This is a genomic window from Acidimicrobiales bacterium (assembly GCA_035316325.1).
Lineage (GTDB): Bacteria > Actinomycetota > Acidimicrobiia > Acidimicrobiales > VFJN01 > DASXTK01.
In genome coordinates this window covers 1-54106 of the sequence record DATHJB010000069.1, presented here as the reverse complement: position 1 = coordinate 54106, position 54106 = coordinate 1, and the positions used below count along the sequence as shown (strand labels likewise).

At 71.8% G+C, this 54106-nt stretch carries 64 protein-coding genes (1 of these 64 cut by a window edge); 38 read left to right on the top strand and 26 right to left on the bottom strand.

Features of this window, described 5'->3' with window-relative positions; all coding sequences use genetic code 11:
* Window positions 1-247 carry the start of a hypothetical protein gene (locus tag VK611_09650; GenBank protein HMG41584.1) on the bottom strand. It extends 926 nt beyond the left edge of the window, so 247 of the gene's 1173 nt are visible here — the first part of the coding sequence; its start codon is at window positions 245-247; its stop codon lies beyond the left edge, outside the window.
* 253 nt (window positions 248-500) lie between these two features.
* On the opposite strand from VK611_09650, the gene VK611_09645 reads away from it, so the two are divergent.
* The 7 genes from VK611_09645 (at window position 501) to VK611_09615 (ending at window position 6145) form a co-directional block, all read left to right on the top strand.
* Entirely contained in the window at window positions 501-659 is a 159-nt protein-coding gene (locus VK611_09645; GenBank protein HMG41583.1) for a proteasome accessory factor PafA2 family protein, read from the top strand.
* Window positions 660-840: 181 nt separating this feature from the next.
* Window positions 841-1443 carry an HD domain-containing protein gene (locus tag VK611_09640; GenBank protein ID HMG41582.1) on the top strand — a complete coding sequence of 201 codons (603 nt, stop codon included), beginning with the start codon at window positions 841-843 and terminating at the stop codon, window positions 1441-1443.
* A gap of 413 nt (window positions 1444-1856) precedes the next feature.
* A complete protein-coding gene (locus VK611_09635; protein ID HMG41581.1) occupies window positions 1857-3050 on the top strand; it encodes an amidohydrolase family protein in 1194 nt (397 codons plus the stop codon).
* Window positions 3051-3966: 916 nt separating this feature from the next.
* A complete protein-coding gene (locus VK611_09630) occupies window positions 3967-4554 on the top strand; it encodes a hypothetical protein (protein ID HMG41580.1) in 588 nt (195 codons plus the stop codon).
* Window positions 4555-4969: 415 nt separating this feature from the next.
* On the top strand, window positions 4970-5320 hold the full coding sequence (locus VK611_09625; GenBank protein HMG41579.1) for a hypothetical protein: 351 nt from the start codon (window positions 4970-4972) through the stop codon (window positions 5318-5320).
* Between the two features lie 97 nt (window positions 5321-5417).
* Window positions 5418-5801, top strand: a complete 384-nt coding sequence (locus VK611_09620; protein HMG41578.1) for an SRPBCC domain-containing protein — start codon at window positions 5418-5420, stop codon at window positions 5799-5801.
* Window positions 5798-6145, top strand: a complete 348-nt coding sequence (locus tag VK611_09615) for a metalloregulator ArsR/SmtB family transcription factor (GenBank protein ID HMG41577.1) — start codon at window positions 5798-5800, stop codon at window positions 6143-6145. Before VK611_09620 ends, VK611_09615 begins: the two co-directional genes overlap by 4 nt.
* A gap of 83 nt (window positions 6146-6228) precedes the next feature.
* On the opposite strand, the gene VK611_09610 is transcribed toward VK611_09615, so the two are convergent.
* The 3 genes from VK611_09610 to VK611_09600 form a co-directional block, all read right to left on the bottom strand.
* Window positions 6229-7125, bottom strand: coding sequence for a GNAT family N-acetyltransferase (locus VK611_09610; GenBank protein HMG41576.1), 897 nt, complete (start codon window positions 7123-7125; stop codon window positions 6229-6231).
* A 78-nt stretch (window positions 7126-7203) separates the two neighbouring features.
* Entirely contained in the window at window positions 7204-7851 is a 648-nt protein-coding gene (locus VK611_09605) for a dihydrofolate reductase family protein (GenBank protein HMG41575.1), read from the bottom strand.
* Between the two features lie 179 nt (window positions 7852-8030).
* Complete coding sequence (locus VK611_09600) at window positions 8031-8678, bottom strand: helix-turn-helix domain-containing protein (protein HMG41574.1); 648 nt, start codon at window positions 8676-8678, stop codon at window positions 8031-8033.
* A gap of 97 nt (window positions 8679-8775) precedes the next feature.
* On the opposite strand from VK611_09600, the gene VK611_09595 reads away from it, so the two are divergent.
* Together VK611_09595 and VK611_09590 are read left to right on the top strand one after the other, a co-directional pair.
* Entirely contained in the window at window positions 8776-9171 is a 396-nt protein-coding gene (locus tag VK611_09595) for a RidA family protein (protein HMG41573.1), read from the top strand.
* Between the two features lie 18 nt (window positions 9172-9189).
* Window positions 9190-9591, top strand: a complete 402-nt coding sequence (locus VK611_09590; GenBank protein HMG41572.1) for a PPOX class F420-dependent oxidoreductase — start codon at window positions 9190-9192, stop codon at window positions 9589-9591.
* Between the two features lie 146 nt (window positions 9592-9737).
* On the opposite strand, the gene VK611_09585 is transcribed toward VK611_09590, so the two are convergent.
* Complete coding sequence (locus VK611_09585; GenBank protein HMG41571.1) at window positions 9738-10235, bottom strand: hypothetical protein; 498 nt, start codon at window positions 10233-10235, stop codon at window positions 9738-9740.
* A 203-nt stretch (window positions 10236-10438) separates the two neighbouring features.
* On the opposite strand from VK611_09585, the gene VK611_09580 reads away from it, so the two are divergent.
* Window positions 10439-11119 (top strand): hypothetical protein, encoded by a 681-nt coding sequence (locus tag VK611_09580; protein ID HMG41570.1) that lies wholly within the window; start codon window positions 10439-10441, stop codon window positions 11117-11119.
* A gap of 10 nt (window positions 11120-11129) precedes the next feature.
* Here the strand turns inward: VK611_09580 and VK611_09575 are convergent, their stop codons facing one another.
* Window positions 11130-11279 carry a hypothetical protein gene (locus VK611_09575; protein HMG41569.1) on the bottom strand — a complete coding sequence of 50 codons (150 nt, stop codon included), beginning with the start codon at window positions 11277-11279 and terminating at the stop codon, window positions 11130-11132.
* Here VK611_09575 and VK611_09570 point away from each other — a divergent pair.
* Window positions 11278-11928 carry an SDR family oxidoreductase gene (locus VK611_09570; protein ID HMG41568.1) on the top strand — a complete coding sequence of 217 codons (651 nt, stop codon included), beginning with the start codon at window positions 11278-11280 and terminating at the stop codon, window positions 11926-11928. The two genes, VK611_09575 and VK611_09570, sit on opposite strands and share 2 nt — an antisense overlap.
* A gap of 112 nt (window positions 11929-12040) precedes the next feature.
* On the opposite strand, the gene VK611_09565 is transcribed toward VK611_09570, so the two are convergent.
* Window positions 12041-12646 carry a dihydrofolate reductase family protein gene (locus VK611_09565; GenBank protein HMG41567.1) on the bottom strand — a complete coding sequence of 202 codons (606 nt, stop codon included), beginning with the start codon at window positions 12644-12646 and terminating at the stop codon, window positions 12041-12043.
* 70 nt (window positions 12647-12716) lie between these two features.
* Window positions 12717-13454, bottom strand: a complete 738-nt coding sequence (locus VK611_09560; protein HMG41566.1) for a TetR/AcrR family transcriptional regulator — start codon at window positions 13452-13454, stop codon at window positions 12717-12719.
* Between the two features lie 143 nt (window positions 13455-13597).
* Here VK611_09560 and VK611_09555 point away from each other — a divergent pair, with 143 nt between their 5' ends.
* Window positions 13598-14077 (top strand): DUF6069 family protein, encoded by a 480-nt coding sequence (locus tag VK611_09555; protein ID HMG41565.1) that lies wholly within the window; start codon window positions 13598-13600, stop codon window positions 14075-14077.
* Between the two features lie 157 nt (window positions 14078-14234).
* On the opposite strand, the gene VK611_09550 is transcribed toward VK611_09555, so the two are convergent.
* Entirely contained in the window at window positions 14235-14990 is a 756-nt protein-coding gene (locus VK611_09550) for a methyltransferase domain-containing protein (protein ID HMG41564.1), read from the bottom strand.
* 270 nt (window positions 14991-15260) lie between these two features.
* Here VK611_09550 and VK611_09545 point away from each other — a divergent pair, with 270 nt between their 5' ends.
* From VK611_09545 to VK611_09535, 3 genes are all read left to right on the top strand, one after another.
* The gene (locus tag VK611_09545; GenBank protein ID HMG41563.1) at window positions 15261-17573 is read left to right on the top strand and encodes a glycoside hydrolase family 9 protein; all 2313 of its coding nucleotides are present in this window, start codon (window positions 15261-15263) and stop codon (window positions 17571-17573) included.
* A 205-nt stretch (window positions 17574-17778) separates the two neighbouring features.
* Window positions 17779-18186, top strand: a complete 408-nt coding sequence (locus VK611_09540; protein ID HMG41562.1) for a PASTA domain-containing protein — start codon at window positions 17779-17781, stop codon at window positions 18184-18186.
* A gap of 219 nt (window positions 18187-18405) precedes the next feature.
* The gene (locus VK611_09535) at window positions 18406-19566 is read left to right on the top strand and encodes a M48 family metalloprotease (GenBank protein HMG41561.1); all 1161 of its coding nucleotides are present in this window, start codon (window positions 18406-18408) and stop codon (window positions 19564-19566) included.
* A gap of 48 nt (window positions 19567-19614) precedes the next feature.
* Here VK611_09535 and VK611_09530 read toward each other — a convergent pair whose 3' ends face one another.
* Window positions 19615-20058, bottom strand: coding sequence for a hypothetical protein (locus VK611_09530; GenBank protein HMG41560.1), 444 nt, complete (start codon window positions 20056-20058; stop codon window positions 19615-19617).
* 116 nt (window positions 20059-20174) lie between these two features.
* Here VK611_09530 and VK611_09525 point away from each other — a divergent pair, with 116 nt between their 5' ends.
* Genes VK611_09525 through VK611_09515 form a run of 3 tightly spaced genes read left to right on the top strand, consistent with a single transcriptional unit; the run spans window position 20175 to window position 21712 of the window.
* Window positions 20175-20495, top strand: coding sequence for a hypothetical protein (locus VK611_09525; GenBank protein HMG41559.1), 321 nt, complete (start codon window positions 20175-20177; stop codon window positions 20493-20495).
* Entirely contained in the window at window positions 20492-21007 is a 516-nt protein-coding gene (locus VK611_09520; protein ID HMG41558.1) for a GNAT family N-acetyltransferase, read from the top strand. Before VK611_09525 ends, VK611_09520 begins: the two co-directional genes overlap by 4 nt.
* Window positions 21008-21052: 45 nt before the next feature.
* Complete coding sequence (locus VK611_09515) at window positions 21053-21712, top strand: methyltransferase domain-containing protein (GenBank protein ID HMG41557.1); 660 nt, start codon at window positions 21053-21055, stop codon at window positions 21710-21712.
* Window positions 21713-21770: 58 nt separating this feature from the next.
* Here VK611_09515 and VK611_09510 read toward each other — a convergent pair whose 3' ends face one another.
* Window positions 21771-22823, bottom strand: coding sequence for an ABC transporter substrate-binding protein (locus VK611_09510; protein ID HMG41556.1), 1053 nt, complete (start codon window positions 22821-22823; stop codon window positions 21771-21773).
* A 129-nt stretch (window positions 22824-22952) separates the two neighbouring features.
* On the opposite strand from VK611_09510, the gene VK611_09505 reads away from it, so the two are divergent.
* Window positions 22953-23159: a hypothetical protein gene (locus VK611_09505; protein HMG41555.1), complete on the top strand. Its 207-nt coding sequence runs from the start codon at window positions 22953-22955 to the stop codon at window positions 23157-23159.
* A 23-nt stretch (window positions 23160-23182) separates the two neighbouring features.
* Here the strand turns inward: VK611_09505 and VK611_09500 are convergent, their stop codons facing one another.
* On the bottom strand, window positions 23183-24103 hold the full coding sequence (locus tag VK611_09500; GenBank protein HMG41554.1) for an NADP-dependent oxidoreductase: 921 nt from the start codon (window positions 24101-24103) through the stop codon (window positions 23183-23185).
* A 78-nt stretch (window positions 24104-24181) separates the two neighbouring features.
* Between VK611_09500 and VK611_09495 the strand changes: the two genes are divergently transcribed.
* Window positions 24182-24628, top strand: a complete 447-nt coding sequence (locus VK611_09495; protein HMG41553.1) for a VOC family protein — start codon at window positions 24182-24184, stop codon at window positions 24626-24628.
* Here the strand turns inward: VK611_09495 and VK611_09490 are convergent.
* A complete protein-coding gene (locus tag VK611_09490) occupies window positions 24615-24833 on the bottom strand; it encodes a hypothetical protein (GenBank protein HMG41552.1) in 219 nt (72 codons plus the stop codon). The two genes, VK611_09495 and VK611_09490, sit on opposite strands and share 14 nt — an antisense overlap.
* 237 nt (window positions 24834-25070) lie before the next feature.
* The gene (locus VK611_09485) at window positions 25071-26021 is read right to left on the bottom strand and encodes an SAM-dependent methyltransferase (protein HMG41551.1); all 951 of its coding nucleotides are present in this window, start codon (window positions 26019-26021) and stop codon (window positions 25071-25073) included.
* A 17-nt stretch (window positions 26022-26038) separates the two neighbouring features.
* On the opposite strand from VK611_09485, the gene VK611_09480 reads away from it, so the two are divergent.
* The 3 genes from VK611_09480 to VK611_09470 are packed head-to-tail and all read left to right on the top strand — an operon-like array spanning window position 26039 to window position 27350.
* The gene (locus tag VK611_09480; protein ID HMG41550.1) at window positions 26039-26428 is read left to right on the top strand and encodes a metalloregulator ArsR/SmtB family transcription factor; all 390 of its coding nucleotides are present in this window, start codon (window positions 26039-26041) and stop codon (window positions 26426-26428) included.
* Window positions 26425-26931 (top strand): SRPBCC family protein, encoded by a 507-nt coding sequence (locus VK611_09475; GenBank protein ID HMG41549.1) that lies wholly within the window; start codon window positions 26425-26427, stop codon window positions 26929-26931. Before VK611_09480 ends, VK611_09475 begins: the two co-directional genes overlap by 4 nt.
* Complete coding sequence (locus VK611_09470; GenBank protein ID HMG41548.1) at window positions 26928-27350, top strand: VOC family protein; 423 nt, start codon at window positions 26928-26930, stop codon at window positions 27348-27350. Before VK611_09475 ends, VK611_09470 begins: the two co-directional genes overlap by 4 nt.
* Window positions 27351-27453: 103 nt before the next feature.
* On the opposite strand, the gene VK611_09465 is transcribed toward VK611_09470, so the two are convergent.
* Window positions 27454-28749, bottom strand: coding sequence for a hypothetical protein (locus VK611_09465; protein ID HMG41547.1), 1296 nt, complete (start codon window positions 28747-28749; stop codon window positions 27454-27456).
* A gap of 375 nt (window positions 28750-29124) precedes the next feature.
* Between VK611_09465 and VK611_09460 the strand changes: the two genes are divergently transcribed.
* The 4 genes from VK611_09460 (at window position 29125) to VK611_09445 (ending at window position 33887) form a co-directional block, all read left to right on the top strand.
* Window positions 29125-31797: a LuxR C-terminal-related transcriptional regulator gene (locus VK611_09460; GenBank protein ID HMG41546.1), complete on the top strand. Its 2673-nt coding sequence runs from the start codon at window positions 29125-29127 to the stop codon at window positions 31795-31797.
* A 45-nt stretch (window positions 31798-31842) separates the two neighbouring features.
* On the top strand, window positions 31843-32028 hold the full coding sequence (locus VK611_09455; protein ID HMG41545.1) for a hypothetical protein: 186 nt from the start codon (window positions 31843-31845) through the stop codon (window positions 32026-32028).
* 64 nt (window positions 32029-32092) lie between these two features.
* Window positions 32093-32866 carry a rhomboid family intramembrane serine protease gene (locus VK611_09450; protein HMG41544.1) on the top strand — a complete coding sequence of 258 codons (774 nt, stop codon included), beginning with the start codon at window positions 32093-32095 and terminating at the stop codon, window positions 32864-32866.
* A gap of 157 nt (window positions 32867-33023) precedes the next feature.
* Window positions 33024-33887, top strand: a complete 864-nt coding sequence (locus tag VK611_09445) for an alpha/beta hydrolase (GenBank protein HMG41543.1) — start codon at window positions 33024-33026, stop codon at window positions 33885-33887.
* A 106-nt stretch (window positions 33888-33993) separates the two neighbouring features.
* Here the strand turns inward: VK611_09445 and VK611_09440 are convergent, their stop codons facing one another.
* On the bottom strand, window positions 33994-34215 hold the full coding sequence (locus VK611_09440; protein HMG41542.1) for a hypothetical protein: 222 nt from the start codon (window positions 34213-34215) through the stop codon (window positions 33994-33996).
* A 226-nt stretch (window positions 34216-34441) separates the two neighbouring features.
* Between VK611_09440 and VK611_09435 the strand changes: the two genes are divergently transcribed.
* Window positions 34442-35290 (top strand): helix-turn-helix transcriptional regulator, encoded by an 849-nt coding sequence (locus tag VK611_09435; protein ID HMG41541.1) that lies wholly within the window; start codon window positions 34442-34444, stop codon window positions 35288-35290.
* Window positions 35287-35502, top strand: a complete 216-nt coding sequence (locus VK611_09430) for a DUF397 domain-containing protein (GenBank protein ID HMG41540.1) — start codon at window positions 35287-35289, stop codon at window positions 35500-35502. Before VK611_09435 ends, VK611_09430 begins: the two co-directional genes overlap by 4 nt.
* Before the next feature lie 25 nt (window positions 35503-35527).
* Here the strand turns inward: VK611_09430 and VK611_09425 are convergent, their stop codons facing one another.
* Complete coding sequence (locus VK611_09425; GenBank protein ID HMG41539.1) at window positions 35528-36421, bottom strand: sigma-70 family RNA polymerase sigma factor; 894 nt, start codon at window positions 36419-36421, stop codon at window positions 35528-35530.
* Window positions 36422-36595: 174 nt separating this feature from the next.
* On the opposite strand from VK611_09425, the gene VK611_09420 reads away from it, so the two are divergent.
* Together VK611_09420 and VK611_09415 are read left to right on the top strand one after the other, a co-directional pair.
* Window positions 36596-37579 carry an ABC transporter ATP-binding protein gene (locus VK611_09420; protein HMG41538.1) on the top strand — a complete coding sequence of 328 codons (984 nt, stop codon included), beginning with the start codon at window positions 36596-36598 and terminating at the stop codon, window positions 37577-37579.
* A gap of 31 nt (window positions 37580-37610) precedes the next feature.
* Window positions 37611-38489, top strand: coding sequence for an ABC transporter permease (locus tag VK611_09415; protein ID HMG41537.1), 879 nt, complete (start codon window positions 37611-37613; stop codon window positions 38487-38489).
* Between the two features lie 49 nt (window positions 38490-38538).
* On the opposite strand, the gene VK611_09410 is transcribed toward VK611_09415, so the two are convergent.
* Entirely contained in the window at window positions 38539-38910 is a 372-nt protein-coding gene (locus tag VK611_09410) for a glyoxalase superfamily protein (protein HMG41536.1), read from the bottom strand.
* 66 nt (window positions 38911-38976) lie between these two features.
* On the opposite strand from VK611_09410, the gene dinB reads away from it, so the two are divergent.
* Entirely contained in the window at window positions 38977-40173 is a 1197-nt protein-coding gene (gene dinB / locus VK611_09405) for a DNA polymerase IV (GenBank protein ID HMG41535.1), read from the top strand.
* 20 nt (window positions 40174-40193) lie between these two features.
* Here dinB and VK611_09400 read toward each other — a convergent pair whose 3' ends face one another.
* Both VK611_09400 and VK611_09395 read right to left on the bottom strand, forming a co-directional pair.
* Window positions 40194-40817: a TetR/AcrR family transcriptional regulator gene (locus tag VK611_09400; GenBank protein HMG41534.1), complete on the bottom strand. Its 624-nt coding sequence runs from the start codon at window positions 40815-40817 to the stop codon at window positions 40194-40196.
* A gap of 193 nt (window positions 40818-41010) precedes the next feature.
* A complete protein-coding gene (locus tag VK611_09395; protein ID HMG41533.1) occupies window positions 41011-42090 on the bottom strand; it encodes a phosphotransferase in 1080 nt (359 codons plus the stop codon).
* Between the two features lie 65 nt (window positions 42091-42155).
* Between VK611_09395 and VK611_09390 the strand changes: the two genes are divergently transcribed.
* A complete protein-coding gene (locus VK611_09390) occupies window positions 42156-43607 on the top strand; it encodes an RNB domain-containing ribonuclease (protein HMG41532.1) in 1452 nt (483 codons plus the stop codon).
* Window positions 43608-43665: 58 nt separating this feature from the next.
* Here VK611_09390 and VK611_09385 read toward each other — a convergent pair whose 3' ends face one another.
* Together VK611_09385 and VK611_09380 are read right to left on the bottom strand one after the other, a co-directional pair.
* Entirely contained in the window at window positions 43666-44961 is a 1296-nt protein-coding gene (locus VK611_09385) for a S8 family serine peptidase (GenBank protein HMG41531.1), read from the bottom strand.
* 85 nt (window positions 44962-45046) lie between these two features.
* Window positions 45047-47953 (bottom strand): LuxR C-terminal-related transcriptional regulator, encoded by a 2907-nt coding sequence (locus VK611_09380; protein ID HMG41530.1) that lies wholly within the window; start codon window positions 47951-47953, stop codon window positions 45047-45049.
* A 149-nt stretch (window positions 47954-48102) separates the two neighbouring features.
* On the opposite strand from VK611_09380, the gene VK611_09375 reads away from it, so the two are divergent.
* From VK611_09375 to VK611_09365, 3 genes are all read left to right on the top strand, one after another.
* Complete coding sequence (locus VK611_09375; protein HMG41529.1) at window positions 48103-48333, top strand: hypothetical protein; 231 nt, start codon at window positions 48103-48105, stop codon at window positions 48331-48333.
* 220 nt (window positions 48334-48553) lie between these two features.
* A complete protein-coding gene (locus tag VK611_09370; protein HMG41528.1) occupies window positions 48554-49015 on the top strand; it encodes an SRPBCC domain-containing protein in 462 nt (153 codons plus the stop codon).
* On the top strand, window positions 49012-49350 hold the full coding sequence (locus tag VK611_09365; GenBank protein HMG41527.1) for a metalloregulator ArsR/SmtB family transcription factor: 339 nt from the start codon (window positions 49012-49014) through the stop codon (window positions 49348-49350). Before VK611_09370 ends, VK611_09365 begins: the two co-directional genes overlap by 4 nt.
* Window positions 49351-49458: 108 nt before the next feature.
* On the opposite strand, the gene VK611_09360 is transcribed toward VK611_09365, so the two are convergent.
* Window positions 49459-50151 carry an alpha/beta hydrolase-fold protein gene (locus VK611_09360; GenBank protein HMG41526.1) on the bottom strand — a complete coding sequence of 231 codons (693 nt, stop codon included), beginning with the start codon at window positions 50149-50151 and terminating at the stop codon, window positions 49459-49461.
* A gap of 23 nt (window positions 50152-50174) precedes the next feature.
* Between VK611_09360 and VK611_09355 the strand changes: the two genes are divergently transcribed.
* A complete protein-coding gene (locus tag VK611_09355; protein HMG41525.1) occupies window positions 50175-50828 on the top strand; it encodes a LysE family translocator in 654 nt (217 codons plus the stop codon).
* 19 nt (window positions 50829-50847) lie between these two features.
* Window positions 50848-51618, top strand: a complete 771-nt coding sequence (locus VK611_09350) for an SDR family oxidoreductase (GenBank protein HMG41524.1) — start codon at window positions 50848-50850, stop codon at window positions 51616-51618.
* Between the two features lie 67 nt (window positions 51619-51685).
* Here VK611_09350 and VK611_09345 read toward each other — a convergent pair whose 3' ends face one another.
* The 3 genes from VK611_09345 to VK611_09335 all read right to left on the bottom strand — a co-directional run.
* The gene (locus tag VK611_09345; protein ID HMG41523.1) at window positions 51686-52999 is read right to left on the bottom strand and encodes an acetyl-CoA hydrolase/transferase C-terminal domain-containing protein; all 1314 of its coding nucleotides are present in this window, start codon (window positions 52997-52999) and stop codon (window positions 51686-51688) included.
* A gap of 10 nt (window positions 53000-53009) precedes the next feature.
* Window positions 53010-53594: a GNAT family protein gene (locus tag VK611_09340; protein ID HMG41522.1), complete on the bottom strand. Its 585-nt coding sequence runs from the start codon at window positions 53592-53594 to the stop codon at window positions 53010-53012.
* A 55-nt stretch (window positions 53595-53649) separates the two neighbouring features.
* On the bottom strand, window positions 53650-54106 hold a 457-nt coding region (locus tag VK611_09335; GenBank protein ID HMG41521.1), incomplete at its 5' end, for a hypothetical protein.

The window sequence follows — 54106 nt, the reverse complement described above, 5'->3', positions numbered from 1 at the left end:
CCAGCTCGTGCACGCCGGCCGCGGTCGGCAACGTCCCGTACAAGGGGGCCGAGGAGCAGGAGGTGGTGACGCCTGTGTCGGTGTTGACCAGCGTCAGGGTGCCGGCGGTCGTGGCGAACGACCCGTCGGCGTTGGGATTGGTGACGCTCCACGATGTCTCGGCCGCCAGGGCCGGTGAGGCATCGCCCCAGATCAACATCGCCGCCATGGCGAGAACGACGAAACCCCGGAAGATACGTCCGCGCATCAGCTCCACGCTCCTTGGCCCAGCAAATCACCAGGGAGGAACCTGCGGGCTTCCCCGATGCATCCTCTCTCGATCTCCACCGAGTCTCCTGCCACGAGCCATACCTAACGACCCGCTGTTAGCCACCTGCTAGCCGTCCCTCCGGTCCGTGTGTCAGCCGAAGGGGGCGAGGAGTGAACTGGGGAGCTAGCCAGCCGAGATCGGGGCCCGCTGGACCGGCTCTGGCACCGGCGGGGTCTAGGGCAACGTCTACCTGTTCAAGAACACCGACTCGGCCGGGAACTCCCACGGCTGCCACGAGAACTACCTGACCTCCCGCCAGGACGACCTCGGCCACTACGCCGAGGTCCTCATCCCGTTCTTCGTGTCGCGGCAGATCTACGCCGAGGCGGGCAAGGTGCTGCAGCGATGACCCTGTCGCCCCGCTCCGCAACGGTCGATCGGTGCGGGCGGGCAGGTCCGCATGGCCGTCCGCCAGCCCGTCGGGCCACAGTGACAGCCTGTCGTTCTGTGCGGCTTCATCGGCGTCGACCTGCGACGTCTTCTATGGGGGTGACCTACGCACCCGGCAGGCGTACGGACATACTGAGCCCATGCGTGAGTTCGTGAGCTGGCAGGCTTGGGACGATGCCGACCCCGAGTTGGCCGATGAGCTGCCGGCCGAGGTGCACGACGTCGTGGCCCGGGCGACCGAGGCCGCGCAGCAATGGCACAGCGACCAACGCCGCCCGACCGGCGTGCCTTACGTCGAGCACCTCCTGGAGGCGCTCGAGGTACTGGTCCGGGGCGCCGGCGTGAGCGACCCCGACGTCCTGGCGGCGGTGCTGCTGCACGACGTGGCCGAGGACACGGCGGCCACGGTCGCCGACGTCGAGGCCCAGTTCGGTCCGGGGGTCGCCGGGTACGTGGACTGGCTGACCAAGCCCCCGACGCAGGGCCGCAGCGAGGCCGAGAAGCGGGCCGCCAAGGGCGCCTACCTCCAGCGGTTCGCAGACGCGCCCCCGGAGGCCGTGTGGGTGAAGCTGGCCGACAGGGTGAGCAACGTGCAGCGGCTGTACCAAATGCCGCTCGACTTCCAGCGCCGCTACTACGCCGAGACCGTCGACCGGGTGGTCCCGCTGGCCCAGGGCCACGGCTTCTTCGCCGCCTGGTACGACGACTGGCAGCACCGTTACGCCCACCTCAACGCGCTATAGCGGCCCCTCGTCGAGATCGAACGAGCCCCAGCACCGTCCCCGCCCCACCGACCGGCGCACCACCAACCCGAAGGCCAATCGAGCCCAGCTGCACATGACGCTTCAGTTGGCCAATGAGATCAGGCGCTCGATCGGCGCCCATCGCGCCCGTCGATCGGTGACCCGCGGCGAGCAGATCGGCCGGTTCTGGTCGGTGTCGAGGTCCTGGGACACGCTGTCCCAGTGGCGGTGGGCGACATCGACTCGGACGACGAGGCGGTCGTCTCCAGAGATCGAGCGACCAATGAGCTAGGTCGGCGACGCTGCGACAGCGGGTAGCGGTCGCAGCTGAAGAGGTCGTACCCGCAAGACGCTTGGCGGTTCGACGGTGCGATAGTGGCCCTATGGGTCGGCTTCTCTTCCATGGTGGTCGGGTGTTCGACGCGGTTGGCACGGGAGGCACCGACCCACAATCAGGGGGTGCCGATGTCGTGGTCGAGGACGGGCGCATCGTAGAGATCGGGCCGGGCCTTGACGGCGACGAGGCTTTCGACTGCACGGGCAAGACCCTGATCCCGGGCTTGTTCGATTGCCACACCCATGTGACCTGCAGCCACTACGACATGTGGAAGATGGCCCAGACGCCGTTCTCGCTGCAGTTCTTCGAGGCCGCTCGTAACCTCGAAGCGACGCTCAGGGTCGGGATCACCACCATCCGCGACGCCGGCGGCGCCGACCTCGGGGTCAAGACCGCGGTGGAACGGGGCCTGGTCAACGGGCCCCGTATGCAGATCTCGATCACCATGCTGAGCCAGACCGGCGGCCACGCCGACGACTGGATGGTCTGCGGCGGGACCTTCCCGACGCCTTTCGGCCTGGCCCACCCGGGTAAACCCAGCGCCATCGTCGACGGTCCCGACGAGATGCGCCGCAAGGCTCGCGAGCTGATCCGCGCGGGCGCCGACGTGATCAAGGTGGCTACCAGCGGGGGAGTGTTGTCACCCGGCTCCAATCCCCACCACGGCCATTTTCGCGACGACGAGCTCGACGTGCTCGTGGACGAGGCTGCGGCGAGCGGGTGCTGGGTGATGGCCCACGCCATGGCCACCGACGGTATCAAGGCGGCGATCCGAGCGGGGATCCGCTCGATCGAGCACGGCGACTACCTCGACGACGAGGCCATCGGCATGATGCTCGAACGCGGCACGTACCTGGTCCCCACGCTCATGGCGGCCCGGGGCGTGATCGACATGGCGGCGGCCGGCGGGTCCTTCACCGACGAGAGCCTCCGCAAGGCCATGATGGTGGTCGAGGCCCATGACGACTCGGTCAGCCGGGCCATAGCCGCAGGAGTCAAGGTCGCCATGGGCACGGACTCCGGGGTGACGCCCCACGGCCAGAACCTCCAAGAGCTCCAGTTGATGGTCGATCGGGGTATGACCCCCGCCCAGAGCCTGGTGGCGACCACCCGCACGGCCGCTGAGCTGCTCGGCGTGGACGACGAGCTCGGGACTCTCGAGCCGGGCAAGCGCGCCGACATCGTGGTGGTCGACGGCGACGCCCTCCAGGTCGACAAGCTCGCGGAGCGCATCGACGGGGTGTGGAAGGACGGCGCCGCGGTCATCTGAGGCAGCCTCCGCCCGGCCGGCGGCTCAACCTTCCCCTGGCCACAGCTGTGGCACGAAATGCCGTTCAGGACGTGCACATCGGCGCATCTCGGGCGGCGCAGAGGATGGCCCAGGTGTGTCCGGTGTCTCTTTGCGGGAAGGCCGTGGAATCTCTGGTCTCTGTTGGGCTTACCCAGGTAGCCGGACGGACGTCGGGTTGGCGTGTCGCGCCCGATCACCAACACCCGGAACACACCGATCGAGGCCCTCGAACGCGCCTTCCCGATGCGTGTCCTGCGCTACCGCCTCCGCCGCGGCAGTGGCGGCGCCGGCTACTCGCCCCGGTGGCGACGGCATTGAGCGCGACCTTCAGGTGCTCGAGGACTGCACGGTGTCATTGGTTACCGAGCGCTGGGTCCCAGTCCCGAGTGTCAAGGCGACAGAAATCTGGTCGTGACGACGAGCGGCAGCATCGGCGACGGAGCGGACCAGCTCGTCTTCCCAGCCGTTCCGCCATCGCCTACGTCGACGACCCCGCTGGCCCTCGGCTCACATGCTCTGGTTGACGGACCAAATCGACGATCCGCCGCACCCGTCGACAGCGGTGACCGACCGCTACGGCGACCGCCAGCTGCTGCTCCTCGTGGCCGCACTCAGGGCACTGCCACGCCGCCCACCGGCTCACCGGCCGTCCACCCAAGGAGGTACCTGCACCCGGCTCGAAGAGGTCATCAACTCCTCGTCCTTTCCCGATCCATTGTCCGCTTGTCATCCCGTGACCACATCGTACGTGTGTTCGCCACCCAGCATTGCACGCCCACCAAAGGAGTCGGGTGGACTTCGAGCGATCGAAGGTGAGGCGAAGGCGTTCCAGCGGGGGTGACTTCCGACGTGAGGTCGGGCAGGTCATCATCGCGGGATGGGGAAGTCGATACCCGTGTTGCTGGTGACGGGCGCGCCCGGTGTGGGGAAGACGACGCTCGTCAAGGAGATGGGCGAGCAGTTGTTCCATGCGGGGGTGGCGCACGCAGTCGTTGACATCGACGAGCTGGCCCGGGTCCGGCCGGCGGTGCCCGACCGGGGGGTGTGGGCCGAGCTGACCGTTGCGAACCTGCGGGTCATGTGGCCGAACTACGAGGCGCTGGGGGTCGAGCGTGTCATCCTGGCCGGCATCGTCCAATCGGCGGCGATTCTCGATGCTTACCGGGCGGCGATCCCCGGTTCCGACCTCACCGTCGTGCGGCTGGGGGCTTCGGTCGACACGCTGCACACCCGCCTCCAGCATCGGGAACCGGGTTCGGTTCGGGCTTTCCTGCTCGGCGTTACCGCCAGCCTCGACAAGGAGATCGCCGACCTCGACGTCGAGGACCTCACGGTGGACAACGATCCCGACCAACCCATCGGCGACCTGGCGCGGGGGATCCTCGAATGGATGGGGTGGCTCCCCGGTGACGGACCCGGTAGCCCGCTCCCGAATGCGGCAGAGGTCTCGGCAAACAGGCGGCAGTCCCGGGCGCCGAGATAGGCGAAGCTCCGAGGATGCCGAGGACGTTCATCTCGCCGTCGACGGTTGCGGTCACCGACCTATCCCCGGCCTTTGACCGGTGGGCCTGCCGCGGCGGGAGCCCCGACCGAGGCCGGCCCACCGTTCACTCTGCCGGGTACCGGAACGAGACGACACGGCACGCGGAGCAGCGTCGTGCCGGCGTACGAATGCCCCCGACGAACGACTCGACCACCCGCCGTGGCATCGGCTCCCGCCCCCCGGCGACGGACGCCGATCGGCTAAGCAACGTTCGCCCCCTGACCACGAAGGCGCGACCCACCTCCACCACGAGGACGCACGATGATCCCCATCACCGGCGGCGTGGACTCCGTCGGTCGCGCACCGCACGGGACGAGACATCGACAGCACTCGCGAGGAGAATCGAGGAGGCATCATGAACACAACCGTCACCGACGAGCAGATTCGACAGTTGGCTGAAACGGCGAAGCCCTACAGCCTGGCGCTCCTGTCGTGGGGTCCGGAACGGCACATGGACGGCGCCGAGGCAACGGAGTTGGAACACCAACGACGGATGGTCTCGCTGCGGGCTGACGGAGTGATCGCGATCCTCTGTCCCGTCGCCTCCGAGACGCTGGCCGGCGTCGCGATCATGAACGTGCCGCCCGAGGAAGCCCGAGAGATCATGGACGGGGACCCATGTGTACGGGCGAGGATGATCCTCTGCGAGGTTCACCTGTGCCACAGCTTCCCAGGAGACGCCCTGCCCGTGCCGTCCGACTCCTGACAACCCGAATGACCTGTCCCTGAAGTGCGATCGGGGCGTACAGACGCGCACGCACGACGTTCGCCAGCGGCGATGAGAGACCTGGCTCCTCCGAACGATCACCGAGCCCGAGCAGGTCGTGCGGTGGTTCACCGATCGCGTCGAGCTCGACGCCAGGCCCGGCGGCAAGGGCACCCTCGTCTTCGAGCACATGGCGAACATCGCTGCGCTCGTGGTGGAGACCGTCGACCCGCCGCACCGGTTCACGTTCCGCTGGGGCCATCCCGACGGCGAGGTACCGGTGCCGGGCAACTCGGTCCTGGTGGAGTTCACCCTCACCGCCGAGGGCGACGAGCGGACCCGACTGCGGGTGGCCGAGACCGGCCTCGACGCCATCGGCTGGCCCGACGACGACAAGGCCCGCTACGCCGACGAGCACCGCGACGGTCGGGCGAACTTCCTCGGCCGCCTCGTCGACCTGTTCGCCAGCCCGGTGGGATGAGCACCGATCCCGGCGACGAGCTCTGGTCGGCCATCGCCGATCCGTCTCGTCGCCGGGTCCTCGATCTGCTGGTGCGCAGCGGCGAGGCGACCGCCAGCTCGCTGGCGCTGAAGGTCCCTTTCACCCGTCAGGCGGTGGCCAAGCACCTCGCGATCCTCGAGAGCGCCGGGCTCGTGGCCCGCCACAAGGAGGGCCGCGAGGTCCTCTTCCGCGTCGACCCCGACCGCCTGGACGATGCCACCCGGGCCATGACCCAGGTCGCCGGCGACTGGGACCGGCGCCTCCAGGTCATCAAGCGCCTGGCCGAAGCTGCCCACCAGGAGGCGAAGGGCCCGGGCGACTGACCCGGCGGCGAGGTGGGACCTCTGGGGCGGCCCAGCCAGCCGTTCTGGGCGGTTCGTTCGACGATGAGGCGCAGAGTGCCCGTCTACGAAGCTCCTCCGCTCGCCCGGCGCGAGAAGACGACGGTCTGCCTGTCGGGTTCGAAGCCGACGCTGAGGTAGAGACCCCTCGATGCCGGGTTGTCCGGTTCGTAACAGATCTTGATGCGCTTTGCGCCGGCCTCCGCGAGCAGGTCGATGCCGGTGGTGAGGATGTGGCGGGCAAGTCCTCGTCGCTGGTGATCGTCTTCGGTGCGCATCGGTTCGACGAGACCCGTGGCGGTCTCGGGGTCGTTCCAGAACAACCCATACGCTGCGACGCTGTCGCGACTGTCGTGTACCACCAGGTCGAGGTCGGGGCGGTACAGCGACGTTTGACGAAGACGCGCCTCGACGTCGGGGTGGTTCCGTTTGTGGCTGATCATGTGATGCGGACGCTGCATCGCGTCGAGGCGACTGGACAACCGATAGTCCTCGTGCAGCGGGCTGATCTCGGGTCGAGCGTCTGCGGCCAGCCACGTTTCGACCAGCCCGTCTTCCTCGGTCGCGAAGCCATGGCCGACCAACACCTCACGCAGGACGTCATCGGCACGGTCGACCTCGAGGCCGACGGCTTCGAACCCGGACTCACCGGCGTGGGCGAGCCCGCGCTCGATGACATGTGCAACCCAGTCGGGAGTTGCGTCGGGCATGACGATCGGGTTGAGCGCTATCCGGTCGCCCCAGTCGGTTGCGATCACGGCGGCTTCCGGGCGACCGAGGTGATCGAACCAGAAGAGCTGAGGGAGGACGTCGGTTGAGCGCGGTGCCCGCCACCACCACTGCAGATCGGCGGCTTCGTACAACCCTGCAGTGGGGTGAGCGCTGCGGACTCGCTGCAGGAGCGCCGTCACAGCTTCCAAGTAGTGGAGACCGACCCGATGTTCTTCTCGCAGCGGGCGCATCTCCCGAACCTACGGCGTCGACATGGCCCGAACAGACCCGTAGCCACGCGGCTGGCCCAGGGTTCTCGACCGAGCGGTTCAGGCACCCGCACGGGTGAACGTCACATGTGTGACTCCGCTGGGCGAGGAGGTGGCCTCGATCTCGTAGTCCTTCTCGAGGCCCTCCTGTCCGTCCCAGAGGCGGACACCTCGGCCGAGCAGGATCGGGACCACCGCGATGTGCATGTGGTCGACGAGCCCGGCAGCCAGGAAGTCACGGATCATGGTGGGGCCGCCGCCGAGGCGCACGTCCTGACCGTCGGCGGCCTGGCGGGCTGTCTCGAGCGCCTCGGCAGGCGACGCGTCGAGGAAGTGGAACGTCGTGCCGCCCTCCATCTCGATCGACGGGCGCGGGTGATGGGTGAGGATGAAGGTCGGCGTGTGGAACGGCGGGTTGGGGCCCCACCAGCCCTTCCAGTCCGGGTCCTCGTGCCATCCGGGCGGGCCGAACTTCCCGGCACCCATGATCTCGGCGCCGATGTCGAAGGGGAACAGCCGCAGGAAGGCGTCGTCGACGCCGCCGCTGCCGCCGGGCTGGCCGGTCCTCTCGCCCCACGACCGGGTGACGAACATCCACTCGTGCAGCCGCTCGCCGGCGTGACCGAACGGTGTGTCCAGGCTCTGACCTTCGCCGGTGGCGAAACCGTCGAGCGAGACGGAGATCTGTTGGACACGGGCGTGTGACATGGCGGGTGCTCCTTCGTTGGATCAGCTCGGCCGTGAAGCGATGATGGCTGGCCCATGTCTTGAGGTCCAATGCCAAGCTTCCGGGCGTACCCCGTCGACACGGGTAAGTCCTTCAGTCGGGCGCCCACAGTCGGCGTTCGGGGGGCATGGTCAGTCGTCTGACCCCGCGGCAGCCCGCCTCATCGGGCCGACTCGGCCGGTGCGGGTCGGGCGCCGGGGCGGTTCGGTCGGAGCCGGCGTAGGAGCCGCACGTCGCCGGTGACGGCCAGCCCGCGGGACTTGGCCTCGGTGGGGTCGATGCGGTGGGCGAGCAGTTCGACGGTGGCGTCGGGCGGGCCGGTGAGGACGAGGTCGGGTGCGGCGGCCTGGCCGCGGTCCGTGTGGACCTCGCCCTTGGCCGATCGGATGGTCATGGGCTCGTCGCCGCATCGCACCTCGATGGTCAGCTCGGGGCGCGTGGGGTCGATGCCGGGGAACAGGGCAGCAACGGGTTGGGTGATCCAGTGGCTGCGGAAGGTGTCGCTCTCGGCCATGCGGCCCATCAGGGGGCCGGCCCACCCGGAGATGGCGGACACCACCTCGTGCAGTCCGTCGCCCCACTCGGTGAGCTCGTAGCGGTCGTCGTCGGTCTTGGCGATCAGCTCGCTGGCCTGCATGGTGCGCAGCCGGTCGGCCAGCAGGTTGGTGGCGATGCCCGGCAGGCCGTTGGTCAACTCGCCGTACCGGCGGGGACCGTTGAGCAGCTCGCGCACGATGAGGAGGACCCAGCGGTCGCCGATGACGTCCAGCCCTCGTGCCAGAGCGCAGTACTGACGGTACGACTTCATACCGCAAGCATACTTGCTGGAAATTACCAAGCAAAGTTACTTGATCTTTTCAAGTCACCGAGCATATGCTGCGACGAGCCAAACGAGGGAGACGAACATGGAACGAACGCCGATCAACCCCTGGTCGTGGTCCACCAATCTGGGGTTTGACCAGGCCCAGCTCGTCGAGGGGCACCAGCGGCAGCTCTTCTGCAGCGGCCAGGACGCGGTGGACGCCGACGGCAACTCCCAGCACCCGGGCGACATGGCCGCCCAGCTCGAGCTGGCCGTCGACAACCTCGAGGCCGTCCTCGCCGCCGCCGACATGACGCTCGCCGACATCGTCCGGCTGAACGTCTACACCACCGACGTCGACGAGCTGTTCGAGCACTTCGCAAGGCTTCCGGACCGCTTCAGCAGCGCCGACGGTCGCTTTGCCACGACCGTGCTCGGCGTCTCGCGGCTGGCCGCACCCCAACTGCTCGTCCTACTCGAAGCCACCGCGGTCGACTGACCCAGGACGGAGAAGCTGATGGCACAGCTCACAGACAAGGTACGCACCCTGTTCGACGGCAGGAACTTCGCCGTGCTGTCGACGCTCGAACCGGACGGCAAGCCGCATTCGACGGTGGTCTGGGTGGCGCTCGACGGAGATGACATCGTGCTCGCGCTGCCCAAGAGCCGCCGGAAGACCGCCAACCTGAACCGAGACCCCCGGGTGGCTGTGGTGACCTTCGATGCCGCCAGGCCCTACGAGAGCGCTCAGGTGCAGGGCACCGCGTCCCTCGAGGACGACCCGGACGGCACGCTGATCGACCAGCTGTCGCACAAGTACACGGGCGGGCCGTATCCCGGGTTCGCCGGGCCGAACCCGCAATGGGTGACCGCGAGGATCATGGCCGACAAGGTCACCACCACCTGGCCGAGCTCGTGAGCCTCGGGCCGCCGCAGCGGTTCACAAGCTGGCGGTCGACGGGGTTGGACAGGCCCCTGTCGGCCAGCCGGCGGCCGGCTGCCGGCGGCTGATGCGGGTGGATCTCGGCCGCCGGAGTAGCGCCCGGCGGTTGGGCGAGCTGCGGTTCAGAGCTGGTCGTCGAGGTCGCGCTTCAACCTGACTGTGGCGAACGACAGGCCGCTGGCGAGCAGGGCGAAGGCCCAGCCCTGGGCGTGGACCTCGAAGCCGCCGTTCGAAACGTGATCCGCCGCACCGAGCACGAGCGGAAGCACCAGCGCAGCGAGGACCACGACCACAGCGGCGACGTCGATCACAACCGCCCAACGAGCCTCAGCGAGGCTGCCGACGGCAACGGCGCAACAGCCGACGAAGAGTGTGATCAGCCCGACGATCAGGACCAGGACAACCGGCCTCACACCGGTGGCGCTGCGCATGGAGCCGAACTCGGCCACCAACCAGCGCAGGGTGACTGGCACCGACTCGCCGCCCCCAGACTCCACGCTGGCGATCGGCAGACAGAAAGCCAGGAGAATCGGAGTCAGAGGGATCAACAGGAGGCCACGGGCCAGATGCCGCAGACCACGGGTCTGACCCTCGAGCCTGTCTCGCTCGGTGTCGCTCATCAGGGCTGCAGCCTCACAGTCCGTCACCCGTCGCTCCAAGCTGGCCCTGCTCCCCAGTTCGACGGGCATCCATCCTGCCGATCACCCGTTCCCGGGGTGGTTCGCCACCGCCGAGCCGGGGCGGGCTGGGGCGGGCTGGGGCGGGCTGGAGCCTGCGGGTACGCATCCGGACGACGACCGGCGGGTGCCTATCATCCGCGGCAATGGGAGCCCCCGACCCGGCGCAACTGCTCACGGCCCTCACGACCGAGCATTTCACCCTCCAGGGCGCCAGGTCACAGACGATGAGCGAGACGTCGGCGCGAGCGTCCGTCTACATGTACTCGGTGTCCAGCGTGCTCGTGGCGCTGGGCTTCGTCAGCCAGGTCGCCGACGGTGAAGGCGCCGTCTTCGAGGTGTTCGCCCTCACCGTCCTGCCCGTCATCTACTTCCTGGGATGCGCCACGTACCTGCGGCTGGTCGAGTGCGGCGCCGAAGACCTGCGCTACGGCATGGCGATCAACCGCATCCGGGGGTACTACAAGGAGCTGGCCGACGATCGTGCCGACCTCTTCCTCCTCTCAGGGCACGACGACGCCGCCGGGGTCTTTCTGAACATGGGCGTCGCGCCCGACCGCCGGAGCCCGGCCTTCGCGTTCTCGACCGCGATCGCCGTGGTCAACGGCGTGGTGGGCGGAGCCGTGGTGGCCCTGGCGCTCGGTGCCATCCCCGATCTCCCGCTCTGGCTGGCGGCGGTCGTCGGCGTGATCGTCGCGGCGGCGTCGATCGTCGGCTGGGTGCGACGCGCCGGCCCCATCCTCGAAGCGGCGGCCCGCCAGGCCACACCCCGCTTCCCGTCGCCGTCGCCGTCGCCGTCACCACCGCCCTCGCCGTCCCCGGACTGAGTCGGTCCGGTCAGCGGCGGAGGCGCAGCACCACGAACGCGCCCAGCACGACGGCGATCAGCACCATGCCGGCCGCCAGGCTGGCATCTCCGCCGATGCGGATGATGCGTTCGTCGCGTCGGCGCAGTCGCCGGGGATGCACCGTTAGCCTCCCGACCATGCAGATCGTCGTCGCCGGCGGGCATGGTCAGATCGCCCTTCGTGTCGAGCGTCAGCTGGCCGAGGCGGGGCACGTCGCCCTCGGCATCGTGCGGAATCCCCAGCATGTCGACGATGTGCGGGCGACCGGGGCCGAGGCGCTGGTCCTGGATCTCGAGGATGCCCGGGTCGAGGACGTGGCCGGTCACCTCGACGGTGTCGACGCGGTCCTGTTCGCCGCCGGGGCGGGACCTGGCAGTGGCGTCGCCCGCAAGGACACGGTCGATCGTGGGGCCTCGGCGTTGCTGGCCGACGCCGCCGAGCAGGCCGGCGTCGGTCGCTTCGTGCAGATCTCGTCCATGGGCGCCGGCGCCCCGCCACGACCGGGCACCGACGAGACCTTCGCCGCGTACCTGCAGGCCAAGACGGCTGCCGAGGACGACCTTCGACGCCGCAACCTCGGCTGGACCGTGTTGCGCCCCGGTGGGCTCACCAACGCTCCGGGGACCGGTCGGGTCCGGCTCGCGCCATCGGTGCCTCGGGGCCAGATCAGCCGCGACGATGTCGCCACCGTGCTCACCGCCCTGCTGACCGGCAGCCGCGGCATCCGCCAGACCCTCGAGCTCGTCAGTGGCGACACGCCCATCGACGACGCGGTCGCGCACCTCTGACCCTCACCCTCAGGCGATCACCGAGGAGTGCCCTCGCCGGCGCGGGGAAGCCCTGCCGCTATGGGCAGGGCAGGGCTTCACGCTGTCGTCGTTCGCGTCGGGACGGGTGGGGTCAGCTCTGGGAGGCCTTGATGGCCTCGTCGTAGCCGCCCTGGGGCGGCGAGTCGTCCGGGCCGTAGACCACGTACTGCACGCCGGTCGTGAAGCTCTCGGCCTTGAGCACCTTGAGAGGCAGCGACGAACCGGCGTCGTCGAACAGCCGCATGCCGTTGCGGACGGCGACGGGGTGGACGAGCAGATGCAGCTCGTCGAGCAGGCCGGCGTCGAGGAGCTGGCGGACGACCGAGATCGAGCCACTCATCCCGATGTCGCCCCCCGGCTCGTTCTTCAGTGCGGTCACGGCCTCGGCGAGATCGCCCTTGAGCAGCTCGGAGTTCCGCCAGGTGAAGGTCAGGTCCTGGTGCGACACCACGATCTTGCGCATGTCACCGAACTGCTTGGCCATCGCGGCGTCGTCCTCACCGGCGTCCTCCCGCTCGGGCCAGGCGCCGGCGAAGCCCTCGTAGGTGTCGCGACCCAGGAGCAAGGTGTCCGCGGCGCTGATCTGCGCGCCGACGGCGGCGCCCATCTCCTCGTTGAAGTAAGGGAAGTGCCACTGTTCGGGTGCTTCGACCACACCGTCGAGCGAGATGAACAGGCCTGCGCTGATCTTCCTCATGATGCCTCCATGACAATCGTCGTTCTGTGAGCTTCGCGTCGTCCGTTCAGACCCCCCACCCGAACGAAACTCATCGGGGTCGTCGTCGGGTGGGGCCAATTTGCCGTTCGATGCCGTCGAGCACGCAGTCGAGCCCGATGCCGTCGGTGACGGCCTGGAGGGGTCGGGCGGTCGGTTCGCAGGTGGCGGCGAGGATGGCGGGGAAGGCGTCGGCGTGTTCGCGGACGACGTCGGTCATCGCTGGTGTCAGCTGGCGGCTGGTGTCCCAGGGGAACGATCCGGCCGTGGCCAGGGAGTGCGCCGTGCGTACCTGGGCCGACAGGAGCAGCACGGCGTCGATCTGCTGATCTCCCGGCAAGCCGGTGTCGGTCAGGCTGCGTACGGCGCACTCGATCCAGCCCGTTTCGTTGGGGCCCATGACCCGAGTGCCGAGGGTGACGGTGGGGAGCCACGGGTGCCGCTGCCACACGGCCCACAGCTCCTCGGCGTAGCGGGTGAGCTTGGCCCGCCAGCCGGTTTGGTCGTCGAGGTCGGGTGGTGCCTCGACGGCTCGGTCGATCATGGCGGCCATCAGCACGTCCTTGTTGGGCACGTGCCGGTAGACGGCCATCTTGGTGAAGCCGAGCCGCTCGGCTACCCGCTGCATCGACACGGCGTCGATGCCTTCGGCGTCGGCGATCTCCACGGCCGCGGTGGCGAGGGTGTCGAGGGTGATGGTGGCCTTGGGTCCGCGGGTGGCCCCGGGCCGCCGGTTCCAGAGCACGTCGATCACGTCGACCGACGAAGTGGTGCGGGAGGTGAGGGTCATGGCTGGGCTCCGCTTCGTGGGATCGCAGGGGGTGGACAAGAAACAGTATCCGAGGTAAACAGTATCTGCAGGTAACAGATACCGATAGACACTGTATCCGGAGCCTGGCGAGATGCCAGGCATCTGAGAGTGGAGGACGACACATGACCATGACCCCTGCCATCACCGTGACCGAGGCGGCCGCCGTCGAGCAGGACCACGAGCGGGCGCACCGGCGAGAGGGCGGTGGATCGCCGACGTCGGGCCTGTGGCGTCCGGGCCTGACCGCCGCCGTGGTCGCCGCCGTGGCGACCTCCCTGGTCGCCGGTGCGGCCCGGGCCGTCGACGTGCCGCTCGCGATCGAGGGCGAGCAGATCCCGGTCGCCGGGGTTGCCGTGATGACCATGCTGTGCTCGGCCGTCGGTCTCCTGCTGGCGGGCGCCCTGAAGCGGTGGACGCCGGGCCCGCGGGCCGCCTTCACCTGGGTTGCCGTGGCGCTGACCGCAGTGTCGTTCGTGCCGTCGGTCAGCGCCGACGCCGACACGGCGACCAAGGTCGTGCTCGTCGCCACCCACGTCGTGGCGGCCGCCATCGTCGTGCCGGTGATCGTCCGCTCGCTGCCCGCCCGGCGTCCTCGCCCCTGACCCAACCGGACCACCTCACGCCACCCACGCCACGCACGTCCGCTACCGGATCAACCGCCGACCCGAACGATGTGCTGGTCGCGGCCCCCTGTGGGGCCCGGCCAGCACGTCTCCGTCGGTCATCTCCACGTCAGGGCGGCACGGTGACCCTGGCGCCTCAGGTGGGGTCGCCGGGGGCGAGGATCAGGCGGTAGCCGCCGTCGATCTCGGTCTCGGCGAGGAGGGCGGCGTGGCGGCGGTGCCAGGTGCCGTCGTCGAGGTCGCGGCGGAGGGCGGCCACGCCGCGGTCGACGACGGGAGCCGGGAGGCGGGCGATCCCGGAGATCGCGGCCCGCACGCCGGGGTCGAGGTAGGCGGCCGGGCGGCGCCACCAGGCGTGACAGAACCCGTCGGTGCAGTCGTGGGGGATGGGCAGCACATCCACGGTGCCGCCGCCGAGCGCCGTCGCGACGGCGTCGGGAGTTGGCAGGTCGCGGTCGAGGCCGACCATCTCCGGGAGGTAGTCCGTGACCAGCCACTGCTGGGCGTGCACGGCGTAGTCGAAGCTGAACACGACGACCGGCCCGCGCGTCACCCGACGGACGTCGGCGAGGCCGGCGGCGGCGTCCGGCCAGTGGTGCACAGAGAGCACGACGAGGGCACCGTCGAACGCCCGGTCGGGGAACGGGAGCTCGCCGGCGATCGCTCGGATGGCCGGGGCGGCCGAGGCCGGACGCTGGGCGATCATGGCGGCCGACGGCTCGACCGCCACGACCGTGCGGTCGGTGGGCTCGTAGGAGCCGGCACCGGCACCGACGTTGAGGACGGTCGCCGCATCACCGAGCGCCGCCCGGAGCCGCGCCTCGATCCTCGAGTCGGGCCGCCGCCGCTCGGCGTAGCCGACCCCGATCGTGTCGTAGACCTGCCCGGTCACGGGGCGAACCCGCAGAGAACGAGCACGGTGGCGTCGCGCTCGGGGCGCTCGGGGTCGTGGATCGACAGCTGGGCGAGGATGTAGCCGGTCATTGGTCGCCTCCGGTGGTGAAACGGGTGTGGATCCTGGCGAGGAGGTCGGCGAGGGAGACACCAAAGTATCGACCCGCACCGGACCGTTCATGAGAGCGCTTCCATAGGCACTGTGCCGGGGGTACTGTCGACGGTGAAGCGATTTCCTGGGTGCAGTGCCAGGGGGGAGGGGGTCCCGATGCAGGCTTCTCGTCGCACCGGAGTCCGGAGGTCGGCCGGAGCGCTGCTGGCGCTGCTCGTCGGGGCGGTGTGGGCCATGCCCGGTGTGCGGGCCCAGGAGGTCGGGGCCGAGCAGGTGGTCAACGGCGACTTCTCGGCCGGGATGGCTCCGTGGTTCTCGTCCCCCGATGCCGGCACCGTCGCCGACGGCGTGTTCTGCACCGACGTCCCGGGTGGGCTCGCCAACCCCTGGGACGCCATCGTCGGCCAGAACGACATCGCGCTCGAAGCCGGCGTCACCTACCAGCTGTCGTTCGACGCCTCGTCGACGCCCACCGCCAACCTGCGAGCCGTCGTGGGCCTGGCGGTGGCGCCCTTCGACGCCTACTTCGCCGAGAGCCCGACCGTCGGCGAGTCGCTGCAGACCTACACCTTCACGTTCACGCAGCCCACCTCGACACCGGACGGCCAGGTGGCCTTCCAGCTGGGCGGCGCCAGCACCGCGCACACGGTCTGCCTCGACAACGTCTCGCTCCGCGGCGGAGCCGAGCCCGAGCCGTACGTGCCCGACACCGGGCCACGCGTGCGCGTGAACCAGGTCGGCTACCTGCCGCACGGCCCCAAGGGCGCCACCCTCGTCACCGAGGCGACCGACCGGCTGCCGTGGGCGCTCGAGAACCAGAGGGGCCACGTCGTCGCGCGGGGCCGCACCCGCCCGGCCGGCGTCGACCGCACGTCGGGCCTGAACCTGCACACGATCGACTTCGGCGACGTCACCCGGTCGGACCGCGGCTACACGCTGGTCGCCGACGGCGAGACCAGCCACCCGTTCGACATCGCCTCCGACGCCTACGAGCGCTTGCGGGTCGACGCCCTGTCGGTGTACTACCCGCAGCGCAGCGGCACGCCGATCGACGGCACCATCGTCGGCGACGACGCCTACTCCCGCGCCGCCGGCCACGTGGGCGTCGCTCCGAACCGGGGCGACCTCGACGTGGATTGCCAGCCACCCGAGGTGTCGCTGCCCGTCTACGGCGAGCCGTGGACCTGTGACTACGCCCTCGACGTCGTCGGCGGGTGGTACGACGCCGGCGACCACGGCAAGTACGTGGTCAACGGCGGGATCTCCGTGGCGCAGCTGATGAGCACCTGGGAGCGCAACGGCACCGCCCGCAGCGCGGACCGGGGCGCTCTGGGCGACCGCACCCTGCGGGTCCCCGAGCGGGGCAACCGGGTGCCCGACGTCCTCGACGAGGCCCGCTGGGAGCTGGAGTGGATGCTGACCATGCAGGTGCCGGCCGGCGAGCCGTTGGCGGGCATGGTCCACCACAAGGTCCACGACAGCGCGTGGACCGGCCTGCCGCTCGACCCGGCAGCCGACCCCATGGTGCGCGAGCTGCATCGCCCGTCGACCGCCGCCACCCTCAACCTGGCAGCCGTGGCCGCCCAGGGGGCGCGGATCTTCAAGCCCTACGACCGCGCGTTCTCCGACCGGCTGCTGGGCGCGGCCCGCACGGCGTGGTCGGCCGCGCTCGCCAACCCGCCGCTGTACGCACCGGTCGCTGACGGGGCGTCGGGCGGTGGGCCCTACGACGACACGAACGTCACCGACGAGACCTACTGGGCCGCGGCCGAGCTCTACGTCACCACCGGCGAACGGCGCTTCAAGGACGCGGTGCTGACGTCGCCGCTGCACCGGGCCGACGTGTTCGACGTCGACGGCTTCGACTGGGGCCATGTGGCCGCGCTCGGCCGGCTCGACCTGGCCACCGTGCCCAACCACCTGCCCGACCGTCAGCGGGTGGGCCGCTCGGTGGTCGACGGCGCCGATGCCCTGCTCTCACTCCAGGGCCAGCAGCCGTGGGGCCAGCCGTACGCGCCGGCCGACAACCTCTGGGCCTGGGGCTCCACGAGCCAGATCCTCAACAACCTCGTGGTGATCGCCACCGCCTACGACCTCACGGGCGACGAGGAGTACCAGGGCGCGGTGATCGAGGGGATGGACTTCCTGCTCGGACGCAACGCGCTGAACATCTCCTACGTCACGGGCTACGGCGACGTGTTCTCGCAGAACCAGCACAGCCGCATGTACGCCCATCAGCTCAACGCCGAGCTGCCCAACCCGCCCGTCGGGTTCATCGCCGGCGGCCCGAACTCGGGCATCCAGGATCCCGTGGCCCAGGCCCTGCTGAGCGACTGCCCGGCGACGCCGCAGTTCTGCTACATCGACGACATCGAGTCGTGGTCCACCAACGAGATCACGATCAACTGGAACTCGACGCTCTCATGGGTGGCCTCCTTCGTCGCCGACCAGGACAACGGAGGCCGTTAGTCCCAGGCCAGGACGATTGGACACATCTTCCCGACGTTCGACCTCCTTGGCCTTCACGAACGCGTAGGGTCGATGATGCGGGCATTCGCGGGTTTCCGGCGGCGAACGGCGAAAGTCATAGCGGGATGTCGTCAGTCGGCATGTCGTACGGGTTCACAGTCGGCTAACCCGCGCGAACGTTGGATCCGCTACGGAGGCAATCGCGATGACCATTTGGCGCCTGGTGGCGGCTCTTGTCTGTACGACCGTCGTCACGGGCTGCAGTAGCGGCGGCGATGAATCATCGACAGCAGGCACCGAACTGTCACCGTCGACGTCACCGTCGACGTCGACCAGCCAGCCACCACCACTACCACCGACCTCTGCCAGCGGCGATTCGGATCTGATGACGTTGCCTGACGCGGTCGGCATGGATCTCCAAGCCGCGCAGGACGCCATGCAGGCTGCGGGGTTCTACATCCTCAGGTCCCATGACGCGACTGGTCAGGATCGCTTCCAGGTATCTGACCGCAACTGGACCGTCTGTGACCAAAGCCCGCCCGGCGGCAGTCAGGCGAGCGCCGACACGACGATCGATTTCGGTGCAGTGAAGGACGACGAGTCCTGCCTGTGATCCCGTGTTCGTAGCGATATGACCTCGCCGGTGCGTCGAATGACGAGTTCCAAAGGGGTTGGTGAGTCGTTTGTGGTCGTTTAGTCGTTCTTGAGTTGGTTGTGGTCGGTCTCCGACGACGAACGACTCGACTGTGGGTTGGCGGCTACAGATGACTCGGGACGACCACTTCGGTCGCTCGACGCCCCACGTCGGTGGGCGGGGGTTACGGTGTCGGCGATGCGGGAGGTGCCTGATCGGCTGGCCCGGCTCGACGCCCGGCGGCGTTGGGCCAGGGCGCGTGCGCCTGTCTGGTTCGGGCTGGGCGTCGTGATCCTTGCTGTCGCCCTGGCCGGCACGGGGCTGGTGGTCCTGGGGATGCTGGGCCGCCTGGTCAGCCTGGCCGTCGACCGTCCGCTCCGTGACCTGCCGATCTGGGGATGGGCCGGGTGGGTCGCCGCCGGCTTCGCCGTGGCGGGCCTGGCGCTGGCGGTCGCCTCGGTCGTCTTCTCCGTATTGCGCCGTGGCGCTGAGCTCATCCTGCGTGACGTGGGAGCGGTGCGGTTGGACTCCGACCCGCCGGCCGGGGTCGACGACGTGGACGACGTCGATGACGTGGACGACGTGCTGGTGACACGGCTCCACAACGTGGTCGACGGGCTGTCCCTCGGGCTGGGAGTGTCGCCGCCGAGGCTGGCGCTGGTGGACGACCCCGCGGCGAACGCCCTGTCGGTGCGCGGCTGGAGAGACGAGACCCTGGTGGTCACGTCCGGCCTGCTCCGTCTCACCCGGGACGAGCTCGAGGCAGTCGCCGCCCATGAGCTGGCCCACCTCCACGCCCGGGACGCCCGCTGGGTCACCGCTGCGGCGGCGTCGCTCGGACGTGTCCGAGGAGTCGCTCACGTGCTGGCGGGCGTCGGTGGTCTGTTGCTGGCGATCGTCGCCTTCGGGCTGGAAGGCGGATCGTTCCTGTTCACCCCCTTCGCCGGCGCGCTCCTCATCGGGGGCTTCGCGGTCGCGGTGGATCTGCGGGTCGGAGCCGCACAGGAGAGCATGCGGGTCGAGAGCGACGAGATCGCCGACGTCGCCGCCGTCCTGCTGGCTCGCAACCCGGCTGCGCTCGCCTCGGTGTGCGACCACCTGGCGCACGTCCCCTCGCGGGTGCGGCGCACGAGCTGGCGGGCCGACCACCTGTGGTTCACGCCCCTGCCCGCCGAGAAGGTCTCCGACGGCGACGACGACCCGGTCTGGAGCCTGCGCTTCTGGCGCTCCCTCGCACCAGACCGGTCCGCTTCGGACTCCACGGGAGAGGTCGCCGCCCTGACCGCCCGAGCCACCGCCGCCTATCAGGCCGCGGGCCTCGCCGCTCCGCCCGCTCCTTCCCTCGATCACCCCAGGTGACCTGCTCGGCTGCGGGTCAGCGCGTTCGTCGGGGCGGGTGGTCTGTCATCATCTCGACGTGATGCAACGAGCCGTCGGTGGGGGCTGGTCGTCGTGAGGTGGGGGCTGTACGGGCTCCACAAGGGCAGCAGCGTCGATCCCGACGTGCTGGCCCGTCGGGCACGGCGGGCCGAGGACGCCGGCTTCGAGTCCCTGTGGATCGGCGACCACGTGGCTCTCCCGGTCGATGCCCCGGACCCGCCCGACGAACCTCGCCTCGAGCTCGTGGTCACCTTGGCCCACCTGGCGGCGGTGACCAGCCGGGTGCGGCTGGCGACCGGCGTCGCCGTCCTCCCCGGGCGGCACCCGGTCCTGCTGGCCAAGCAGCTGACCTCGATCGACGTCCTCTCGAAGGGGCGGTTGATCGTCGGCATCGGCGTCGGCCACGTCGAAGCGGAGCTGGAGGCATTGGGAGCGTCGGTCGCCGATCGTGGCGCCCGGACCGACGAGCACCTGGCGGCGATGCGGGCGCTCTGGGACGAGCCGACGCCTTCGTTCGCCGGGCGGTTCGTCTCCTTCTCCGGCGTCGTGGCACGACCGCGACCGGTCCAGAGGCCACACCGCCGATCGTGTGCGGCGGGCACTCACCGGCGAGCTATCGCCGCACGGTCCAGGTCGCGAACGGCTGGTACGGGTGGGAGCTCGATCCTGAGCAGACAGCCGGTGCGCTGGGCGCCCTTGCCGAGGCCGGGGATCGCTACGAGCGTCCGGCCGAGCTGGGCGACGTCGAGATCACGATCACACCACCCGCTGGCTTCGACGTCGACATGGCCCGCCGGTACGTCGACGTCGGCGTCCACCGGCTGGTCCTCCAGGCTCCGACCTCGGAGGGTTCAGCCGTCGACGACCTCATCGAGTCGGCCGGCGACACCCTCGTCGGCGGAGTGTGACGATCACGATCCGCCCGGCTCGGGCCGACGACGGCGTCGTTCTCCAGGAGATCGAGCGGACGGCCGGCGAGCGGTTCCGCGACGTCGGCATGAGCGAGATCGCCGACGCCGATCCGGGCTCGGTGGAGAGCCTGGCCGCTTACGCAGCGGCTCGCCGGTCGTGGGTGGCGACGACCGACGCCGCACCAGGAGCCGTGGGCTACGTGCTGGTCGACGTGGTCGACGGCTGCGCCCACGTCGAACAGGTCAGCGTCCGGCCCGACCACCAGGGCGCGGGCGTGGGACGTGCGCTGCTCGACCAGGTGCGGGCCTGGGCGGTCGAGTCCGGCCGGCCGGCGATCACGCTGACCACCTTCACCGACGTGCCGTGGAACCGCCCGCTCTACCAACACCTCGGCTTCCGGGTGCTGGCCGAGCACGAGATCGGCCCCGAGCTCCGATCCCTTCGAGCCAGCGAGGCAGCCCATGGCCTCGACCCGGAGGTCCGCGTGTGCATGCGCCTCGATCTGTAGTCGGCTGTGGCGATGTCCGATCGCCCCGACGATGTCGACCCTGACATGAGGATCGAGCCCGCGCAGGTGCAGCGGTCGTACGACCGGGTGGCGGAGCGGTACGCCGAGATGTTCGTCGGCGAGCTGGCGGGCAAGCCGCTCGACCGGGCGCTGCTGTCGGTCGTGGCGGAGGACGTGGCGGGTCGGGGCGGTGGGCCGCAGCTGATCGGGGACCTGGGGGCGGGGCCCGGGCAGATCGGGGCGTACCTCGCCGGGGTGGGGGCCGAGGTGACGGCGCTGGACCTGTCACCGGCCATGGCGACGCTGGCGCACGATCGGATGGCGCTGCCGGCGGTGGCCGGGTCGCTGACGGCGCTGCCCTACGGCCCCGGATCGCTCGGCGGGGCCGTGGGCTTCTACTGCCTCATCCACCTCGACGACCACGCCCTGGACGTCGCCGCCGGAGAGCTGGCCCGGGTCGTCGTCGCCGGCGGGCCGCTGCTCGTCGCCTTCCACACCGGCCGGGAGGTGCGACACCTCGACACCTGGCACGGGGAGGACGTCGACCTCGACCTCCGCTTCCTCGAAGCCGGCCCGGTGGGGGACTGCCTCGAGCGGGCAGGGTTCGTCGTCGAGCTCACCGCCGAGCGCCGCCCCTACCCCGACGAGGGCGACACCCGCCGCACCTACCTGCTGGCCCGACGGTCCGTCACTCCTCGGGGCTGAGGGTTGTCAGGCTCTCGGGCCGCCGGGCCGCCGGGCCGGCGGGCCGGCGGGACCGGGGTCATTCGACGAGGTCGGGGTCGGCGGACTCGATCGCCTCGGTGAGGTCCTCGAGGGCCGTGGAGTAGTCGGTGTAGTTGCGGAGCCAGTAGGCGGGCCAGACCGCGGTGGCATCGGCGGCGCCGGCCTTCAGGAACGACCAGCCGGGCTGGCGCGCGGCCTGCTCGACGTTGCCCGGGTAGCCGCGCTGGTCGACGATGAGCAGGTCGGCCTGGTACTTGTCGGCGTTCTCCCAGCTGAGGGTCTCCCAGTACTCGAAGCCCTCGTCGGGGGTGTCGGGGACGACGATGTCGAGGCCCCAGGCGGTGAAGTCGGCCAGCTCGGCAGACTCCTCGGGGACGGCCACGTAGAGCGACTCCGGGGTGGGTGACACCGCCAGGACGCTGAGGTCGGGCTGCGCCTCGGTGGCGGCGGTGAAGTCGGCCTGCGCGGTCTCGAAGCGCTCGCGGTCGGCGACCACCTCGGTGGCGTCGAGGTCGGCGCCGAGGCTGGTGGCGAGCGCCTCGTAGTCCTCGATCATCGTGTGGATCGAGGGCCCCTGCGCCGGCCCCGCGATGGGGGCGATCTCCCGGAGCTGCTGGCTGGCCGCCCCCGTGCCCTCCTCGAGGCCGCTGTAGGCCTCCTCGACCGGCCACCACTCGGCGACGATCAGGTCGGGCTGCAGGGCGGCGACGGCCTCGACGTTGACGATGCCCCACTCCTCGCCGACGATCTCGATGCCGTCGAGGTCGAGGTTGCGGAGCGCCAGGTCCTCCTCGACGGCCTGGTCGGCGTAGATGCCGACGGGGCGGATGCCCAGCGGGATCAGCGCCGCGGCGGAGCTGCCGTGCATCACGATCCGCTCGGGGACGGCGTCGAGCGTGGTCTCCTGGCCCGACCCGTCGACGTAGCTCCAGCCGTCGTCGGCGGCGGCTTCGTCGGTCCCGTCGTCGGCAGTGGCTTCGTCGGTGCCGTCGTCGGCCGCCGATGTCTCGTTCCCATCGTCGTCGGACCCGCACGCCGTCATTGCAAGCAACGCCAACGCTCCGACCAGCACCCCGGTTCGTCTGCCCATGGGCCGGCATGTTGGCCTAACCATGTGGATTAAGCAAGCCTAACTCTCAGGTTCGATCCCCCATCGGGGTGTCGGCGTCCGCGGGACTCCCCCGATCACCCACGGCGGTTGCGAGCGCACAGTGTCGCCATGGACACAACCGCAGTCCTCGACGAACCCCGGGTGACCGCCCGACGACTCCGACCGTTGCTCGGCGGCTCCGTGACCGTGCGGACCCCGTCGGCCCTGCTCCGCGGCACCCTGCTCTCCTGCGTGAGGGGCAGTGCGTGGTTCGTGGTCGACGACGCCGACGTCCTCATCGACCTCGACGAGATCACCTGGATCGTGCCCGCCTGAGCGGTGGCGGCCGAGGCCGAGCGCTACGGGTGGAGGACGATCTTGCCGTGGGTGTGGCGCTTCTCGAGCTCTCGGAACGCGTCCTGGACCTGGTCGAGGGGGTAGACCCGGGCGATGGGGATCTCCAGGCGGCCTTCGGCGACGTCGCGGGCCAGCTCGGCGAGGATCTCAGGGCCGTGGGCGGCGGCGTTGCCGTCGGCCTTGACCCCGTACTTCTGGGCGGCAGCGAAGTCGATGACCGTGTTGATCCGGTCGGGCTTCACGCCGAGGTCGATCGCCAGCTCCACGTAGCCGCCGCCGAACGCGTCGGCCAGGGCGTCGACGTGCCCGCCCGACGCCGCCCGGATGCGATCGGCGACGCCCTCGCCGTAGGCGACCGGGATGACGCCGTGGTCGGCGAGCCAGCGGTGGTTGGCCTCGCTGGCCAGCCCGACGACGGTGGCACCCGTGTTGCGAGCGAGCTGCACCGCGACGGACCCGATGCCGCCGGCCGCACCCGCGACGACGACGGTCTCGCCCTTGACGGGTGACACGGCCCGGACCGAGGCGTAGGCCGCGGTGCCGGCGACGAACAGGGAGCCCGCGGCGTCCCAGGGCACGCCGGGCGGGCGGTGGGTCAGCTTGTCGGTCTCGGTGACGACCAGCTCGGCCTGGCTGGCGCGGCCGTAGGTGAAGCCGAGCACCTCGTCGCCCACGGCGAAGCCCTCGGCACCGTCGCCGACCTCTTCGACGGTGCCGGCGAGGTCGCTGCCCTGCCCCGACGGGAACGTGGACGGCCAGCGGTCGCGCATGAACCCCTGGCGGATGGCGGCCTCGCCGGGGTTGATCGCTGCCGCCGCGACCCTGACCAGCACCTGGCCCGGACCGGGAGACGGTCGCTCGACCTCCACCACCTGCAACACGTCGATCCCGCCGTACTCGTCGAACCGGACAGCTCGAGGCATCGCAGCGCTCCTTCGTCGTCGGATCGTGAGGGTTCAACCTGCGCCCAACGGTGGGGGCCGAGGCTTCATTCCGTCGACATGGCGGACCGGTCGGCCATGCTGGCCGGCATGAGCGAGCTCCTCGGGTTCCACCACGTCGCGCTGACCGTCGGCGACTGCGACGCCAGCGTCGAGTGGTACGCCACGGTCCTCGGCTTCGAGGAGATGTTCCGGGAGGAGACCGAGCCGCGACGGGCCTGCGTCATGCGCTTCCCCGGAGGTGCCGACGGCGTGGCCCTGGTCGAGCACCGGCCGAGCGAGGGCGACGGGTTCGACCACCGTCACCAGGGCCTCGATCACCTCGCCTTCACCGTCGCCTCCCAGGAGGAGCTCGAACGGTGGGCGGAGCGACTCACCGGGGCGGGCGTCGAGCACTCGGGTGTGATCGAGATCCCGCCGGGCGCCATCCTCAACCTCAAGGACCCCGACGGGATCGCCCTCGCCCTGTTCTGGGATCGGCGGGGCGACGAGGTCAGATCTCGATGACCAGGTCCCGTGGGTCGTCGGGCTCGCCGGACTGGTCGCCCTCGAGGGTGTGCTCGTAGGCGTCGCGTGGCGGCTTCCCCTCGACGAACTCGCCGAGGGCCATCATCGCCCGGCCGACGGCGATGGAGTCGGTCGAACGAGGCCGGGGTGGCGTGCTCGTCACGGTCGTCGGGTCGACGCCGTCGGCTCCGGGTCGCTCGCTCATGCGGGCCACGCTAGCGGCGGGTCTCCTCGAAGCTCCGGCGGCGGGGTGCGGGCCGGACCCGGGCTAGGCGGAAGCGACGGACCGATGCCATGGGGCCGCACGGTCGTTGCGGCGCCGACGAACCGAAACGGTCGCTCGACACCGCAACGATGGCGACAGCCCGACAACACCACCGGGGACCCGACCGAGGCTGAGAAGGCGCCAACTGAACGGCATTGACCGCCTGAACCGCGCCCGTCAGGGCTTGTGGGCGACGGCGGCGTAGATGGGGGTGAGGCGGGTGGGCGGGGAAGGGGTGGGGGCGACGGCGGTGGGGCGCCAGGTGTCGATGGGGACGAGGCCGGGGGAGACCAGGTCGAGGCCGTCGAAGAAGCGGGCGATCTCGGCGTGGCCCCGCAGCGACCACGCCTCGCGCAGGGCCGCGGACAGCCGGGCCGAGGCCTCGGGCATGCCCTCCGCCTCGAGGTCGTCGCCGGCGTGGGCGATCACCAGGTAGCTGCCCGACGGCACCCCCTTGAGCAGCCGGGCCACCAGGCCGTGGGGGTCGTCGCCGTCGGGGACGAAGTTGAGCGTCGTCGGCAGGATCACCCCGACCGGCAGCGTGAGGTCGAGGGTGTCGGCCGCCTGTCGCAGGATCAGCGGGGGGTCCCGCAACGAGCCGTGCAGGTAGGCGGTGGCGCCCTCGTCCGACCCGACCTGCAGGCAGTGCGACTTGGCCAGCGCCACCGGGTCGTTGCCGACGTAGACGACGCGTGCGTCGGGCGCCGCCATCTGGGCCACGTCGTGGACGTTCCTGTCGCTGGGGATGGCCACGCCGACGTTGAGGAACTGCCGCACCCCGGCCTCGCCGGCCAGGAAGCGCACCGATCGGCCGACGAACGCCCCCAGCGTCCGCACCGCGGCCTGCGCCGTCTTGACGCCGCCGGGCAGTGCCTGGCTCATGCGGTCGGCGACGTCACGATCGGCGGCGAAGTTGTCGTCGCCGCCGGCGAGGTAGTTCTGGATCCGAGCGGCGTGAGGCACGTCGCCATCGATCGCGAACGGGTCACGATCGTGGTCGCTCGGGCTCGACGGATCTCTCAACTCACGCCTTTCGGGCACGTGAAAGTCTGCCCAGTGTAGGGATCCCGTCAGGATCCGTCCTGGTGAAAGCAGGGGCGATTGCTTGACACGGTCGGCCTCGGGCATTAGATAACCTTCTAGTTATGGAACTAGCCGGTTATGAAGAGATGAGCCCGGAGCAGCTGGACGCCACGTTCGCGGCGCTGGCCGACCGCACGCGGCGGGCCATCCTCGGCCGGTTGGCGTCGGGCGAGGCCACCGTCACCGAGCTGGCCGAGCCGTTCGCCATGAGTCAGCCCGCCGTGTCGAAGCACCTCAAGGTGCTGGAGCGGGCCGGGCTCGTCACCCGCAGCCGCGACGCCCAGCGGCGGCCCTGCCGGCTGGAGGCCCGCCCCCTCAAGGCCGCCACCGACTGGCTCGCCGACTACCGCGACTACTGGGAGGCCAGCTACCAGCGCCTCGACCGCCTGCTGGGCGAGCTGACAGCCGTTGAGGCCCGCCGGTCCCGCGACCGCAAGAAGGGCAAGCCGTGAGCCTGCGGGTGACGACGCCGAACGAGACGGACCTCGTGCTCACCCGGCAGCTCGGGGCGCGGCGGGAGCTCGTGTTCAGGGCGCTCACCACGCCGGACCTGCTCAAGCGGTGGCTCGGGGCGCAGGGGTGGCACCTGGTGGAGTGCGACATCGACCTGCGTGTCGGCGGCGCCTGGCGGTTCATGTCCCGAGGGCCGGGCGGGGCGACGATGGGTCACGGCGGCGTGTACCGCGAGGTCGTCGCCCCCGAGCGGCTCGTCTACACCGAGTCCTACGACGACCAGTGGTACCCCGGCGAGGCGCTGGTCACCGCCGTCCTCACCGAGGCCGAGGTCGACCAGAGCGACCGCACCGTCCTCACCACCACGTTGACCTACCCGTCCCGCGAGGTGCGCGACGCCGTCACCCGCACGCCCATGGAGCGCGGCGTCGGTGAGGGCTACACCCGCCTCGACCGGGTCCTCCGCGACCTGACCACCACCGAAGGAGACACTCCACCATGAACTGGACGCTCGAGGTCGTCATCGTGCCCGTCACGGACGTGGACCGCGCCAAGTCGTTCTACGCCGACCAGCTGGGCTTCGACGTCGACCACGACACCGACCACGGCGACGTCCGCTTCGTGCAGCTGACGCCGCCCGGCTCCGGCTGCTCGATCGTGATCGGCAAGGGCCTCGACGCCATGGAGCCCGGGTCGCTCAAGGGCGTGCAGCTGATCGTCGGCGACCTGCCCGCCGCCCGGGCCCAGCTGGTCGAGCGGGGCGTCGACGTGGGCGAGATCCAGATCGCCGGCCCCACCGGGTTCCGGCCCCGCACGGAAGCCGACACCGACCTCGACAACGTCGGCGTCATGTCCTTCGACGACCCCGACGGCAACAGCTGGGTGGTCCAGCAGATCACCGCCCGCGCCGGGACAGCCTGACCAGCTGCCCCGGCTTGGGGTGGCGGGCTCTGTCGGCGGGTGAACGTGCCGTCGAGGACAGGTTCACCCGCCGCCGGTTGGCCAACGGTTGGTCACGCTGCGCTCACGGATTGAGGCAGACGGTGTCCTTGTCGCCGAGCTCCGCGATCGGGATGCGGTGGTAGGTGCCGTCCGGGCAGGTGATCCTGGGGTTCAGCTCGGTGAACATCCCGTCGGGCGACTCGTAGCCGGGCACGTTCCACACGTGGACCATGTAGGCGGTGAACGCGATGAAGTTGCCGCCCGCCTCGGTGCACATCTGCTCGGTGACGCCCTCGAGGTCGGCGCCGAACGGCGTGTCGATCCCGCCGTCGGCGGACGCCGTGATGCACACCCGCTCGTGGTAGTGCCAGTGGTCGTTCGGTCCGACGAACCCCTCGGGCTCGGTGTCCATCCCGGCGGCCATGAACATGTATCCGGCGAGCGGGGCATCGGAGGCGAGCCCGTCGTAGATCAGCAACGGCCGGGCGAGGTCCTCGGCATCCATGTCGCCGTCGTTGTTGAGCCCGTAGTCGGGGCTCATGTAGTGGGTGCCGAGGCCGGGGGAGAAGGGGCCTGCCCGGCTCCACCCGGCGGCCTCGGCAGCGCCGAGCGTCGGGTACTTCGCCACGAGGTCGGCGGTGGCGGCGAGCTGGCCCGACAGCGCCACGGTCTCGTCGGGCGTGAGCGGTTCGTCCTGGCCGCGCTCGTGCTGGTGGCCGTTGGACAGCTCCGAGAAGCCCTTGTCGTCGGCCCCGGCCCCCGAGGCGGCGCCGCCGTGGTCGTGGCCGTTGGCGTCCATGGCGGCGTGCGAGCCGTGGCTGCCCGAGGCGTGGTCGCGGGCCGACGGCGACGCGACGGCGGCCGTCGCGAACACCACGGCGGCGACCGCGCCCACCAGGCCCAGGCTCCGCGACCGGAACAGTCGGGCGCCCGGCCCCACCAGCAGCGACAGGGCGGCCACCACGGCGACGGCCTCGAGCGCCACGCACACGCCGTCGACGATCGACACCGACTCGGCGTGCCCGGAGTGGGAGCCGAACGGCAGGCCGGCGGTGCGGCTCACCGCCCAGGCGCCGATCAGCGCGACGCCGCTCGCCGCCGTGACGCCGTACATCCAGCGGGCCGGCCGCACCACCAGGGCGACGGCCAGCGCCAGCTGCAGCCAGCCGGCGGCGACGAACCCGGCGCCTTCGACCGCCGACTCGCCGAGGTGCGACGGTGCCATGGCGAAGTGGATGGCGCCGGCGCCGCCGAGCAGGGCAGCGAGCAGCCAGTGCTCGACGCCGACGCCGGAGCCGGTGCCGGCATCCGGATCTGTGGGTGGGACCGCGGACGCGACGGCCGGCGCCGCGTCCTCTCGGTCGAGAACGTCCGTCATCGTGAAACCCCCATCGACGGACCCCCCGTCCGCCTCGGTACCACCGTAAGACACCTGACTTATCAGTCAAGGGCGAACAGGTGACAGACGCGCCGACAGCCAAAGAGGCCCTGACCACCGGACCGTGGCCAGGACCTCTTGCTGGCGGTCGTGCCGCCGGGCCGCAGCCGGAGGGTTCGCCGCCGACCCTCCGGCTGCTCCGCCGGGTCCGACAGCCGCTACCGCTGGCGCTGGGAACAACCGCCAAGACAGCAAGGTACGCGGGCACCCGTCGCGGGGGATCAGTAGCTCCTACGTATTCGTGCACGACCTGATACGTAGAGGTCAGAGCGTGTCCCGGGGAGCCTTTACAGGACGCCCGCATAGGATCCGGGCGTGGTCACGCGCTGGCCGCTGGTGGGACGGGACGTGGAGCTCGAACGCTTGCGGCAACTGTTGCGAGCCGACCGCGGACCGAGGGGGGCCGCGGTCTTCGGGGACGCGGGCGTCGGCAAGACACGCCTGGTCGCCGAGGTGATCGAGGAGCTGCAGGCCGACGACGGGAACGGCGGGACGTCGGTCGAGTGGGTGCGGGCGACGGAGGCGGCCAAGCGCATCCCGCTCGGGTCGTTCGCCCACCTGCTGGCCCCCGGCGACGAGGCCCACCAGCGCGAGGACCTTCTCCACCTCGCCCTGGCCCGGCTCCACGAACGGGCGGGCAGCGGTCGCTTCCTGCTGGCCGTCGACGACGCCCACATGCTCGACGACGTGTCGGTGGCGCTCCTCCACCTGGCGGTGACGCAGTCGGACATCCGGGTGCTGCTCAGTGTCCGCTCGGGCGAGCCGGACCTGCCGCGCGGCCTGGTGGCGCTGTGGAAGGACGAGCTGCTGACCCGCGTCGACGTGAGCCCGCTCGACCGCGACGCCACCGAGAACCTCGTGCTGGCGGCGCTGGGCGGCGGGGGCGGGGGCGTGCCGGCGTCGCTGCTCGACCGCATCTGGCAGCTGAGCCGGGGCAACGCCCTGTTCGTCCGCGAGCTGGTCACCGCCGCGGTCGAGCGCCGCGGCGCCGGTGGCGGGGGCGGCCGCATCGTGCTGCCGGCCAAGGGCACCCGGGAGCGGCTGCGCGAGCTGGTGGAGGAGCGCCTGCGGCTGCTCGAGCCCGACGCCCGCGCTGCGCTGGAGATCGTGGCGGTGGGCGAGCAGGTGCCACTCGACGTCGCGGAGCGGCTGGCCGGCGTCGCCCACCTCGAGGTGCTGGAGCGGCGGGGTCTGGCCGAGATCGTCGACACCGACCGGGGCGGCATCGTCCAGGTGGCCCACCCCCTCTACGGCGAGGTGCTGGCCGAAGGGCTGCCGCGGGTGCGACGGCGGGCACTGCTGCGCGACCTCGTCGAGGCGGTCGGGGAGCGCGACGCCGACCCGCACTTCGACCGCCTGCGACTGGCCACCTGGCGGCTCGAGTCGGGCGACCCCGGTGACCCCGAGCAGCTGCTGCCGCTGGCTCGGGAGGCGATGGGTCGCCTCGATCACCACCTGGCGGAGCGGCTGGCCCGGGCCGCCGGCGGCACCGCGCGGGCCGACGCCGGCCTCGTGCTCGGCGAGGCGCTGTCGGGGCAGGGCCGCATCGACGACGCCCAGGCCGCGCTGGCCGGCCTCCAGGCGTCGGACCCGGAGCTGGTGGCGCGCATCGCCATCGCCCGGGCCAGCGAGCTGTTCCTCCACCTCGACCGCTCCGGCGACGCCTTCGACGTGCTGCGCACCGCCGACGACGAGCTCGACGGCCATCCCGGCTGGCAGGCGGAGTGCCGCTCGGTGCTGGCGCAGATGTACATGTTCTCGCTGCGGCTCGACGAGGCCGGTGGGATCGCCGACGCCCTGCTGGCATCGCCCGACGTGCCCGAGCCGGCCCGGGTGCGGGCGGTGAGCGTGGCGGTGACCGCCTGGGGTGCCGACGGCCGGATCGACGCGGCGCTGGGCCTGCTGGGCGACGACCTGCACGCCTCCGCCCGGCGCCACCGCCTCGAGGTGCCCTACGGCGACCTGCAGCTGCGCATGGCCAAGTTCCAGGCCCTCTACTGGGCGGGCCGGGTGGAGGAGATCGACGCCTACACGGTCGCCAACCTGGGCCTCGACGTAGTCCACCCGCCGCCGTCGCTGCGGGGGATCCTGGCGGGGTTCCGGGGCGGCGCCCTGCTGCTGCGGGGCCATGCCGCCGACGCGCTGGCCGAGCTGCAGCGGTCGTCCCGGGCGCTGGAGGAGAACGACTGGTTCGGGCAGCGCCCGCTGGCCGAGGCGATGCGCACCCGGGCGGCCGTGTTCGCCGGCGATCTCGACACCGCCGAGGCCGCCCTCCGCGACGCCGACGTCGCCTACCGGGCCGACCCGCTCCGGGGCGCCCGGACGCTGCCGTACATCGAGCTGTCGCGGTCGTGGCTGCTGGCGGCGCACGGCGACGTCACCGAGGCGGCCCAGCGGTGCCTGGGCCTGGCCACGGCGATGGAGCTCGTGGCCAAGCCCGTCGCCGTGGAGGTCCTGCACGCCGCGGTCCGGCTGGGTCGGGCGGCGGACGCGGCGGAGGCGATGGAGCGCCTGGCGCTGGTGGTCGACGGCCCGCTGGTGCAGCTGATGGCCCGCCACACGCGGGCGCTGGCGACGGGCGACGCCGCCGGCCTGGCGTCGGTGGCGGGCGACTTCGCCGCGCTGGGCGCCGACCTGCTGGCGGCGGAGGCGTACCGGTCGGCGGCCAACGCCCTCCGGCGCGAGGGCCTGGGCGCCTCGGCGTCGGCGGCGGCGCGCCGGGCCGAGGAGCTGCTGGACGTCTGCGGGCACCCGTCGTCGTCGGCGTTGGAGCTGCTGGTGGCCTCGGGCGAGGAGCTGACCGACCGTGAGCGCCAGGTGGCGCTGCTCGCCGCGGCGGGTCGCACCAGCCCGGAGATCGCCGAGGCGCTGTACCTGTCGGTGCGCACGGTCGACACCCACCTGCACCGCGTGTACCGCAAGCTGTCGATCGACGGCCGCCACGAGCTGGCCCACGCCCTGGGGACCACCGGAGCGCGGGTTACGTAGCGCCTACTGATGCCGGGGTCAGCCGGGGTACGTACGTTGCGACCTGTGAGCGAGCCTCTCGCCGTCGGGGCCGGTGCCCCCGCCGACCCCGATCCGCTCGCCCCCGACGACGTGGTCGACGCGGTGGCGGCGTTCGTCGACGACCTCGTGGAGGACGACGGCGCCGAGGGCGAGGGCGGCGATAACGGGAACGGCGAGGTCGACGAGGAGGACGACGCCGACCCGGATTGACGTGGTCGCGGGCGGTACCGTCAGGCGGATGTCGTGGCCTGTGGGCGTGGGCGGGAGCTAGTCGATGCTGCCGTTGCGCGACGAGAACCCGGTCAGCCGGCCGCCGATCGTCACCTGGCTGATCATCGCGGCCTGCATCGTCGCCTACCTGGCCTGGCAGCCGGGCCCGTTCGCGAGCAGCGACCAGGACAGCAGCGACGACACGGTCTTCTTCCTGGAGAACGCGGCCATCCCCTGCGAGGTGCGGGAGGGCCGCCCCCTCGACCTGCAGGAGGTGGATGCCACCTACCGGTTGGGCGACGTCGACTCCTGCGACGTCGACGACGGCGAGTCCGACGCGGTCTTCCCCGACAAGAACGTGTGGCTGTCGGTGGTCACGTCGATCTTCATGCACGGCAGCCTGTGGCACATCGGCGGCAACCTGCTGTTCCTGTGGGTCTTCGGCAACAACGTCGAGGACGTGATGGGACGGTTGGCCTACCCGGTCTTCTACCTGGTGGGCGGCATCGTGGGCACGCTCGCGCACGTGGCCCTCGAGCCGGACTCCACCGTGCCGGTGGTGGGCGCGTCGGGTGCGATCGCCGCGGTGATGGGCGCCTACCTGGTGCTCTTCCCCGCGGCCAGGGTCCGGACGCTGGTCTTCTTCGTGGTGGTCGACATCCCGGCTGCCGTTCTGCTGCTGTTCTGGTTCGTGCTGCAGTTCTTCACCGACCCGAACGACAGCGTGGCCTGGGCCGCGCACGTGGGCGGGTTCGTGTTCGGCATCCTCGCCGGCCTGGTGGTCCGGGCCGTGCGCGGCCCGACGCGTCCGGTCGCCTTCAACTGGTCCGGCCGCTAGAGCGGACCCCTGACTGCCTGTTGTCTGACGGCGCGTCAGGTCGGGTTTTACTGACTGGATGGAACGCAAAGCGTTGACTTACTGACTCATGTCGGGTTATGACCTGGTGCAGGTGGCCGTCCTGACTGGGCGGCTCCATTGCCTAGGGGGGCACACAGTGATCTCGATTCGCAGCATCCCGTGGCGTCGCGCGGCCGTAGGGCTGGTCCTGACGCTCGTGCTCGCGGCCTGCGACTGGCGCGGGCCCGAGCCGACGGAGGCCGTCCTCATGGCCTCGTCGGGGCCGTACGCCGTCGGCTCGGTGGCCGTTCCCAGCTCGGCCGGCTTCGGCGGCGGCACGCTCTACTACCCGGCGAACACGTCGGAAGGGCCGTTCGCCGTCATCTCGATCTCCCCCGGCTTCCTGTCGGCACAGGACGCCATCGCCCCGTGGGGCCCGCGCCTGGCGTCGCACGGCTTCGTGGCGATCACCATCAACACCACCAACTCGTTCATCCAGCCGGAGCAGCGCTCCACCGAGCAGCGCCAGGCCCTCGACTACGTCGTCAACCAGGGCAACACCCAGGGGAGCCCGGTGTTCGGGAAGGTCGACGGCACCCGCCAAGGGGTCGCCGGCCACTCGATGGGCGGCGGCGGGTCGCTGATCTCGCTGCGGGACGACCCCGACGTCGACGTCGCCGTGCCGCTGGCGCCGTGGAACGGCAGCAGCAGCTTCTCGACGGTCAACAAGCCGGCCCTGGTGATCGCCTGCCAGAACGACGCCGTCGCTGCGGTCGCCTCGCACGCCTCGCCGATGTACAACTCGCTCGCCGGCGAGAAGCAGTACATCTCGTTGGCGGGTGGTGACCACTTCTGCGCCAACTCGCCGGCGTTCGGCTCGGGGCTACCGGGCAAGTACGCGGTGGCGTTCTTCAAGCGCTGGCTCGACGGCGACACCCGCTACGACCCGTGGACGTGCGGCGCCTCCAGGCCCGTCGCCGGCGGGACGCTCAACGAGGTCCGCAGCACCTGCCCGTTCTGATCACCCGCTGATCACCGACTGATCACCGACTGATCACCGACTGATTCCGGGAGGCACCGGTTCGGGCCGTGGGAGAGCCACGGCCCGACCGGCTCCCGGTCGACGCTCACTCGTGGCTGAGGATCGGGGCTCTGGCCTGGTCGGCGGCCATCCGCTCTGCCACGCGGACCTTCGCCTGCACCTGCGTCGCCAGCCGTCTGGCCGTGGGGATGTCGAGCCGGCAGGTGCGGCCGTCGGTCGCCTCCAGCTCCACCCAGTAGCGGCACTCGTCGTGGTCGACGTCGACGCGCAGGCGGGCCTTCACGTCGACCGGTCGGCGGCGGCTCATCGGGCCGTTCCCGTCGGTCCCGTCGGTGCAGTCGCGTACACGTTGCGTAGTGTCGGGCCGGCACCCCGGCGATGACCAGAGTGCTGGCCCCCGAAGTAGCGCGGCCTGAGCGCGGAAAGGCCCGTATGGGCAGGGTTTTCGCGTCGGCCCGGGGTGGGTACTGTGGCCTCTCCGGGGACAGGACCGGCAACTGCTCGGGGGAGCACGGGGGTACGGGAGGACAGCCATGGCGATGGCACGCCACCGGCTCAAGGCACGGCGGGAGCAACAGGGTCTGACCCAGGAGCAGCTCGCGCTCTCGATCGGCGTGGCCACGTCGACCTACCGGGAGTGGGAGCGCGGCCTGTCGACGCCGCGGGTCGGGTTCCGGCCGCGGCTCGCCGAACGGCTCGACGTGTCGCTGGTGGAGGTCGACTCCTACCTCAACGCCAACGCCAACGCCAACGGCGAGGCCGAGGGCGGGGGTGCCGTCGCGGCGCCGAGCGGTCAGGCCGTGCCGACGTGGCTGACGCTGTACGCCTCGCTGGAGCAGGGTGCCTCCCATCTGTGGGCGTTCCAGCCGATGACGGTGCACGCCCTGCTGCAGACGCCGGCCTACGCCCGGGCGGTCGAGCGGGTGGGGCCGCGCCCGGCGAGCGACGAGTGGGTGGCGCGGCGCGTCGAGCTGCGCCTGGCCCGCCAGGGCGTGTTGATACGGAAGCCCGATCCGTTGCAGCTGGCGGTCGTGCTGGACGAGTCGGTGCTCCTCCGCCTCACGGGCGGGCCGGTGGTGATGGCCGCGCAACTCGCCCACCTGGCGGCGATGGCGCAGCAACCCAACGTCGACCTGCGGATCCTGCCGCTGGTGGCGGGCGTGCACGCGGCCTCGTTCGGGGCGTTCACGCTGCTGGCGTCGCCCGGAGCGACGACGGCTCAGATGGCCTGCGTCACCGACCGGACCGGGGTCCGGTACCTGGAGGGGCCCCACGCCGTCGACGCCCACGTCGAGGTGTTCGACCACCTGTGCGAGCACTCCCTCTCGCTCACGGAGTCGGTCGACCTCATCCGCAACATCGCCGAGGAGCGATACCAATGAGCGACCATCCTGATAGGCCCAGCTGGCGAAAATCGACGTACAGCGGGCAGAACGGCGACTGCGTGGAGGTGTGCGAGGTCGGCGACCTGATCCTCGTGCGCAACAGCCACCGCCCCGACGCCGGGACCATCGAGTTCACCCGGTCCGAGCTGGCCGCCTGGGTGAACGGCTGCAAGGCCGGCGAGTTCGACGACCTGGCGGACGCGATGTAGTCGGGGGTCTCCGGGGTCGGAGGACTTACGGCTGGTGGGCCGCGGGGAGGACGTAGGCCTGGATCAGGCGCACGGTGTCGGTGCCCGTGAGCAGGATCACGGCATGCACCCGGCCCTTGATCACGGCGACGACCCCGGCCTGGTCCTCGACCGGGAAGGGCACCAGGTCCATGCCGGTGGCCGGGCCGAACAGCCGCAGCAGCCGGCCCGCCACCTGGTCGAACCCCTCGGCGTGGACGAACGGGCCGTGGCCGACCAGGACGGCGTCGCCGGCGACGTCGGGGTCGAGGACCTCCACGAGCGCGGCGAGGTCGCCCCCGGAGGCGGCCGCCACGAACCGCTCGGCCAGCAGGCTGTGCCGGGCGGCGGCCGGGGTGACCAGGTGCCGCTCGCCGTCGGTGCTGGTGCCGTCGGTGTCGTCGGTGTCGGTGCCGACGTCGTCGCCGGCGCGCACCGAGCGTCGGGCCCGGCTGGCGAGCTGGCGGCAGGCCGCGGGGGTGCGGCCGACGATCTCGGCCACCGCGCCGAACGGGAAGCCGAACACGTCGTGGAGCACGAACGACGTGCGCTCCGCCGGTGACAGGCGGTCGAGGACCACCGCGAGGGCCTGACGGACCTGGTCGTCGAGGGTCACCCGGTCGGCGGGGTCGTCGGTGCCGCCGTCCTCGGGGAGGGTGTCGGCGACCGACTCCCGGCGGCTGTACGCCGAGCGGAGGCGGTTGAGGCTGAGCCGCCGGACGACCACCGTCAGCCAGCCCCGCACGTCGTCCACCTCGCCGGGCGGCATCTTGACGAGGGCGCCGAACGCCTCCTGCACCACGTCCTCGGCGGCGGCGGAGTCGCCCAGCGTGCGCTTCGCCAGGCTCAGGAGGTAGCGGCGGTCGTCGCGCCAGGCGACGTCGAGGCGAGGGTCGGGCATGGGGTTCTCCCAGGGGCAAACGTACCGGTCACCCCACACGACAAGACAGGACCCCCAAAATGTGACAGCGGAGCGGCTTGCCGCCTCCACCGTTTGGGGCGGCGGCGGGTGGTTGGATGGGTGACATGCAAGCCGCCGTGTCACATCCGGGGCCGCCGTCTTGTCGTCTGGGCCATGAACCACACCACCGACCAGCTCCCCCCGGCGGCGGTCGGCGTCCACGGCCTGCGCAAGACCTGGCCCGGCGGCGTCGAAGCCGTGAAGGGCGTCGACTTCGACGTCGCTCCCGGCGAGGTCTTCGGCCTCCTCGGTCCCAACGGCGCCGGCAAGAGCACCACCATCGGCATGCTCACCACCACCGTGGTGCCCACCGGCGGGCGGGCCCACGTCGACGGCTTCGACGTGTCCGACCAGCCGATCCAGGCCCGGGCCGCCAGCGCCGTCGTGTTCCAGGACCCGGTCGTCGACCGGGCTCTCACCGGCCGCCGCAACCTGCTCCTCCACGCCCGCCTGTGGGGCGTGGGCGCTCGGGACGCGGCGGCGCGGATCGACGAGCACGTCGACGGCTTCGGGCTCACCGGCATCCTCGACCGCCCGGTGTCGACCTACAGCGGCGGGCAGCGGCGGCGGCTGGAGATCGCCCGGTCGCTGCTGTCGAGGCCCCGGGTGCTGTTCCTCGACGAGCCCACCGTCGGCCTCGACCCCCGGATCCGCTACGAGCTGCTCGACCTCATCGGCGGCCTGCGGGAGCGGTCCGGCCTCACGGTGCTGCTCACCACCCACTACCTCGACGAGGCCGAGCGGCTGTGCGACCGCATCGGCGTGATGCACGAGGGCGAGATCGTCGCCCTCGACACGCCGGCCGACCTGCTCGCCGGGCTCGGCATCGACGTGCTGGAGCTGCGGGTCGACTCCTCGCCGGCCGCCGCTCGTGCGCTGAGCGGACTCCGGGCCGGTGGCTTCGCCGGCGACGACGTTCTCGCCCTCGGCTCCACCGTCACCGTGCCCCTGCACGGCCGTCCCGCCGCCGACGCCCTCGACGCGCTCGGTCGCGCCGGTGTCACGCCCACGGCCGTGACCACCCGTCGGCCCACTCTCGACGACGTCTACCTGCGCCTCACCGGCGGCTCCCTCGCCACCCCCGCGGCCGCGGCATGACCTCCCCCAACGTTTCAAAGGAGCTCCTCCGATGACCACCGTCGTCTCCACCCCCACCCCGGTCGTGACGGCCCGCCCGGTTCGCCCCGAAGCGGTGCCGCGGTCCGGGCCCGGCCTCCTCGGTGCCCTGCGCACCCTGGCCGCCCGGCGCTTCGCCCTCACCGCCCGGACGCCCCGGGAGATCCTCGTCCCGCTGTCGACGCCCGTGCTCTTCGCCCTGGTGATCGCCCCGGCGCTCGACTCGATCGGGCCGTCGGTGCCGGGCATCGACTACATGAGCTACGCCGCCCTCGGCACCGCCGGCCTGCTGATCCCCCTGAACTGCCTGTTCTCCGGGGTCGGGGTGATCGTCGACCGCGACAGCGGCGCCCGGCGCGACCTGCTGGCGGCGCCGATCCCGCGGTCGTTGCTGGTCGCCGGCAACTTCGTCGTCGCCCTGGCCATCACCGGGCTGCAGCTCGGGGTGCTGCTGGTGGCGTCGGTGCTGCGGGGCGCCGAGTACGACGTGACGGTGTCCGGGCTCGGCTGGGTGGTCGGCGCCTCGCTGCTGCTCGCCGTGGCCATGTACGGGGTCGCCGAGGCCGTCGCCAACCGGATGCCGTCGGTGGAGGAGTTCACCGGCGCCCTGCCCGGCCTCGCCATCGTGCCGTGGTTCTTCGCCGGCTCGCTGTTCCCCATCACGGCCCTGCCGGCCGGGCTCACGGCGGTCGCCAAGGTGCTCCCGCTGACCCACACCCTGGCGCTGCTGCGGTACGGCCTGCTCGACGACGGCGGCGCCGGCCTCCACGACATCTGGGGCATGACCAACACCACCGCCATGGCCACCCTCAGCCTCGGGGTCGTGGCCCTGTTCGCCCTGGTGCTCACGACGGTCAGCGTGAGGGTCTTCACCCGCTCCGCCGTGAGCTGACCCCTTGTCGCGAGTCCCCGTCCGCTCCCCGGGCGGGGACTCACCCGCGTCAGGGCTGGGGGAGCATCGCCTGGACGGCCCAGGAGTTGCCGTCGGGGTCGCTGAAGAAGACGAAGCGGCCCCACGGGAAGTCCTGGACCTCGCTCACGTCGACGCCGCGGTCGCTGAGCTCCTGATGGGCCTGCTCGATGTCGGCGACCACCATCTGCATGCCCTTCACCGAGCCGGGCTGGGCGTCGGTGACGCCGGTGCCGATCGTGATCGAGCAGGCCGACCCCGGCGGCGTGAGCTGCACGAAGCGCAGGTCGTCGTTCACCTGGTGGTCGTGGTCGGCGTTGAAGCCGGCCTGCTCCGTGTAGAAGGCCTTGGCCCGGTCGACGTCGGTCACGGGGATGGCGATGAGCTCGATCTTCCAATCCATGGCGTTCGACCTTACGGCTCCCTTTCGGTGTTTCCGTGACGCCTCAGGATGTGCGAACATGTGTTCGTGAACGCCGGGCAGGCCACCATCCTGCACGCCGACCTCGACTCGTTCTACGCGTCGGTGGAGCAGCGGGACCGTCCCCAGTTGCGGGGGCGGCCGGTCGTGGTGGGCGGGGGCGTGGTGCTGGCGGCCAGCTACGAGGCCAAGGCGTTCGGCGTCCGCACGGCGATGGGCGGCCGGCAGGCCCGGCAGCTGTGCCCGCAGGCCGTCGTCGTCGAGCCCCGGTTCTCGGTGTACTCCGAGGCCAGCAAGGCGGTGTTCGGGGTGTTCGACGACACCTCGCCGCTGGTGGAGGGCTTGTCCATCGACGAGGCGTTCCTCGACGTCGCCGGGCTGTGGCGCATCGCCGGCACCCCGCGGGAGATCGCCGTGCGGCTGCGGGCGGAGGTGCAGCGGCGGGTGGGGCTGCCGATCACCGTGGGTGTGGCCCGCACGAAGTTCCTCGCCAAGGTGGCCAGTGCGGTCGCCAAGCCCGACGGGCTGCTGGTTGTGCCGCCGGAGGGGGAGCTGGCGTTCCTGCACCCGTTGCCGGTGCGCCGGCTGTGGGGTGTCGGGCCGGTGACCGCCGACAAGCTGCAGGCCCGGGGCGTCCACACCGTGGGCGAGGTGGCCGAGCTGCCCGAGTCGGCGCTCGTGGCGATGCTGGGGCCGGCCGGCGGTCGGCACCTCCACGCCCTGGCCCACAACCGCGACCCCCGGCCGGTGGTGGTGGGGCGGCGGCGTCGCTCGATGGGGGCGCAGCGGGCGCTGGGCAGTCGGCCCAAGGCGGCGGGGCTGGTCGACGAGTCGCTGGTGGCGCTGGTCGACCGGGTGTGCCGGCGCCTGCGGGCGGCCCAGCGGGTGGGGCGCACGGTGGTCCTGCGTCTCCGCTTCGACGATTTCACCCGGGCCACCCGGTCGCACACGCTCGACCGGGCCACCGCCCACACCGGCACCGTGCTGGGAGTGGCGCGCGACCTGATGGCCAAGGCCCAGCCGCTGGTCCGCCGGCAGGGCATCACGCTGGTGGGCGTGGCGGTCGGCAACCTGTCCGACGCCTCCGCCGTGCAGCTGGTGCTGCCGTTCCGCCGGGGCAGCGGCGGCGCCCTCGACGCCACCCTCGACGACGTCCGCACCCGCTTCGGCTCTACCGCCATCACCCGCGCGGTGCTCCTGGGCCACGACCCCGACCTCACGGTCCCCCTGCTCCCCGATCGATAGTGCTGAGGAGGCCGAAGATGTCAGCCGTAGAGGGTGGGTTGTTGCTGCGACCAGCGGGCGACGAAGGTGTCGAGGTCGAAGTCCTCGTCGATCAGCCAGAGGAACGTGGCGCCGCGGAGGGTGGCGACCCAGTCGAGGGCGGCGGTCTCCGGGTCGACGTCGGGGCGGACGGTGCCGGCGGCCTGGCCCTCGCTCAGCCTCGCAGCGATCGACGCCAGCAGTGCCTGGTTCACCGCCGCCACCCGTTCCCGCAGCACCGCCATCGGTCCGGTGGCCTCGAACTGCAGCACGAACAGGGCGCGGGCCTCCACGGGCCGGTCGCGCAGGCGGTCGCGGAACGCCTCCAGAGCGATGGACAGCAGCTCGGGGCCCGTGTGGCCCTCGAGCAGCGGGGCGATCTCGAGGTGCCAGCGGTCGACCAGCCGCTCGAACAGGGCGTCGAGCAAGGCTTCGGCCGAACCGAAGCGCTCCCGCACCATCGCCCGGCTGTAGCCGGCGCGGGTGCCGATGTCGGCCTGGGTGGTGGCGGCGAAGCCCTGGGCGGCGATCAGTTCGATGGCGGCGTCGAGCAGGCGGCTGGCCGAGGCCGACGAACGTTCCCGTTGGGTGCGCCGGACCCTCGATGCGGGCGGGAACGTCGTCACGCCGGAAGGTCGTCCGCTCGGGCCACCGGGAAGTACCGATGCTGGTGTGCGCCTGTCAGCTCGATGATCGCCGTCCCCTCCCGGCCGTCGTCCGTCCGCACCCGGACCTGGTTCAGCCCGCCTCCGAGGGGACCGTAGCGCTGCGCCCAGCGCCCGTCAGCCTCCCCGCCGATGATGTCACCCCCTGCCAACGTCAGCACGAATGCAAGGCCTCCGCATCGACGTCGAGGGCGTGGCAACCGTGGCGGTTGCCCATGGTGGTGAACATCTCGTCGCCCCGGGCGGTGCGCTCCACCAGCGCCGACGCGACGATCGCCATGATCAGGCCGCCGAAGGCGTAGCGGCGGTAGCCGGTCCAGCAGTCGTCGAAGCTCAGGTCGACGTGCAGAGCTGCGAGCCGGCGGTGGTAGCTGGCGACCAGGGCGCGCTCGTGGTCCTGCCGGACCGCGATCGGCAGGCTGGCGCCGAGGAAGTAGGCCAGGTCGGCGAGCCCCGGTCCGTGCACCACGGTCTGCCAGTCGACCACTGCCACCCGTCCGTCGTCGCCGCCGAACAGCAGGTTGTCGACCCGGAAGTCGCCGTGGGCCACGCTCCACGGCTCCGGCTGGTTGGCGACGTAGGCGGCGATCCGGGGCACGAACCGCTCGACCAGGGCGACGACCTCGGGCTCGAGGCCGTCGGCGTAGCGGTCGAGGAAGCCGCCGGAGAACGCGCCCACCAGCCCGGCCATCCGCTCGGGGGTGTCGGGTGCGATGCGGTGCAGCCAGGGCAGCCCGGTCAGGCGGGCGTCGCCCCAGCGAGGGGCGTGGAGGAGCGTCATCTCGGCCAGCGCCAGCTCGGCCTCGTCGAGGCTGCAGCCGGCCATCTGGTCGCCCTGCCGGGCCGGGGCGAGGTCCTCCAGCACCACCGTGTAGGTGTTGCCCGGCGGGTCGTAGGCCGACAGGTAGCAGCGGGGCGTGCGGACCGGCAGCGTCGGGGCGAGCTCACGGTAGAACGCGGCCTCGATCTCGTAGGTGCGGGCGATGAGGGCCGCGGCCCGGCTGGCCTCGGCGGCGGCGGTGACCTTGGCGACCAGGTTGGGAGGTCCGGCGCCGGGCGGGTCGTAGCCGAGGCGCAGTCGCAGCGTGTCGGACACCTGGCCGGTGCCGACCGGGCTGGTGGTGCACTCCGTGACGCGGGCGCCGTCGAGGTGGTCGGCCAGTGCGGCGGTGCACCACGCCGCGGTCACGTCGGTGGTCGCGCCGAGCGCGAGCTCGGCCTGCGTCTCGGACACCGGTTCCCCCCGTCGTCACATACTTGCGTCGAGGCAAGTTAGCTCTCTGGGTAGGGTCCCGCACCGTGCCGAACGTCCCGTTGCACATCGCCGTCGACGATCCGACCGTGGTCGAGGGCCTCGCCCTGATCCGTCAGCAGCAGAAGGTGCCGGGGCCGCACCCGCCCGAGGTGGCCGCCGAGGCCGAGGCGGCGGCGCCGAGGGTGCTGGGCGGGCTCGACGGCGACATCGGCGACGGCCGGCGGCGTGATGCCCGCGACCTGCCGTTCGTCACGATCGACCCGCCGGGCAGCCGCGACCTCGACCAGGCCCTGCACATCGAAGCCCACGGCCCCGGTTGGCGGGTCCACTACGCCATCGCCGACGTGGCCGCCTTCGTCGAGCCCGGCGGGGCCCTCGACGCCGCCTGCTGGGACCGCGGTCTCACCTTCTACCTGCCCGACGGCCGCGCCCCGTTGCACCCGCCCGCCCTCGGCGAGGGCGCCGCCAGCCTCCTGCCCGACGAGGACCGCCCGGCGGTGCTGTGGACCGTCGACCTCGACGCCGACGGCGCCGTCGAGTCGGCGACCGTGGAGCGGGCCGTCGTCCGCAGCCGCGCCCAGCTCACCTACGAGCAGGTCCAGCACGCCGTCGACCAGGGCCACGCGGAGCAGACGCTGGTGCTGCTGCGGGAGGTCGGCCAGGTGCGGATGCGGCAGGAGGTGGCCCGGGGCGGGGTCAGCCTCGACCTGCCCGCCCAGCAGGTGGAGGCCGACGACGGTGGCTACCGCATCGACTTCGAGACGACGCTGCCGTCGATGGGGTGGAACGCCCAGGTGTCGTTGCTCACCGGGATGGTGGCGGCCGAGCGGATGGCCGCGGCCGGCGTGGGGCTGCTGCGCACCATGCCGCCGGCGGGCAAGAAGGTGCTGGCCCAGGTGCGCCGCACCGCCCGGGCGCTGCACGTCGGCTGGCCCGAGGGCGCCACCTACGCCGACCTCGTGCGCAGCCTGAGGAGCGAGATCCCCGACGAGGCCGCCCTGCTGGCGCTGGCCGCGCGGGGCCTGCGGGGCGCCGGCTACCTGGCGCTCCCGGCCGCCGCTGCGTCCGGGCCCGACATGGAGCACGGTGCCGTCGCCGCGCAGTACGCCCACGTCACCGCTCCGCTGCGCCGGCTGGGCGACCGCTACGCCATCGAGGTGTGCCTGGCGCTGGAAGCGGGCGACACCCCGCCGGCCTGGGCGACCGAGCGCCTACCCGACCTGCCGCACGCCCTGCAGTCCACCGGCAGCCGGGAGTCGGGCGCCGCCCGCGCCGCCGTCGACCTGGTGGAGGCGCTGGTGCTACGGCCCATGGTGGGTCGGACCATCCGGGTGTCGGTGGTGGCCGCCGACGACGAGGGCTCGACCGTCGTGTGCCGCGACCCCGCCATCCAGTCGCGCATCGCCGGCCACACCCTCGGCCTCGGCGACGAGGTGACGGTCCGGATCGCGTCCGCCGACCCCGTCCAACGCCAGATCGTGCTCGAGCCCACCTGAAGGGGCGGCCCGAGCACGACCGGGCGTCGGAGTCGGAGCTAGGGCTGGGAGGACATCGTCACGCGGGCGTGGGTGACGGACCGCTGCCGGGCGGGAACTTCGTGGCGTCGTGGACGTCGAGCAGCGGCTCCTTGACGCCGTCGCCGGAGTCGTCGGTCCAGTCGAAGTTGCCGGCGCTGGTGATCTGCCCCCGGATGGCGAGCGCCTGGGTGCGGTTCACCGGGTCCCGCGTGCCGCTGGTGAGCACCGCGGCGGCGCCGGCCACGTGCGGGGCGGCCATCGACGTGCCGCTGATGGTGTTGTAGGCGCCGTTGTTCCAGGTGGAGAGGATGCAGACGCCCGGCGCCGCCACCTCCACGACGGTCCCGAAGTTGGAGAAGTCGGCGAGCACGTCGTCGGTGCTGGCAGGCCGGCACGACGGGGTCGGGCCCAGGCCGCCGGGCTCGCCGTCGGAGTCGGCCAGCGCGGAGACGGTGATGACGTCCGGGTGGTTGGCGGGGGAGAAGCCGGAGGCGTTGGCCGCGTTGTTGCCGGCGGCCACCGCGTAGACCACGCCGGCGTCGACCGAGCGGGTGATGGCCTGCGCCAGCGGCGTGTTGGTGCCCGGCCCGCCGAGGCTCATGTTGGCCACCTCGATGGTGCCGGCCCGGGCGGTCACGTAGTCGACACCGGCCACGATCGCCGAGTTGGGGCACGAGCCGCTGGCCGTGCACACCTTCACCGAGTGGATGCGGGCGCCCGGGGCGACGCCGACCACGCCGGTGCCGTTGTCGAGGGCACCGATCGTGCCGGCCACGTGGGTGCCGTGGCCGTTGTCGTCGTTGCCGGTGCCGGTCTGGCACACCCCGGTGGTGCAGTTGGCCCGGGACACGACGTTGAGGTCGGTGTGGGCCATCACGCCCGAGTCGATGACGGCCACGTCGACGTCGATGCGCACGTCGTCCTGGCCGTCGATGTCGAGGTTCGGGTTGTCGTCGGCGAAGCTGCGCCGCACCCCGGTGGGCGTGGTCTGCGGCGTCTGCGACAGCTGGAGGATCCGGTCCTTCTCCACGTGGGCGACGTTGGCGTCGGTGCTCAGCCGCGCCGCCTCCGCGGCGGTCATGTCGGCCGTGTAGCCCTTGAGGGCGTGCGAGTAGACGCCGGCGACCTCGGCGCCGTAGCGCCGGTGGTGCCCGATCGACGTGGCCGTCGGCGACGAGACCGACGACTTCAGGATCACGATGTAGGTGGCCTCCGTGTCCGCCGCGGCCGACGTCGGGTCGGCGCCCGCCGTCAGCGTCGACGCCACGAGGGCGATGGCTGCGAGTACGAGCGCCGTGGGCGCGCGCGTAACTGACCAGCGAGTGCTGCCCATGGGGGTCCCCCTTCGTGGTCGTCCCCATCCTGTCCGTGCCGGAGGCCACCTACCCGGTCACATCAGACGCACACCTAGGAGTTCCCTAAGAATTCTGACCGGATCCTGTCGGGACGACCATGACGATGGCTCCCATGCGGGCCAGCGCCGCCTCGCCTTCGGTGCGGGCCGCGCCGCCGGCGAACACCCGGGTCCGGGCGGCCTGGTAGTGGCAATCAGCCGCGTCGAGGGCCTCGGCCAAGTCGAGGAGGCCCTTCTCGCTCGGTTCGCTCGGGTCACCCGCCTCGGCGAGGAGCGCCGCCCGGTCGACCAGGGCGCGGGCGATGGGGTTCGCCGTGGTCGCCAGCCGCGCCCGCTCCAGCCGCTCGGGCGCCTCGGGGTGGCCGCCCAGCACCGCGGCCTCCGCCCACAGCCCGGCGTACCACTGGCGCAGGCGGCCCGCGTGCCACGTGCGGAACGACTCGGGCCCGTCGGCCAGCACCGCCAGCGCTCCCTCGGCGTCGCCGCGGTGCAGCAGCACCACGGCGTCGAACGCCGGGTTCGCCCGCATGTCGGAGCCGTAGCGGGCCACCAGCGCCGCCCGCAGGTCCCGCACGATGGACTGCCAATCGTCGTAGGCCTCGTCGTCGCCCTGGAGGCCGTGCACCATGGCCGCGGCGCTCGCGCCCATGGCCAGGTTCGACGTGGGTGGTCGCCCGGCCCGGAGCCACTCGTCGCGGAAGCGGCGCCCCAACGAGTGCACCAGCTCCCAGTTGCCGGCGAGCGCCTCGACCACCATCAGCCGGGGCGTCGCCAGGTGCCCCTCGCCGTGGTAGAGCGGCAGGGCGAGGATCCGCTCGCCGAAGTCGCGGGCGGCGCGCAGGTCGCCGGTGGCGATGCTGCACTCGTTGGCCATCTGCAGGGCGTCGGGCAGCTCGAAGCCGGTCGCGGCGCTGGTCGGCATGGTCAGCAGCATCTCGGTGCGGCGGCGGGCGGTCGCCGCCGCCTCGTAGGCGTTGCCGATGGCCAGCTGGACCGACGTGAGCGCGTCGAGCGCCGCGCTCTCCACCTCCACGGCGCCCAGCCGGCGCCCCAGATCGACGGCGCGCTCGGCCAGGAGCACCGTGACGGGGTCGCGCTCCTCCTGCCGGAACGCCTCGGCGATGAGCAGCACGGCGTCGAGGCGGGTGCTGGGCTGGGCCAGCGAGACGGCGAGCGCATGGGCCCGGGTCAGCAGCGCGTCGATCTCCTCGTCGGACGGGACGTGCGACAGCGTGCCCGGGCAGCGTTGGATCAACATCGCCGCGTGGGCGAGGGACTCGGCCGCCAGCTCCTTGTCGCCGGCCCGCAGGGCGATCTCCGCGGCCTCGTGGGTGAGGCGGAGGGACTCGTCGCCCAGGTGCCGGCTCTGGGCCGCGCTGGCGGCCCGGCGCAGCTCGACCGCCCGCGCCACGTCGTCGGCGGCCAGGTCGGCGGCCTGCAGGTAGCGGCGCTGGGCCTCGCTGGTGAGGCCGCGGGCGAACGTCAGGTCGCCGAGCGTCGTGGCCAGCTGGTGGGCGTCGGCTCGACAGGCGGCGTCGGTGGCGGCCCAGCCGAGCGCGGCCCGCAGGTCGTCGGCGGTGCGGTCGAAGTCGTCGACCCAGTCGACCGGTGGGATCGCCGAGCCGTGGGTGGCGACGGGGTCGTGGAGGCGCCGGGCGGCGTCGCACGACCAGAGCAGGTGGCGGCGGCGGACCTCCGCCAGCTCGCCGGCCTCGTCCATCACCGCGCCGCCGTACTGGCGGATGGTCTCGAGCGCCCGGTAGCGGGTGCCGCTGCCGGCGCCGCGGCCCGGGTTGCCCGGCACGACCACGAGCAGGCTCTGGTCGGCGAGCAGGGCCAGCGAGCGGGCCACGTCGCCCGCCGCGATCGCGGCGAACCCGACGACCTGGGCGGCGTCGTCGGCCCGGAACGGTGCGGCGAACATCGACACCCGGCGCAGCACCGCCTGGTCGGACGGCTCGAGCAGGGCGTAGCTCCAGTCGATGGCGGCCCGCAGCGAACTGTGCCGGTCGTCGACCCGGGCCCGCCCGGCGAGCAGGTCGAGGCGGTCGGCCAGGCCCGCCTCCAGGCCGTCGAGGCCCAGCGTGGGCAGGCGGGCGGCGGCCAGCTCGATGGCCAGCGCCATGCCGTCGAGCTGGGCGCAGATGGCGGCGACGCGAGGCAGGTCGTCGTCGGCGAGCGGCGGGTTGCCCACCGCCTCGGCCCGCTCGACGAAGAGGGCGACGGCGTCGGCGCTGCCGTCGTCGGCCGACAGCGACAGCCCCGCCACCGGGAACACCCGCTCGAACGGCACCAGCAGCCGGGCCTGGCTGGTGGCCAGGACCGACGACCGGGGGCTCGCCGCCAGCAGCCGCTCGACGAACACCACGACGCTGTCGGCCAGGTGCTCGCAGTTGTCGAGCACCAGCAGGACGTGGGCCGACGCCAGGTGGGTGAGCACGGTGTCCTCGATCGAGCGGCCCGACTGCTCGCCCAGGCCGAGCACGGCGGCCACGGCACCGGCGATCATGGCCGGGTCGGTGACCGGCACCAGGTCGACGTACCAGACGCCGTCGTCGAACCGGCCGGCCAGGTCGGCGGCGACGGCCAGCGCCAGCCGGGTCTTGCCGATGCCGCCGGGGCCGACCGCGGTCACCAGCCGCTGGCCGTCGAGGGCCTCGGCGAGGGCGGCGCGCTCGGCCTCGCGGCCGACGAACGACGTGAGCGGCGCCGGCAGGGTGGGCCGGGCGAGGCTCCGGACGGGCGACACGACGGCGCGGTCACGGCTGATGTCCTCGGCGAAGTGGGACAGGGCCTTGCGGTCGGCGACGCCCAGCTTCCGCAGCAGCGACGACACGTGGCTCTCGACCGTCCGGACCGAGATGAAGAGGCGCGCGCTGATCTCGGCGTTGGTCAGGTGCTCCCCGAGCAGGGCGAGCACCTCGGCCTCCCGGTCCGAGACGCCGGACCCCGCGAGCGTCGGCGTCTCCATGGTCACGCAGTGATTCTGCCGGGTTCGGTGGTCCATCCGTGGTCGGTCCGTGGTCCGTACGTGGTGGATCCGTGCTGGGCACGGATGTGCCGGAAGCCGGTTCGTCGGATGCTGGTCTCACCAGGAAGCACCGAGCACAGGAGCCGAAGATGCACTCCACCAGCACCCGCAACGCCCTCGCCGACCAGCGCCGCAACACCTTGATGGCCGATGCCGCCAACCTCCGCCTCGAGCGGAGCGTGCGGGCCTCGAAGCCCAGCCGCACCAGCCGGATCGCCTCGCTCGGCGGCGCCGTCCGCAAGCTGACCACCCGTCGCCTGGCCTCGGTCGCCACCCCGTCGCCCTGCCCCGAGGTGACCGGCGTCCTGGCGGACTGCTGATGGGGGTCGCGCACGACCGACACGACCAACCCGACCAACCCGACCGAACCCGTGGACCGACGCCCGGCACTCCGCCCGGCGTCGTTCCGCGTCAGGGCACCGTCGGGCGGTGGCCCCCGTCAGCTCCGAAAACCGTCTGCGCAATGAAAGGTTGCGTTAGTGGGGCGTGCCCGATAGGTTGACGTGCAACCACAGGTTGCGTCGAGGCCAGGAGGGTCACATGGAGTACGGAAGCATCGAGCGGGAGCTTCGCATCGACGCCACCCCCGAGGTGGTCTTCGAGGTGATCAGCTCTCCCGAGCACCTGCGCGAGTGGTGGCCCGACGGCGCCGAGCTCGACCCGGTCCCCGGCGCCACTGGCGCGATCACGTTCGGCGACCCGACGGCACCCGACGCGACGATCGTGCCGCTCACCGTCTTGGAGGCTGACCCGCCCCGCCGGTTCGCGTTCCGCTGGGCGTACGACGAGGGCGCGGCCGCCGAGACGAACTCGTTCCTGGTGACCTTGGACCTCGTTCCGTCCGGCGACGGCACGCTGCTGCGCTTCAAGGAGACCGGCTTCCGCGAGCGCGGGTGGGAGGCGGCCGTGCTGGAGGAGGCCTACCTCGACCACGTCCGCGGCTGGGACCACTTCCTCCCGCGCCTCGTCACGTATGCCAACCGGCTGGTCGCACGGCCGTGAGCACCGCGATCGACGACGACCTCTGGTCCGCGGTCGGCGACCCGACCCGCCGACGGATGCTCGACCTGCTCCTCGCCGACGGAGGCGGTACGGCGACCACGCTCAGCGAGCGGCTGCCCGTCACCCGGCAGGCGGTCGCCAAGCACCTCGGTGTGCTGGACCGCGTCGGCCTGGTGCACGTGACGCCGGCGGGGCGCGAGCGCCGCTACGAGGTGGACGAGGCCCAGGTCGCCCGGGCGGTCGCCCAGCTGTCCGCGGTCGGCGCGACCTGGGACGCCCGGCTGCAGCGGATCAAGCGGATCGCCGAGCGGATCCAGCGCAGCAAGCCGGGCTGACCCCACCTGCACACCCACAGTTCGCCGCCACATGAGCACAGCAAGCAGGATCCGTGGTGACCGGCGGCCGGGCGGGCCGAGTGGTTCCGGGCCGGGCGACCACCTGCATCAGCGGTCCGCGATCGCGCTCCCGTCGAGCCACCAACGGAGCCCCTCGTCGGCGACCGCGGGAGGGATGGTGTGGCCGCCGTCGAACTCGGTGAACTGCACCTCGTAGCCGGCCTCCCGCAGCGGCGGGACGAGCCGGCGGCTGCAGGCGTCGATCGGGAGGATCGGATCAGCGGTGCCGTGCGACACGAACACCCGCGGCCGGCCCACCGCGCTGGGCACGGCCAGGAACCCCGGCGAGAAGGCGATCACCGTGGAGAACACGTCGCCGTTGGCCAGGCCGAGCGACAGGGCGTAGGAGGCGCCGTCGGACACCCCGCCGATGGCCAGCCGGCCCTCGACGTCGGCGTCGACCCGGTCGACCACCTCGTCGAGCACCCGGTCGAGGAAGGCGACGTCGGGCCCGAAACCCTGCTGCTCGATGAGGTCCCAGGAGGACCCGCCCCGCGAGTCCGGGGCGACGAGGATCACGCCGTAGCGGTCGGCGGCCGCCAGCACCGCCCGCAGGTGGGCCCGGCCGGAGCCGGTGGCGCCGTGGAGGAACACCAGCAGGGGAGCGCCGGGCTCGGCGGTGTCGGGGACGTAGAGGACGCCGTCCCGGGGTGCGTCGAGGCCGAGCGGCTCGTCGATGCCCGGCTCGAAGTCGCCGGTGCTCTTCCGCACCACGAAGGTCAGCCGAGCGTCGTCGTACACGCCCGGAACCCTACGGTGATGGCGTGCCGGAGCTCTTGGTGCCCTTCCTCGGGATGGTCGCCGTCCTCACCGTGACGCCCGGGCCCGACATGCTGCTGGTGCTGCGCAACGGGCTGCGAGGTGGCCCGCAGGTGGCCTGGTTCACCGGGTTGGGCTGCTGCCTCGGCATCGCCGGCCACGCCACGGCCGCGGTGCTGGGCCTGTCCGCCGTGTTGGCGGCGTCGGCCGGCGCCTACATGGTGGTGAAGACCATCGGCGCCCTCTACCTCGCCTACCTGGGCCTCAAGCTGCTGCGCAGTGCCTTCCGGCCCGACCCCGACGAGGCCGAGGCCGACGACATGCGGGCTCCCGTCGCGGCCACGGCCGCGGCCACGACCACCAGCGGCGAGGCGTTCCGGCAGGGGCTCCTCACCAACCTGCTGAACCCCAAGATCGCCCTGCTGTTCCTCACGCTGCTACCGCAGTTCGTCGGCAGCGACGAGCCCCGCCTGCGGACCACAGCCACCCTGGCCGTCGTGTTCCTCGCCATCGCCGTGTGCTGGTGGCGGGCGTTCTCCCTCCTGCTCGGCCCGGTCGCCCGCTTGCTCCGCCGCCCCCGGACGCGGCAGCGTCTCGACGCCGTCGCCGGCACGCTGCTCGTCGGCATCGGCGTGAAGGTCGCCCTCGAACGGGCGTGAACCGACCAGGGGGAACCGCATGGATCGCAACGAACTGCTCGGCCGCTTCGACCTGACCGACCGGGTGGCGATCGTGACCGGCGGCAGCCGCGGGATCGGGCGGGCGGTCGCCGAGGGCTTCGCCGCGGTGGGCGCCAAGGTGGTGATCGCCAGCCGCAAGGCCGACGCCTGCGACCGGGCCGTCGCCGACATCGAGGCCGCTGGCGGCACCGCGCTGGCCGTCCCCACCCACGTCGGCGACCTCGACCAGCTCGCTGCCCTGGTGGAGCGCACCGTCGAGGCGTTCGGCGGCGTCGACATCGTGTTCAACAACGCCGCCAACGCCCTCGCCCTCCCGTACGGGTCGATCACGCCCGAGGCGTGGCAGAAGTCGTTCGACGCCAACCTGCGGGCGCCCGTGTTCCTGGTGCAGCAGGCCCTGCCCCACCTGCGCAAGAGCGACCACGCCGCCGTCGTCAACGTGATCACCGCCGGGGCCTTCACCCAGGGCGGGTTCATGGCGATCTACGTGGCCGCCAAGACCGCGCTGCTGAGCGTCACCCGGTCGATGGCCCACGAGTTCGCCGGCGACGGCATCCGGGTCAACGCGCTGGCACCCGGCACGACCGACACCGACATGGTCCGCAACACCACGCCCGAGATGCAGAAGGTGATGGTCGCCGGCCAGCTCATCGACCGCATGGCCCGCGCCGACGAGATGGCGCCGGCCGCCCTGTTCCTGGCCAGCGACGCCGCCAGCTTCATGACCGGCCACGTGCTCGTGGTCGACGGCGGCCTGACCGTCAACTGAGGGAGTGCTGGGGCCCTTCTGAAATTGCGTCGATCTGCCCGCTATGTGCGGGTTTTCGGACGCAATTTCAGACGACGGGGGAGTTGCCGCCCGACGCCCGTTCGGCGGCCTCCCGCAGCTCGTCGCGGAACGACGGGTGGGCGATGGCGGCCAGGGCCTGGCCCCGCCGGTGGGCGGTCTTGCCCTGCAGCTCGGCCACGCCGTACTCGGTGACGATGGTGTCGACCTGGTGCCGCGGCGTCGTGACCACGGTGCCGGCCGCGAACCACGGGACGATCCGCGACCGCAGCTCGCCCCCGACGGTGATCGTCGACGGCAGCACCAGCACCGACCGGGCGTCGAACGACAGCGCCGGCCCCGACACGAAGTCCTCGTGGCCACCGATGCCGGAGTACTGCCGCCCGTTGATGGTGTCGGCCACCACCTGGCCGTGGATGTCGATCGAGATGGCGCCGTTGATGGTGACCGTCGAGCGGTTCCGGCCGATCGCCTCGGGCGAGTTGACCACCGACACGGGCAGGAAGGCCACCTCCCGGTTGTCGTCGAGCCAGTCGTAGAGCTCCTGCGAGCCGCCCGCGAACGTCGCCACCGACACGCCGTCGAACTGGCCCTTGCGGTTGGTCACCTTGCCGGCCAGGTGCAGGTTCATGAGGCCGGTGGTGAACATCTCGGAGTGGATGCCGTAGTCGCCGCCGTCGCCCTTCGCCAGCAGCGTGACGATCTCCGACGGGATGGCGCCGATGCCGGTCTGCAGCGTGGCCCCGTCGGGGATCAGCGGGACGACGTTGGCGGCGATGGCCCCGTCGACGTCGTCGTGCGGCGTCTCCGGCAGCGGGAGGGGCGCGGCGTCGCTGCGGACCAGCACGTCGATCTCGTCGACGTGGACGGCGTGGCGGTGCTCGGGCGGGAGGCCGAAGGTGCGGGGGAAGCCCTCGCTGACCTCCACCACCAGCAGCCGGTCGGGGTCGGCGCCGGCCGCGTGCAGGTCGTCGACCGTGTGGCCGGCGTGGAGCGACAGGCTGCACCAGCCGTCGGCGTCGGGCGGCGCCGCGGCGGTGGCGACCACCCGGGGCCGCAGGTCGTGGAGCATGCGGGTGAAGCGCCGGTAGTCGGCGGGGGCGAAGCCGATGTTGGCGCCGCTGTCACGCAGGATGCGGTCGAGCGGACCGAAGAACGAGCTGAGGTAGTGGACGTTCGGGTGGTTGAACAGCTCGGTGAACACCGCCAGGAAGGCGCCGGACACCCGCAGCTCCTCCCAGTCGGTGCGGGCGCCCAACGCCTGCAGGAACGCCGGCGGCTGCCCCGGCCCGAGCCCCAACCCCAGCGTGTCGGTCGGCCGGAGCCGGCTGGCAGCATCCTCGGGCGTCACGTTCCCAGTCACGCCCGACGTTCTATCGGGATTCCCACTCTTCCCGGGTCATGCGCCAGCGGCACTCGACGCCCGTCTCGGCGGGCGCCTCGGGCGGTTCGGGCACCTCGGCGACCAGCTTGTAGCCGAGCTTCTCGGGGATCCGGCGGCTGGCGGCGTTGGCCTTGTCGTGGTGGATCTCGACGCGCACGATCCCCGGCAGGCCCAGCGCCACGGTGGTCAGCGCCCTCGTGGTGGACGTCGCCACACCCCGACCGGTCCACGCCGGGTGCACCCAGTAGCCGATCTCCATGCCGCCATGGCCGATGCGGGGGTGCAGCCCGGTGCCGCCCACGGGCTTGCCGCCGGCGAACATCCCGTACACGTACGACTCGCCGGTGGCCCACTGGCGACAGAACTCGGCGACCAGCTGCGTGCGGTCGGCCAGCGAGAGGGGTTCGGCGGCGGCCCACGGCATCCACGGCCGCAGGTGCTCGACGCTCTCGGCGATCGCCCGCGCCATGGCCCCGACGTCGTCCGGCCGCCACGGCCGCAGCGTCACGAGCCCCGTGTCGACCACCTCGGGGAGCTCGGGAGGTGCGGGCGACGTGGTCAGCGGCAGGGCCATGGCTCCATGGTCGCCGCCCCGCCCCGCTGCCCGCACCCGAGTTTCGGGAGAGGCGCTACGTCGTCACATCGCAGGTGAAGGTGCCGTACAGCCTCTGCTGGCCCAGCGTGGTCTCCTCCAAGTGGTTGTCGAGCGTGCACGACCCGGTGGCGCCCGCGAAGCGGCCCGACCCGTCGGTGATGTCGAGGTCGAACGGTGCACCGGTGGTCGGCAGCGGCACCCCGTCCTGGACGTTGGTGCCGCTCAGCGTGGCCCCGTCGGGCAGCGTGAACGTGAAGGTGCCCGTGGCCGACCAGATGTTCCCGACGACCTGGGCGCACTGGTCGTGCTGGAACTGCCAGGTCGATCCGTCGGTGAGCGTGAAGGTGGCCTCGTCGTCGTGGTCGAGGTCGCACGGGCCCTCGGAGCTGAGCGTGTAGCGGTCGGACCCTTCGTAGGTGCCGGCGAAGAGCAGCGGTTCGGTGCCGGCAGGAGCGGCCGAAGCGTCGCCTGCCTGGGGGGTATCGGTCGTG

What these genes read in the sequence shown, in the direction of transcription:
- VK611_09640 (HMG41582.1), top strand. Translation starts at nt 841, where the DNA reads ATGCGTGAGTTCGTGAGCTGGCAGGCTTGGGACGATGCCGACCCCGAG.
- VK611_09625 (HMG41579.1), top strand. Translation starts at nt 4,970, where the DNA reads ATGAACACAACCGTCACCGACGAGCAGATTCGACAGTTGGCTGAAACG.
- VK611_09615 (HMG41577.1), top strand. Translation starts at nt 5,798, where the DNA reads ATGAGCACCGATCCCGGCGACGAGCTCTGGTCGGCCATCGCCGATCCG.
- VK611_09610 (HMG41576.1), bottom strand. Translation starts at nt 7,125, where the DNA reads ATGCGCCCGCTGCGAGAAGAACATCGGGTCGGTCTCCACTACTTGGAA.
- VK611_09605 (HMG41575.1), bottom strand. Translation starts at nt 7,851, where the DNA reads ATGTCACACGCCCGTGTCCAACAGATCTCCGTCTCGCTCGACGGTTTC.
- VK611_09600 (HMG41574.1), bottom strand. Translation starts at nt 8,678, where the DNA reads ATGAAGTCGTACCGTCAGTACTGCGCTCTGGCACGAGGGCTGGACGTC.
- VK611_09595 (HMG41573.1), top strand. Translation starts at nt 8,776, where the DNA reads ATGGAACGAACGCCGATCAACCCCTGGTCGTGGTCCACCAATCTGGGG.
- VK611_09590 (HMG41572.1), top strand. Translation starts at nt 9,190, where the DNA reads ATGGCACAGCTCACAGACAAGGTACGCACCCTGTTCGACGGCAGGAAC.
- VK611_09585 (HMG41571.1), bottom strand. Translation starts at nt 10,235, where the DNA reads ATGAGCGACACCGAGCGAGACAGGCTCGAGGGTCAGACCCGTGGTCTG.
- VK611_09580 (HMG41570.1), top strand. Translation starts at nt 10,439, where the DNA reads ATGGGAGCCCCCGACCCGGCGCAACTGCTCACGGCCCTCACGACCGAG.
- VK611_09570 (HMG41568.1), top strand. Translation starts at nt 11,278, where the DNA reads ATGCAGATCGTCGTCGCCGGCGGGCATGGTCAGATCGCCCTTCGTGTC.
- VK611_09575 (HMG41569.1), bottom strand. Translation starts at nt 11,279, where the DNA reads ATGGTCGGGAGGCTAACGGTGCATCCCCGGCGACTGCGCCGACGCGAC.
- VK611_09565 (HMG41567.1), bottom strand. Translation starts at nt 12,646, where the DNA reads ATGAGGAAGATCAGCGCAGGCCTGTTCATCTCGCTCGACGGTGTGGTC.
- VK611_09560 (HMG41566.1), bottom strand. Translation starts at nt 13,454, where the DNA reads ATGACCCTCACCTCCCGCACCACTTCGTCGGTCGACGTGATCGACGTG.
- VK611_09555 (HMG41565.1), top strand. Translation starts at nt 13,598, where the DNA reads ATGACCATGACCCCTGCCATCACCGTGACCGAGGCGGCCGCCGTCGAG.
- VK611_09545 (HMG41563.1), top strand. Translation starts at nt 15,261, where the DNA reads ATGCAGGCTTCTCGTCGCACCGGAGTCCGGAGGTCGGCCGGAGCGCTG.
- VK611_09540 (HMG41562.1), top strand. Translation starts at nt 17,779, where the DNA reads ATGACCATTTGGCGCCTGGTGGCGGCTCTTGTCTGTACGACCGTCGTC.
- VK611_09535 (HMG41561.1), top strand. Translation starts at nt 18,406, where the DNA reads ATGCGGGAGGTGCCTGATCGGCTGGCCCGGCTCGACGCCCGGCGGCGT.
- VK611_09515 (HMG41557.1), top strand. Translation starts at nt 21,053, where the DNA reads ATGAGGATCGAGCCCGCGCAGGTGCAGCGGTCGTACGACCGGGTGGCG.
- VK611_09510 (HMG41556.1), bottom strand. Translation starts at nt 22,823, where the DNA reads ATGGGCAGACGAACCGGGGTGCTGGTCGGAGCGTTGGCGTTGCTTGCA.
- VK611_09505 (HMG41555.1), top strand. Translation starts at nt 22,953, where the DNA reads ATGGACACAACCGCAGTCCTCGACGAACCCCGGGTGACCGCCCGACGA.
- VK611_09500 (HMG41554.1), bottom strand. Translation starts at nt 24,103, where the DNA reads ATGCCTCGAGCTGTCCGGTTCGACGAGTACGGCGGGATCGACGTGTTG.
- VK611_09495 (HMG41553.1), top strand. Translation starts at nt 24,182, where the DNA reads ATGGCGGACCGGTCGGCCATGCTGGCCGGCATGAGCGAGCTCCTCGGG.
- VK611_09490 (HMG41552.1), bottom strand. Translation starts at nt 24,833, where the DNA reads ATGAGCGAGCGACCCGGAGCCGACGGCGTCGACCCGACGACCGTGACG.
- VK611_09485 (HMG41551.1), bottom strand. Translation starts at nt 26,021, where the DNA reads ATGCCCGAGGCCGACCGTGTCAAGCAATCGCCCCTGCTTTCACCAGGA.
- VK611_09480 (HMG41550.1), top strand. Translation starts at nt 26,039, where the DNA reads ATGGAACTAGCCGGTTATGAAGAGATGAGCCCGGAGCAGCTGGACGCC.
- VK611_09470 (HMG41548.1), top strand. Translation starts at nt 26,928, where the DNA reads ATGAACTGGACGCTCGAGGTCGTCATCGTGCCCGTCACGGACGTGGAC.
- VK611_09465 (HMG41547.1), bottom strand. Translation starts at nt 28,749, where the DNA reads ATGACGGACGTTCTCGACCGAGAGGACGCGGCGCCGGCCGTCGCGTCC.
- VK611_09450 (HMG41544.1), top strand. Translation starts at nt 32,093, where the DNA reads ATGCTGCCGTTGCGCGACGAGAACCCGGTCAGCCGGCCGCCGATCGTC.
- VK611_09440 (HMG41542.1), bottom strand. Translation starts at nt 34,215, where the DNA reads ATGAGCCGCCGCCGACCGGTCGACGTGAAGGCCCGCCTGCGCGTCGAC.
- VK611_09435 (HMG41541.1), top strand. Translation starts at nt 34,442, where the DNA reads ATGGCGATGGCACGCCACCGGCTCAAGGCACGGCGGGAGCAACAGGGT.
- VK611_09430 (HMG41540.1), top strand. Translation starts at nt 35,287, where the DNA reads ATGAGCGACCATCCTGATAGGCCCAGCTGGCGAAAATCGACGTACAGC.
- VK611_09425 (HMG41539.1), bottom strand. Translation starts at nt 36,421, where the DNA reads ATGCCCGACCCTCGCCTCGACGTCGCCTGGCGCGACGACCGCCGCTAC.
- VK611_09420 (HMG41538.1), top strand. Translation starts at nt 36,596, where the DNA reads ATGAACCACACCACCGACCAGCTCCCCCCGGCGGCGGTCGGCGTCCAC.
- VK611_09415 (HMG41537.1), top strand. Translation starts at nt 37,611, where the DNA reads ATGACCACCGTCGTCTCCACCCCCACCCCGGTCGTGACGGCCCGCCCG.
- VK611_09410 (HMG41536.1), bottom strand. Translation starts at nt 38,910, where the DNA reads ATGGATTGGAAGATCGAGCTCATCGCCATCCCCGTGACCGACGTCGAC.
- VK611_09385 (HMG41531.1), bottom strand. Translation starts at nt 44,961, where the DNA reads ATGGGCAGCACTCGCTGGTCAGTTACGCGCGCGCCCACGGCGCTCGTA.
- VK611_09380 (HMG41530.1), bottom strand. Translation starts at nt 47,953, where the DNA reads ATGGAGACGCCGACGCTCGCGGGGTCCGGCGTCTCGGACCGGGAGGCC.
- VK611_09375 (HMG41529.1), top strand. Translation starts at nt 48,103, where the DNA reads ATGCACTCCACCAGCACCCGCAACGCCCTCGCCGACCAGCGCCGCAAC.
- VK611_09370 (HMG41528.1), top strand. Translation starts at nt 48,554, where the DNA reads ATGGAGTACGGAAGCATCGAGCGGGAGCTTCGCATCGACGCCACCCCC.
- VK611_09350 (HMG41524.1), top strand. Translation starts at nt 50,848, where the DNA reads ATGGATCGCAACGAACTGCTCGGCCGCTTCGACCTGACCGACCGGGTG.
- VK611_09340 (HMG41522.1), bottom strand. Translation starts at nt 53,594, where the DNA reads ATGGCCCTGCCGCTGACCACGTCGCCCGCACCTCCCGAGCTCCCCGAG.